Origin of the sequence: Methanosarcina acetivorans C2A, from assembly GCF_000007345.1 — an archaeon.
Classification (GTDB): Archaea; Halobacteriota; Methanosarcinia; order Methanosarcinales; family Methanosarcinaceae; genus Methanosarcina; species Methanosarcina acetivorans.
In genome coordinates this window covers 5,593,244-5,650,914 of sequence record NC_003552.1, presented here as the reverse complement: position 1 = coordinate 5,650,914, position 57,671 = coordinate 5,593,244, and the positions used below count along the sequence as shown (strand labels likewise).

Genomic DNA, 57,671 nt, shown 5'->3' with positions numbered 1-57,671 from the left:
AGGAGTTAAACGCCTGGAGGACGATTCCGGAGACTCTATCGAACCAGCTCTCCTGGCAGGGACAATTGAAGTGACACTTCTGTCTCCCCTTCCTGATCAGGAATATGCTCCTAAAGATCTCGATGGAGACGGACTCTATGAAGACCTTACCGGAAACGGGGAGTTCAGTTTCGTAGATATAGTGGCGTACTTCCACAACATGGACTGGATAGAGGAAAACATGCCGGTGGAGTATTTTGACTTCAACGGGAATGGGAGGATAGACTTTGATGATGTTGTGGATATGTTTGGAATGATCTGACGAGGAGAAAAAGATTTCAAATTGAAAAACAATGGAAATTCAATACTAAGGTTGTGGAGAATTTATTGTTCAAATCTGACGGAGCGGGCAAACTCATCCTGTTCTGTCAGATTTAAAAGCCAGTATTTGGTTTATGTTTTTTAGTAATTTCTCCACACTATCTCATTTTCACTTTTTTCGATCAAATTGCAAAATGTTGATATCCAAAAAAAATACGTGAAATGTGGGATCAGTATTAATTCGATAAGTAGATGCAGCGATAAATGAGTCCTCAAAACTGAGTTCTCAAGAAAAAGTTCTGAAAACGACAGAAAAGAGAACTCGGGGATTATTACATCCCCATTTTCTTCTTCATCATTTTCTGAATATTGAATTTTCCTCCTCTGAAGCCTTTTAAAGCCGTCTGCATGGTTTTGTGGTATTTCAGAAGCTCCCTTACGTCCTCTGAGCTGCAGCCCGAACCCTTCGAGATCCTCTTGATCCTTGATCCGCCTATGACCCTTGGGTCTGTCATTTCCTCTTCTGTCATCGAGTCCATGATGACCTTGTAGTTTTTCATTTTGTCACTGGTAGCCTGGAACATTTCGTCTGAGAACTTCATGCCTCCCATACCCATTGGGAGCATGGACATGATCTGTTTGAGAGGGCCCATCTTGTTCATCGCTTCGAGTTGCTTGTACATATCCTTAAGGGTGAAGCGTCCCTGCATCAGGGCTTCGACATTTACGTCTTCTTCGCTCAGGCTCTCTTCAGCTTTTTCCATCAGGCTCTTGAGGTCTCCCATTCCGAGCAGCCTTGAAATGAACCTGTCAGCTTCGAACTTTTCAAAGTCTTCCGGGGTTTCCCCAACTCCGATAAAAGCAATCGGAGCCTTTGTTTCGGAAACGGCTGAAAGGGCTCCGCCACCTTTTGCTGTCCCGTCCAGTTTTGTGATGATAACTCCTGTGATTCCCACAGAGTCGTTGAAAGCATGTGCCTGCTGGCTTGCCTGCTGCCCTATGCCTGCATCCAGAACCATGAACTTGTGGTCGGGTTTTGCAACAGCATGGATCCGTTCCATTTCTTCTATCAGGTCGGCTTCAAGGGCATGCCTGCCTGCAGTATCCACTATTCTTATATCGTATTTTTCAAGGGCTTTAAGCCCGTTTTTGGTAATCTCGACAGCATCGGGATTTCCTTCTTCTCCATAAAAACCCACATTGAGTTTTTCAGCGAGAGTCTTGAGCTGGTGGTAAGCTCCGGGCCTGAAAGTATCTGCGGCAACAACACCTGCTTTAAGTCCTTTTCTCTGGAAATAGCGGGCAAGTTTTGCAGCACTTGTGGTTTTTCCGCTCCCCTGCAGCCCCACCATCATGATGGTCTGGGGTTTGAGCTGGATCTCCGCCCCCTTCCCTATGATTTCCATCAGTTCCTGGTACACGATGCGGATTACGTGCTCCCTCGGATTCATACCCGCAGGCGGTTCTTCTTTCATTGCACGTTCTTTAATCCTCTGGGACATCCCCATGACAAGTTTTACGTTAACATCGGCCTGGAGCAAAGCCCTCTGAATGTCTTTTACTACTTCATTGACCGTGCGCTCATCAATTCTCCCCGCGCCGATCAGTTTCTTGAGTGCCCCCTGTAAGGAGTCTCCGAGTTTTTCCATTACCATATGAGAATCGTCCTGCTTGATTTTAAGAATGGATAGGAAATATTAAATTCCAAATGTATTGGGTTCCGTTTATTAGCAAGTTCCGTTTATTAGTAAGTTCCGTTTATTAGTCTGTGCAAGAGTTACTTTTTCTCGCTTTTATTTTTACCCTGTATGAAGTTGATCTTTTTTTGAATTTATTTTAACCCTGTATAAGAAAGCGATCCTTACTTAATAAGCCTTTGAGTTTCTGATTCTTGAAAAAGGTATGATCGAATGTATAAGATAGGATTGGATAGGATTGGGATTAGACAGGATTTAGGTAGAATTTGAGTTGTTCAGATAGGATTTGAGTTGTTTAGATAGGATTTGAGTTTTCTGGATATAATGAGGAGTTTTTTAGATAGGATTTGAGTTTTCTGGATATAATGAGGAGTTTTTTAGATAGGATTTGAATTTTCTGAATATAATGAGTGCCCGGATATAAAAAATAGAGGTATGGAAGAACAATAGGTACGGTAAAAAAACCCGCGATAATTCAAATGGTTGGTACAAAAAAGAAAATCAATTTCTAAATGTTTTTTATAGCGGGGGATGGATTCGAACCATCGGTCTACGGGTTATGAGCCCGTCGGGATCTCCTGGCTACCCCACCCCGCTACAATGTTATAGGATGAATAGGCTGGTAAAGGAAACTGATCTGAAAAAAATCTCTTTATAGCGGGGGATGGATTCGAACCATCGGTCTACGGGTTATGAGCCCGTCGGGATCTCCTGGCTACCCCACCCCGCTACAGTGTTCTATTGATCAGGTCACTTTGCCAGGGACAGCTATCAGAACATACTAACGATAGTTTATATACTTTTCGCTCTACTCTCTCTTCTTCAGCATTAAGAAAGTTAAACTCTTATCAGAAGAACTCCTCAACTTCATTGTAATTTTATTTAAGTTCTTCCCTATTTCTCCAAGTTTTCTGGTGATCCCTGATTAAAGGAAAATAGACTCGAAAATGAATTTTTTCAGGTATATTTAATTCTACTTTTATCGCATCCCCTCAGATTTATCCCATTTTTTACTTTCTGGCTTTCCTCTTCTTTTTTAATGGGAAAAGTCGCTCTCCTGCGTCCAGCGAGAAAAGAACGACATGATACAGCGAATGATGTTGTACGGATTTAAGATAATTGGAACTTAATCCTCTTACGCAGAGTTTACTGCTTTTACCCATCAAGTAATCCTCTTTGCGAGCGAAGCTCACGACTATAACTATAAATTGGTCCTTATAAATGGTCCTTCTGGGCGAAGTTCCCGATTTTTACCTATAATATTAGTCGCTTGAGCACAGCTCACTTCTTCCCATAAACAGTCTGCTTGAGCGAAGCTCCCGATTTTTATCTGCAAATTAGTCTGCTTGAGCGGAGCGAAACAGACCTCGTGCTCCCGAAGCGAAACTCGGGAAGCGAAACTCGGGAAACGAAACTCGGGCTGCAGAGCCGCAATTCTGCTGGCGCAATTCGAGCGAGGGAATATATTATATCTGAAGCCCTAAATAATACTATGACAAAATGTCTCTTCTGCGGAACTTACTGTGAAGTGAAATGTGGAATTTACTGCGAAAGCTATCCCGGAAGCCCGGAAGAAAAAGAACACAAGGAAGATGTAAATATACTCGGGTGTACCCAGATAGGTACATCTTATATTTGCGACAATTGTCTCAAAGACTTAAAACAGGCTCTTGGGATCCCGTGAACTCGCTCGAAAACAGGGCTGATGATGACAGAAAGTAAAATTTTCATGCCCCTTACCCTCTTACTCGAGAGAAGATAAAAAGGGAATTAGAAGAGAGAGTAGAGGCATAAAAAGCGGGACTGCAGTTCAGGCCACTTCAACATTAAGTATAAATTTGTCTTCCGTGCCAGTTTCATTTTCCCAGGATCTTTTATATATTGCCGTTGCCTGCTGTTTTCCCTCGGAGTCGGCTTTTATTTCCCAGAGGTGAACTCCTCCGGCACCAAGAAGGGGCTGTTCACTTTCTTCAGCCTCGGGGGGATAGTAATCGTCCGAAACCAGACTGAGCCCCTGGCTCAGGTTGAGCTCCCAGGAGTATCCCGTTGTTGGGTTTTCCTCAAGTCTCAGGTAAAAAGTCTCTCCTTTTTCGAGGCTTATAGTTGTTCCATTGCCAGCTTCGGTTATTACCTGCTGTTCCGGTGGCATAGCTTCGGGAGTTTCATCTAGAGTGTTATCAACTGCAAGTTCGAATGACCCGTTTACTCCGTTAACGTTTACAGTATAGTTTCCTGCACTGAGGCCCTGGACTTCAAGAGGGATCGTTTCCGTAAAACTCTCTATAGCCTGGGTACAGATTGCTTCTTTTGGGCGTTTCGTCGTAATATTGATATTGAAAGTATTTCCATCCGTTTCAGTCTTTATTTCATCAATCTCAGTGCATCCATCAGGCAGGTGGCCTTCTGCTATCACGTGTATCTGCACGGGGAAAGATTCCAGAGTCAGAATATCGATATTTTCAACATTTGCCACACCATATATGTATTCTTCATTGCCGGTATTCTGGCTCTCGTTTGCCGAACCTATTGTCTGGTTATCCGTATTATTCTGTCCATTGTCAACACAGCCGGAAAGAGCAACTGCAAAGATCATGAACAGGATTGCTACCAGTTTCACAGCTTTTAAAGAATTGCTATTTATTCTTCCTTTCATTTATCTTCCTCTTCGCTTTCAAATTTATATATGGAGGGATAAGCCTGTTCGAATTTATCTTTTGCTTAAACTTCAGTTCTGTCCGCAGTTTTAACAATGGATTATTTTTCTCGGTTTTTATTAAAAATGGATCTTTAATTCAAAAATTTTGATTAACTTTTGCTTTCAATTTTGTTTTAATAATATTAGGAATTTGGAACCCGATCTTATCGTTGTGTTTTCGATGTCTCACCTATTGAAGGAGAATGTCTTCAATGTTCCTTCATACGGTACTGTTAATATTCATTATTCGTACCTTCCGGAGTACGGGGGACCAAATCCGCTGTTCTGGCAGTATTATGATTATATACTTGATCCAGGGGTTACCCTGCACTACGTAGACAAAGGAGAAGATACAGGGAACGTCATCTATCAGAGAAGATACAGGGAACGTCATCTATCAGAGAAGATACAGGGAACGTCATCTATCAGGAACGTGTCTTTTTAAGTCCAGGGGAGAAATTTAAAGCAATCCGTCAAAAATTAGCCTCCGCCGGGATTAAACTGCTCAGAAAGACAATGGAAGCTCTTGAAAACGGAGGTGTTGAGACTAAAAAGCAGCCAGTTTCCAGTCCTACCTCAAGGGCCAGAAAAGTCAAACCCGAAGAATATAATAAGCTGATAAAGTGGGAGGACTGGAGTGTCGAGAGGGTCTTTCACTTTTTAAACGGTACTCCGAAGTATCATTCTACTCTGTTGAAGAAAAGCGGTCTATACAGGCTGGTGTTCAGTTTAAGGATTCTTGATTACAAAAAATGCAGTACTTCCGGATATAAAGTCGGAAACCTTTACAAAGAAAAATCGGGATATTTTTTAGCTTGTAGAGACGGAATAATTTATGTTGAGACCAAACCTTCTCTCGATGATTCTTTTGCCAGGATTTACCTCTTAATCTCCTGAGCCTGACCTTTATAATAGAGAATGAGGTCTTCAGCCCACTTTATAGGAGCAGGTTCAAAGCTTATGATACTCTCCCGGTCATAGGCTCCTTTCCATGTAAGGAAATCTGCCATCATGAAATGTTCGGTTTTTGTCATCATAGCTATTTTTACTTCGTTGTCGCAGACAAAAAGCCGCTTTTTCTCCTGTTTCAGGTAAAGTTCCAGTTTTTTTTCAAAGTCGGTTCTCAGCCTTTCATAAATTCTTTTTGTTACTATAAGGGTAATTTCGGAATCTTTGTCATCAGTTCTCAGAAATGTCTCCGAAAATACCGGGTGGAATATCGAAGCCAGAGAAAGGATGTCTTTTGATTTTTCCACGTTTTCCAGAAATACTGAATGAGTCTCAAAAAGTTTGTCGTTGTCGGGTTTTACAAGAGAATAAGGTTTTAATTCGTTAAGCCTTTCGAGAAATGCTGGAGGCAAACCACTCAGGTCTCGCTCCTGCCAGAAATCCTTATTTTCCTCGATAACCTCAAGAATATCAAGAAGAGGCTGCATTTTTTCAACCAGAATTTCTGCCAGAGGGGTAAGCCTGTATTCCTTTTCATCCTGCAAAACCAGTGAATCATCCTTTAATTTTTTTATTTGAGGGAGCATTCCCGTCGAGGTAACATTAAGAGTATCTATAATTTCCTCTATTGTTTTCCCTCCGTTTCTTAGAAGAAGCAAAAGGTCCTTTCTTTTCTGGGACATAAAGAGCAGGTCTGTCAGCATTTTATCCATTGTTCTCACTTTCAGGACTCACTTTTCTATGGAAAACCTATTTTAGATTTTTCTCACTTTCAGGAAGCTCTCTTGAGCCTGTACTTTCAGGAGCAGTAATCGAAGGGCTTTAATGTTAAAGGCTTTTTGAAATAATATTTTAACTTCATCTAATTATGTTCGTAAGGTTTTAAATTTGTTTTTGAAGCATCTCTTTTTTAGTCTTTTTCTGAATTATTTTTTTAACAAGATAAGAAAACTTAAAGTTATGGTCTATTATATATCCTCGAAAGTGGAATCCTGACCTGAAGGCTCCTGAAACAATAAATCTCCTGACCAATGCACCGGGCTTCGGATTCTGGAGGGTTTTACATAAAATCATTTAGATGTGTGCTTACGAACTGGGACTACATTTACAACCTGTGCCGAAACATTTCAAGAGATATCAAAAGCTCGGAGTATGAACCGGATGTTATTATCGCACTTGCCAGAGGAGGCTGGTTTGCGGGGCGTGTGCTGTGTGATTTCCTGGGACTTGATGACCTGTCAAGCCTTAAAATAGAGCATTACACAGGAACTGCAGCTATCGACACCGGTGAGCCTTATATTCGATACCCTCTTCCGGCCGATGTGATTAAGGGCAAAAAAGTGCTGATCGTAGATGATATTGTGGATACAGGGGAAAGTATGATCAGCGCTAAAGCTTACGTAGAAGCCAGGAATCCCAGAGAGGTCCGAACCGCTTCTTTACAATATCTGGGGAGCTCGAAAATTGACCCCGATTATGTGGGAGAGCGGCTTGAAGACTGGGCATGGATCGTCTATCCATGGAATTTTATGGAAGATATGATAAGTATTCTGGCAAAAAACATGAGAAAAGACCCAGAAAAACTCTGGAGCCTTGAAGATCTCAAACACAGTCTTTACATAAACCATGCCCTCGACCCGGTAGTTTTTGAAATTACCCAGCCCGGCAGGCTCCCGGAAGTTCTGGAAGAGATGGATCGAACCCATAGAACCAGTTCTCAGGTTATTGACGGGAAGAAGTACTGGAAACTTCTATAATCTATTGTATGTTTATGTCTCGATATGATTGTGTGCCATAGTCCGTATCAGCAGTTTGCACATCAATGGTTATATTGTAGAAACAAGAGAACCAAAAACAAACATGAAGTTCTTCAAATAGCAGGTACAAAATGACGAAAGTACTCTTCAAATTGAGTACTTCCATGCCAAAGAAGAACATGGAGTTTTCCTTCTCCCGAAGGCGGATGTTTAAACCGGTAGGGGCAAAAAACCTTGAGGTTGAAGGCAAATCTTTCGTCAAAGTTACTAAATAAAAAAACTGTAAATACAAATATACATATTTATTAAAGGTATTTATTTAAGATATCATTTAAGGTATACTAATATAAGTGTCAATTCCATAATGTGTCAATTCCATAATGTGTCAATTCCATAATGTGTCAATTCCATAATGTGTCAATTCCATAATGTGTCAATTCCATAATGTGTCAATTCCCATAATATGTCAATCCCTTAAGGTGCCAATCCTGTAAGAGAAAACCTCATCGTCTGTTAAAGTACCTTCTAAATTGGTCATTTAAAAATCAGTTTAATCCAACATATTAATTAAGCTATTACTGTACGATCAAAATTTACAGCGACTAAGTCTTATTATTGATTACCGGTGAACTCATGCCCCATAGATGTACCAGATGCGGAACTATTTTTGAAGACGGGGATTCTGTAATCCTCAGCGGCTGCCCTAACTGCGGCTGGAATAAGTTCCTTTATGTGAAAAAAGAGCCAGAAGGTCTGGAAAACCAGGGACGGCCCGCTCTGGAAGAACAAAAACTGGATCTAGAAGCCTCTCTGGATGAGGTTGTCAGGAATATTGACGAGGCCCTAGCATCAGGAGAAGAAGACAGGGAGCAGCAATCAGAAAATGAAAGCAAAACTGATGAAGAGAGAGTGGAATCTGTAAGGATTCTTGGTCCCGGCTCTTACGAACTTAATCTGGATTCCCTTTTAGAGCGAAAAGAACTTGTTATGGCAATCAGGGAGGAGGGTTCATATGCCCTTCATTTGCCATCTGTTTTTAACCAGCAGAAGGAAAGGCAAAAAGAAAAATCAAAGCCAAAAAAGCAGAAATAATTTATATTTTTTACTTTTAATTCATATTTTTTCTTTTTTTTGTAAGGTTTCATATTTTAAACCCGGCTTCAGGACTCTTTAATTTTACTTCATTATTTATTTTTTCAGTATAACTTTATATAATCATTCTTTTATTTTACAGTAGAGTCCTTATCTTTTTTATTGACTTAATAGTGTCAATGCACAAAACATTGAAATAAAAGAAAAAAGTTCTTCTAGGAAGAATGCAGATTTATATTTGGTTGGAGAGTTTGTTGTTTGTCTTCTCTGGGTTGGGGGATTCGAATGAAAGTAAATAGTACCATCGTAGTACTTGCCGCCTTTCTGGCTCTGGCTGCTTTTTCAGCATTTCTGGTTTTCGCTGAAGGCAATAGCATAGTTGAAACTTCTAAATATTCTGGAGCGCAGCTTGATGAAATTGCTTCTGATGATAGTTCCTTAAAGGCAGTTTCAGGAATCCCTGGGAATAATATCATTCAGAAGATCGAGGTTCAGGATAGTTCGCTTGAGTTCCAGGAGTACTGGGACGGGTTTGAAACTGTTACAATAGATGTTCAGGAATTCGAAAATGCCGCTGCAAATGGGAATGTACACCTCAGGTTACTGGAGAGAGATTTTGAAATAGAAATCGAGGATATTTCCAGACTTAACGGAGGGAAATCTTATCGTTATTCGGGGTATGTTAAAGGAATACCTGACAGTAGGGCAACTTTCTATGTATGCGGAGAACTATTTAGCGGCTCCGTAGAGTTTGAAGACCTGATGTATAATATTGCGGTGACTTCCGAGACATATAATGGAAAAACAGTCCATACGGTATTTGTAATGGACTGGAAAAAAGATCGAGAGAGATTGGTACGTTCATTGAATCCCCTGAGATTCATTTTTATCTCCGGTTCAGCAGGAAGTTTTTCAGGGATTGAGGAGATAACTATGGCTGAGAAGCGTGATGGAAAGGCCGTCCATCTTGTATGCAGATATTATAGCGAGGGTATTGAAGAAAAATTAGATCAGGAATTTTCTTCGGATCTTTTGCAGTTCTTCCTTATATATGATGATAAAGAAGTGCACGAGATCTGTATCGAAATTCTCGACTTTTATAATGAATCAATATTCCACGAGACTTACTCATTGAGTCCGGGCACGGAAATCTCTTCTCCTGAGCTTGGTGTGGATCTTGGAGTTTACAGATATGAGCTCACTCTGGACGGAAATTTTGCTTTTGAACAGAAAGTAAGAGCTGATCATGCTTCCGGGTCCGGCTCCTCTGAAAAACTGTGCATCTGCCTCATAGACCACCCGGGATATCCGCTGGCAGTCGGGATTGAATCTACCTGAGGGGGTTTTAACACATATGCAGGAAAAATCAAAAGGTGTAATTGGAATAATCCTTGCTCTGGTATTCTTATATTATGCTCTTCCTCTATTCTATGAGACTTTTAATTATTATCCTCCCATGGAAGAGGATATGCCTCACGGAAAAACTGTACAGATATGGAGCACTCTTACGAATCAAAGAGTAACCCTTGACGCTGATATTCCTTCGATACCCGTAAATCAGCTCCCGTTATATCAGGGAAAATCTTTCTCAAGCACTCTGAATGTCAGTTTTATTAATTCCGTCGAGTCTTACAATAATAGGTCTTATAATAATGAATATCCCGGGGAAATCTATTTTCTGGTCTCGGATCAAGAGATTGAGGATAGCAGGTTTGATTTAATCGATAATAAGATTTTAAAAAGCAGGTTTAACTTGGACTCTAATGCTTCAGATCCGGAATACCTGCAAATTGCAGGGTTTCAGACAGTGGATTTCAACGAATCGGACAAATACATAATTCAGCAGGTAAGATACAGGAACTTCGTCACTCAGAAAGGTAACCTGCCAATGTTTTCCCTGGGAAGGATCAGGATCACTGATGTCAAATTTGTTTATTTCAACGGTTTTGATACTTATCCCTACAGATATGACGGTCAGACCACATATTACCCTGCATGGGAAGTCACGGCTGAAACCTCAAATTACGGGAGTGAAGTTTTGATGATCAGAGCATTTTAATGACTTTATAGTAAACATTATCCGGTACTTTATACTCATTTACGGTACTTTTTATCCATTATATCTTGTTTTTCGGATCAGAGTATCTTATTCCTGTTTTCTTTTCACGATTATTGCTGCAATCCCAACAATGGCTGTTGTCATAAAGCAGCCGATGAATGGCACTCCTCTTAACCGCGTTCCCGGATCTTCTTCCATTTCCTGCGAACTGATTTCAGGTGTGCTGAGTTCGTTTGAGCCTATGAGAATCTCGTCGGAACTGACAAGAACGTCCCCCAGCAGATTTGAATCCATTCTATTGCCTTCAAGCTCATTATTGCGGCTGGCTTCCGCAAGAAAAATTCCATATTTTCCGTTTGAGCCCATCGAATTATTTTTCAGCTTATTGTTATCACCTGAAATGCCGATATAGATGCCGTAAGCCGTGTTATTTGAGGCAGTGTTGTTGCTCAGGATATTATCGCCTGATCCTCCCCATTCAAAAATAGCATCATCGTCGATTTCTGTTCCTCTGTTCCACAGCTGAATCCCGTTTGCATTATTCAGGTTCACAAGGTTGTTACGGAGAAGATTATAGTCACAGTCCATTAGACTGATCCCGTGGTTTGCGTTGTTCGAAGCATTATTGCCGTTTAATGTGTTATTGTTTGAGTAAAGTAAAAAGACTCCATCCATTCCATTAAAGTTTATAGTATTGTTTTTCAGGGTATTGTTCTTCGAAAATCCAATTTCGATTCCGTTTCTTTTATTCGAATTTACTATGTTACCGCTTATTGCATTGTCAGCAGAGGATTCAATATCTATTCCGCATTTGTCGTTATTCGATATGGTATTGTTCCTTATCGTATTGTTATTTCCCTGGACTTCAATGCCTATTGTGTTTTCGAAGACTGTGTTTCCATCTACCCTGTTATCGGAGGAAGAATAAATTATGACGATTCCTGCGATATTTCCTGATAAATTATTGCTCATTATAGTGTTGTGGTCCGAAGACCTGAGTATAATCCCGGCATCATTGTTTTTCGGAAGTTTGTTATTGATAAGGGTGTTATTGCTGGAATCAATTAGGAAAATACCTTCCCTGTTGTTTGAGATGTAGTTGTTATCAATTGTGCAGTTCTTTGTCTCCTCAAGATAAATCCCATATTTATAGTTCCCCGAAGTTCCGGAGGCATCTTTTATTTTAAATCCTTTAATTGTTACGTTATCCGAAGCAATTTTGAAAACATGCTCTTTTTGAGTGGCAGCCAGGACAATAGTATTTTCCGGATTTCCGGACTTTGATATGATTCTTAACTCCCTATCGACGACAAGATTCTCTTTATATGTGCCGGGATAAACGAGGATTGTGTCTCCGGGATTTGCATTATTTATTGCTTTCTGTATTGATTTGTAATCTCCTTCCTCGCCATTGTTCACTGTAATGGTATCTGCCGATGCTGGACCCGCAAGTGCCAGAAAAACGAATCCGATGAATAGATACATTTTGACTTTCATATACAGGTTTAGATCCAACTGAATCCTCCGTCCAGTATCCTTTACAGTTTAAATCAGTTTCTTACGTTATTTGCTTATTGTGGTCTTTTTGTCTTCGTCTTTTGTTGTCCTCTTTTTGCCCTCATCTTTTCCTTTTTCTTTTTCAGCATTTTTCACGCAAACTGATATCTTCAGCAAACTTTATATATTATCATTGCTAACTAATGGTTACTAACTATTACATACGCGCAATAGTTAGCATCTGGCCAGGGGATTTCGGGCAGGGACTTCCTGTAACTCCTGCTATACAGGTTCTTGAAATCTCTTACTTGGGATTCGAATCTCAGGAGAGAAACACTTCAACAAACCGCGGAAGGGACCTGAGCCACTATTAAATCCGCGTCAAATATAAATGATAATATAATGTACATATTATAATAACTCCTGCAAAAATATATAAAATACGAAATTCAAAACTTACCGTCAATATACATCATAAAATTTCAATAATTACCAGAGGGAAAAAACATGGACCCAGCGAAACTACTTGACATCCTGGGGAATGAAAACCGCAGGAAGATAATTCAGCTTCTTGCAAATCGCCCCTGCTATGTCAGTGAAATTTCAGGCAGGCTGGGGGTAGGACCAAAGGCAATTATCAGTCATCTGAGCCTGTTAGAACAGGCAGGACTGATCGAGTGCAGTGTAGATGAGCAGAGGCGCAAGTACTTCAATATTGCAAATAATATGAGGCTTGAGGTGTCAGTATCACCTTATTCCTATACGATGTCTCTTCAGGACATTAATTTTGACAGGGAGAAAAAAGGGGAAAAATCTGCTGTCGAAAAAAAAGAAACTGCTGCCAGAGACGAATCCTCCTGCTTCTTCCTGAAACTGAGCAACAGGCTCCAGGAACTTAAAGCGAGACAGGAAGAACTTGTGCAGATGCAGAAACAACTACAGGTTGAATATACGGAACTGATGGACAGATGCCTGGACTCGATCGAAGAGGTTGCCAGAAACCCTGTAGAATGCGAGCTCCTGTTCGAGCTTCTGAAAAACGAGGCTACAGCAGCTGTCCTCTGTTATAACCTGCGCCTTCACCCGAGCATTATAACCTCTAACCTTATGGACCTTGCAGAAAGGGGTTTTGTTGAATACACAATTAAAAATAACCAGCAGTACTGGAGAATATGTGAGACCGGGGTTGAAAATAAATGACTGAAGAAATGAATCTGAGAGTAGCTGAGGCTTATCATAAAGATGTGGGCAGAGGAATTGCAAGAATTGATACCCGTCTTATGCAGGAAATGGGTCTTGTGAGCGGAGATATTATTGAAATCTCAGGCAGATCAAAGACTTATGCAATAGTCTGGCCTAACGTCGAGCGCGGACAGGAGAACAGGATCAGAATAGACGGAAACCTGCGCAGCAATGCAAAAGTCGGAATTGATGACAGAGTTACTATCCAGAAGGTTCAGGCAAAACATGCTCAAAGGGTCACACTTGCTCCATCCCAGCCTGTCAGACTTGTGGGCGGAGCCCATTACATCCTGAGGATAATTGAGGGCAGACCTCTGAACAAAGGTCAGCAGATCAGAGTTGAAACCGTAAATAATCCCCTGACTTTCGTAGTGGCATCCACAAGGCCTGCAGGGCCGGTCGTTGTCACCAAAGACACTGAAATTGTTATCAAGGAAAAATCAATCGAAGAAATCAAGACCCCGGAAGGGATTTCGTATGAGGACATCGGGGGGCTTAGACGGGAAATCCAGCTCGTAAGGGAAATGATCGAGTTGCCAATGAGACATCCTGAACTCTTCCAGAAGCTGGGAATCGAGCCTCCCAAAGGGGTCCTGCTTCACGGGCCGCCGGGAACGGGCAAAACCATGATTGCAAAGGCAGTTGCAAGTGAAACCGACGCCAATTTCATCACAATCAGCGGCCCTGAAATCGTTTCCAAATATTACGGAGAAAGTGAACAGAAGCTCCGGGAGATCTTCGACGAAGCTGAGAAGGATGCACCTTCCATCATCTTCATAGACGAAATCGACTCCATTGCTCCCAAACGCGGTGAAGTTACCGGAGAAATGGAACGAAGGGTGGTAGCCCAGCTCCTCTCCCTGATGGACGGGCTTAAGTCCAGGGGTGAAGTCGTTGTCATAGCTGCCACAAACCGCCCGAACTCCATTGACGAAGCCCTCCGCCGCGGCGGAAGGTTTGACAGGGAAATTGAAATCGGAATTCCTGACCGGAACGGCAGGAGACAGATTCTCCTGATCCACACCAGAGGCATGCCTCTTGAAGATGAAGTAAGTCTTGGAGAAATTGCAGATGTAACCCACGGTTTTGTGGGAGCCGATCTCTCCTCTCTCTGTAAGGAAGCTGCAATGCATGCCCTCAGAAGGATCACCCCTGAAATCGATATCGAAGAAGAGATCCCACAGGAAATCATTGACAACCTGGTGGTTACGAAGGAAGACTTCAGAGAAGCCCTGAAGAATATCGAGCCTTCAGCCATGCGAGAAGTCTATGTTGAAGTTCCGCATGTGGGCTGGGACGATATCGGCGGACTTGACAAAGCAAAACAGGAACTTATCGAGTCTGTTGAATGGCCTCTCAAGTATCCCGAAATGTTCAAGGCCGTCAATATAAAGCCTCCTAGAGGTGTCCTGCTCTTCGGGCCTCCGGGTACGGGGAAGACTTTGCTTGCAAAAGCTGTTGCAAGCGAGAGTGAAGCCAACTTTATAAGTATAAAAGGCCCTGAACTTCTCAGTAAATATGTGGGTGAATCCGAACGTGCAATCAGGGAGACGTTCAGGAAAGCAAAGCAGGCTGCACCGACTGTAATTTTCTTTGATGAGATCGACTCCATTGCTCCTGAAAGGAGCTCTGTTTCCGACACTCACGTATCCGAAAGGGTGGTAAGCCAGATCCTGACAGAACTTGACGGTGTAGAGGAACTCAAGGACGTGATCATAGTTGCTGCTACAAACCGGCCGGATATGGTAGACCCTGCCCTCCTCAGACCCGGCCGTTTTGACAGGCTCATTTACATAAAGCCGCCCGGAAAAGAAGGCAGAGAGAAGATCTTTGAGATCCACACAAAAGGAAAACCCCTCGCAGAGGATGTAAAACTCTCCGAACTGGCTGAAATGACCGAAGGGTATGTGGGTGCGGATATCGAAGGCATCTGCAGGGAAGCGGCAATGCTTGCCCTCAGGGAAATAGTCACTCCAGGCACTGACCGGAAGAGCATTAAGGAAAAGGCCGGAGACGTTCGCCTTTCAAAAAGGCATTTTGAAAGGGCAATCCGCCGTGTAAGGCCTACAACGTCCAGAGAAACCCTTAGCGCCTACGAAAAGAGTGCAGAGCTCTTTGCCAGGTATGCAGCCGAGCTTGAGGAAGAATCTTCCGAAGCAAAAGAAGAAGAAAAGGAAATAGAGGGAAAAGAAGTCCCGAATTTTCCTAAGGTCTAATGAGGCTTTGCCTGAAATGCCGGTAAATTCCGGCCCTTTTAATTTTTGTGGGAAAAACCCCTGAATTAATATTACCTTACTGATTTGAACAACAATACTTACCTTAGTAGTACTCATTTAAGAAACTCAAGACGCATAACTTAATAATGATGTGATGAGATGGACAGAGACAGGAGAAAAAAAAGTTTTTTCGATGAAATATTCGGAATTGATCCACTGAAGGATATGGAAGAAATGTTCGAGCGCCTTAGCGGTGATATGGACATGAGCATGGATAACTTCGGGCAGCACCCGTTTGTGTACGGTTTTTCCGTAACACAGCGTCCAGGGGAAGAGCCTGAAATCCGGGAATTCGGGAATATCCCAATGTTCGAACAGGCGGAAACCGGAGAAAAACGTTACCTTGACATAAGAAAACCCCTTATTGATGTACTGGAAACCGAGGAAAAGGTCCATGTGATTGCCGAGATGCCTGGCATCGAGAAAGAAAATATTCAACTGAACGCAACTGATTTAATACTTGACATCGAAACATTAAATGGGAATCCAAAATATTCCGAACGTGTTGAACTGCCAGTAAAGGTAGATCCTCAGAGCGCGAAAGCCACATATAAAAACGGTGTTCTGGAAGTTACCTTTCAGAGGCTGGAGTCCAGTTCTCGAACTTCAATCGATATCGACTGATCTTCGGGAGCGTGAGGAAAATCAGAGGTAATAATGGTGGGCATAAGAAAAAGAAAGGATTTCTTTGAAGATTTCGGATCTGAACTTTTTGACAACCTGGAAGAAATGATCGAAGCCCTCCTGGAAGAGATGGGAGATTCCGTTCCCTTTGTTTACGGATTTTCTATCATTCACCGCCCGGGGGAGGATCCAGAACTCCGGGAATTCGGAAACGTTCCGGAATACCCTCAACAAGAAGAGAACTTCTTTCCCTCAGAAACAAAAGAACCTTTAATTGACATCTTTGAAAATGAGAATATGGTGCACGTACTTGCAGAGTTCCCGGAGATTGAAAAGGAAGATATCCTGCTGCACGCTACAGGTCAGCATCTTGAAATAAAAGTCCTCGGGCTTTCCGAATATACTGAAGACGTGGATCTCCCTGTCCGGGTGGACCCGAAAAGCGCAAAAGCAAGTTACAAAAATGGAGTGCTTGAGGTTACCTTCAGGCGCTGTTCTGAAGAGAGCCCTGTAGAAATAGAGATCAATTAACCGAACAGATAGAGGACCGTTTCAGGGGGAGGGACAGGAAGCAAAAGCCTGAACCCTGACAAATATGCTGGGTGCAGAACCAGCTATATGGAAGAATTATATTGTTTTTCTTCTCTATTACAGAAGAGAAAATAATTCCGAACTTTTTTATCAACAAACTTGTATTTACTGACATTTTTGCAGATTACTGACATTTTGCAGATTACTGACATTCAGGTTACTGACATTGCAGGTTACTGAGATATTTTACGGGTTTTTGTGTTCAACCCTGTCCTTTTTAACTCAACAAAAGCAATTTTGGATTAGTCTTCCTTTTACGGGGGTTCTGGAGTTTTAATGTGTTCCGATCGCTTTTCAATTTTCATTCTTTTATCGAGAACTCAATTCCTGAAAATATTTCTTGAATATTTTTCTCTCACAGTTTAAAAACGGAAGGTTTCGAAGAATTATGTTAAATATACTCTTTTCCTTTTTGTGAACTTTTTTTGTCCAGAATTTCTTTTTTTTGACGAAAAACTTTCTTTCGGGTTTATTTCTATTTTGATTTTTTTTACTTTCAAAGAGCATATTTCTCTTTTTTATCTATTTAATTCATTTTATACCAAAGTTTCAATTTTTTGATATGCAATAATATATATTTTAAAATAGAATTAATTCAAATAAACTCACTAATGAATCATTCTCTGTTGCTTTCCCAAACTAAACCTCTTGATCCACAGTTTTAATGGTACAAATAAATTGTACTGATAGGGGGGATAACTTCTTAATTAATTTAATCAATTATTCCGATTAAATTGCTACTCATTAAGGTAAAAAACTTTTCTCTGACCTTTATTTTCATATTTTTTTTCTCGAAATTGCTATTTTTCTTGATAGTGTTTTTTGGAAATCTTCAAATATTTGGGAATCCACATGGAAATTAGTGAACCTGATGCTATCGGTTTTTGATCTTTGTATTTAATTGTCTATGATTCAAAATACTACAATAAGTTCCATTAAACCCCTATAAGGACAAAATCGGTAGCATTAAGAACAGAGAAAAGCTAAAATCCTAATGAGAAAGGTTGGATGTGATTTAAATCAAGTAAAAATCTGCAGTTTTGAAAGGGAGGTATTTACTGTAATCAGAGACTAATCTGGGAAGATTTCGCATGCAATTTTAGACGCAAAAGGGTTTGCTTGATACTGAAGATGCGTCCAGTAAAAACCGAAACATTTTTACTATATGACAAAAGAGTATACGCGAGGAAATTATAAGATTACATTATATCTTTATTTCCCATGTGGATTGAATTCTGGATTGAAACTTTTGAACCTGACTATTATTCACTATTAATAACCAAAAAGAGGTTGGGTTGATGATTCATGGATCCATTTAATGCAATAGTAATAGCTGTCTTTTTACCATTTATACTCGCATGGACATTACCTGTATTATATAGTGTATTCAAACAGAGGATTGGCTGGATTTCGGCACTCATCGCATTTACGTGTTTTGTGTTGAATGCCCAGATAATCCCGTACACTATGGCAGGCACTCCTGTGACGGGTTCGTTTACATGGTTGCCGGCAGCTGGTCTATCCCTGGACTTTTACGGAGACGGTATGGCCGTTCTCCTTGCACTAATCGTTTCAGGCGTTGGTGTTATCATCATGTCCTATTCAAACGGTTACATGTCCACAAAGGAAGACCTGCCAAGGTACTACCAGTGGCTCCTGCTCTTCATGGGTGCAATGCTGGGCATTGCCTATACAGATAATACGATCCAGATGTTTATTTTCTGGGAACTGACCAGTATAACATCTTTTATGCTTATCGGATACTGGAGAGAAAGACCGGAATCCGTATACGGCGCAACCAAGGCTTTTTTGATAACTGCCGGTGGCGGACTTTTCATGTTCGCAGGCTTCCTGATGCTCAGGGTTGTTACAGGTACTTATGGAATCTCTGAAGTTGCTCAGAGTTCCGAACTTCTGTCAACACTCCACGGAAGCCCGCTTTATGTTGCAGTCCTTGTGTTGATCTTTATAGGAGCTGCTTCCAAATCTGCTCAGGGTCCGTTCTATATATGGCTGCCCAACGCAATGGAAGCTCCGACCCCTGTAAGCGCTTTCCTGCACTCGGCCACAATGGTCAAGGCCGGTGTCTACCTGGTTGCAAGGATGCACCCCATCCTTTCGGGAACTCCCGAATGGTTAATCCTTGTTTCAGGGACAGGAATGATCACCATGGTGATGGCAGGTTTCATGGCGTTCCGGCAGACAGACATCAAAGCTATCCTGGCTTACTCTACGATCAGCCAGCTGGCTTACCTGATGACCATGTACGGGTACAGTACGGCCGAACACCCGGGACTGGGCTTTGCTGCAGCAACCTTCCACCTGCTGAACCACTCCACCTTCAAGGCTACCCTCTTCCTTGTTGCAGGTATCGTGGCTCACGAGGCGACAACTCGAGATATAAGAAAACTGGGTGGTTTGCGTAAGGAGATGCCAAAGACTTTTATCGTTGCGGTAATCGCAGCAGCTTCGATGGCTGGGGTTCCTCCCCTCAACGGTTTCCTCAGCAAGGAAATGTTCTACGAGACATCTCTTGAAATCGGAGAACTGGTTTCAGAAACCTATGGAGGCCCCTGGGCTATTATCTTCCCCGCTGTTGCAGTGGCCGGTGGTGTATTCACCCTTATGTACTCTATCAAACTGATAGATGGGATCTTCCTAGGAGAGAGGACCCACGACCACGATGTTCCCCATCACGTTCATGAAGCTCCCTGGGTTATGCTTGCTCCGGCAGTTTTCCTTGTAGGTCTGATCATCTTCTTCGGGCTCTACCCCACGTTCCCGATAAGCGTCCTGATCCAGCCTGCCTACAGCGGCCTTGTTCCCCATGCGGATCACCTGCATGTAGCGCTCTGGCACGGAGTTACCACGCCGCTTCTGATGACGATAGCAACGTTTGCCATCGGTCTTGTGCTTTACAAGTTCTATGATGCAATTGCTGCCTGGCAGAACAGCTTCAACGACAAGCTTCCCTGGATCAGTGTGAACTACTGGTACGATGCAACAGTAAACAACGCAAAGGGGATCACCCACAAGTTTGCAGCTTTTGCCCAACCAGGACCCATTGGAGTATATGTCAAGATGACACTGCTCTTCATGATTTTCCTGATATTCTGGCCGGTTTATATGTTTGGTATAAACCTGGGTATAGGCGTTGGCGACCTCCTGCCTGCAGGGATAATCTACGATGCTCAACCTTATGAAATCGTACTTTACTCTCTGATGATTCTGGCAGCGCTTGGTGCTGCGCTTCTCCCAAGGTATCTGCCTGCGGTCATATCCCTCTCCGAGCTTGGTTTCCTGGTAGCTCTGCTTTACGTATACCTCAAAGCTCCTGACCTTGCAATGACCCAGGTCTGTGTAGAAACCCTGTCCACCATTATCTTCATCCTGGTACTCATAAAGATTCCACAGAAATTCAAGGAGCCTATGCCGGCAGGCAAGGTTCTGGTGAACTTGCTAATCTCAGGTGTTGTTTCATTTGGAGTCCTTGCCGTAATGTTAAATGCAAATCTGGGGGTACTGGCTCCCTTCGAGACCTTCAATTACTACTTCATAGAGAAGGCTCTGGCAATGACCGGCGGACTTAACGTAGTTAACGTGATAGTCGTGGACTTCAGAGGGTATGATACCATCGGAGAAATCTCAGTCCTTTCCCTGGCAGCCCTTGGCGTATACAGCCTTATCCTGAGCAGAGCAAAAAAGGTGAAGGGAGGTAAGGAATAATGGCCGATACCACGGTAATTACCAAAACAATCGCGAAGGTCTGTTTGATGATCGATATGCTGTATTCGATCGATCTTCTGCTTATAGGTGGTAACAGGCCAGGCGGAGGTTTCATTGGCGGTGTGCTGTGTGCAGCCGGAATTGGACTTATCTACGTCGCATACGGGTATGATGCAATCAAGAAAATTTGGAACCCGGACTGGCACATGTGGTTTGGATACGGGCTTCTGTTCGCAAGTATAACTGCTTGGTCCCCATTATTTGCAGGTCACAAATACTTCAGAAGCGCCTTTGATTTCGTTCCTGTAGAAGTAGGAGGTATGCACCTGTTTGAGCTTGAACTGGTCTCATCGATGTTCTTTGACCTTGGTGTGTACTTCGTAGTTGTCGGAGGTCTGCTGTTTATTGCAACTAAATTAGGAGCCGATAAAGGTCCGGAGGGAGAACATGAATAATTTTTTCCTTGAGCTTACAATCGCTCTGCTCTTCGGGATAGGAACTTTCCTGGTCCTCCGCAGGGACATGATGAAAGTTATCATCGGTTTCGGTATAATTTCCCATGCCATTAACCTGTATATCGTTGGAAGCGGAGTTTTCACCGAAGGTACCCTTGTACCGATTCTGGAGCATGAACAGGCTTTAGAAGGTCTTGGCCAGGGGCTTATCTATAACGATAACCTGACATCTGGAATTCTAGGGCCGATAACAACCAATCCGTATACAGAATTCGTGGATCCTCTTGTGCAGGCCCTCGTGCTCACGGCAATTGTGATCGGGCTTGCAACCACCGCATTCGTATTGACTCTTTGCTACCGCGTCAATGAAGAATATGGTACTGTTGATGTCCAGGAACTCAGGAGGCTTCGAGAATGAGCTTCTTAATGGATAATCTGCCGATGTTCCTGATTGCTATCCCTCTGTTAATGGCTCCGGTCACAATCCTGATCAAAGGTAATCCCGGGCTGCAAAAGGTGCTCGACATCGTAGTTGGCTTTGTCTTATTGTGCTTAAGCGTGCTCCTGATCATAACCGTCTGGAACAACGGAATTATTGCATATGATGTAGGAGAATTCGGAAAGTACGGGATTGTACTTGTAGCCGATCTGCTGGGTGCAGGGATGGTTCTTCTGAGCTGCTTTATTGGTTTTTTGAGCTTAATTTACTCCTATGATTACATAGAAGACCAATCCCTGAACCAGACCTACCACTCCCTTTACAATCTGATGATTGCAGGTATTAACGGGATCTTCCTGACGGGTGATATCTTCAATATGTTCGTCTTCTTCGAAGTAATGCTGCTTTCCTCGGCAGCTCTGATCGTTGCAAACGAAACCTCAAAGGTTACGAAGATTTCGGACAAGATGGAAGCCACAATGAAGTACCTGGTTCTGAACATTCTCGGGGGTAATGTGATGCTGATAGCAGTCGCGTCATTGTATGCATCCATCGGTTCCCTGAACATGGCAGACATTACCCTTAAGATCAGGATGCTAGCCGAGACAGGGGCTGTGCCATGGCACCTGTATGCGGTGGGTCTGCTCTTTATCATTGTATTCGGTGGTAAGGCAGCAATGTTCCCTCTGCACTACTGGCTTCCGGATGTACACCCCACAGCTCCGTCCCCGATCAGTGCAATGCTAAGTGGTGTGATCATAAAAATCGGAGCTTACGGTATACTCAGGGTTCTCTTTATGGTCTTTGCTCCTTTTCAGGCAGTGTACGGGCCAGTTATCCTTTTCACGGCTCTGGTCACCCTGGCCCTTGGAGCAACCTCGGCAGTAGGGCAGTCGGACGTAAAACGCATGCTGGCTTATTCCAGTGTATCCCAGATAGGATACATCTTCCTGGGCTTTGGGATGGCAGCAATGGCAAACGTAGCCGGGGAGACTGCGGCTGCAACTCTAATCCTTGGCGCATCCGTGGTCTACATGATAAACCATGCACTTGCCAAGAGCATGTTATTCCTTACCTCGGGTGGAATCATCCACACTGCCGATACAAGGGATATGCGCCAGATGGGAGGCATGATCAACACAGCTCCTATGATGGGTGTTGCTTTCCTTGTGGGAGCCATGTCCATTGGCGGAGTGCCCCCGATGGGAGGATTCATCGCCAAGTTCATGCTCTTTGATTCAGGTCTTAGGGCGCAGTTCTACCTGCCCATAGGGATAGCTCTGATCTTTGCAATCTTTACTCTCTTCTACATGTTCAGAGGCTGGATGCTTATATTCTGGGGAGAAAGGGATCCACAGCATGGCGAATATTCTCACCACAAACTGTCCCCCCTGATTGTAGCTCCAATCCTGATACTGGCAGCGATTGTGCTGATCGTCGGACTGTACCCCCAACCAGTTGTGGAGTTCTCACAGACCATTGCAAACCAGATAATTGATCCGCAGCCTTATATTGATGCGGTAATAGTGAGGGTGATCAGATGAAGCGTCGCACAATTACTTATATGGCACTTCCTGTAGTTTGGTGCCTTGTTAGTGGGCAAATAACCCTTGGAAGTGTGCTTCTCGGTCTCATCTTTGGAGTTGTAGTAGTAGCTCCCTTCAGCGAGCTTTACAGGCTGGATGAGGTGGTACACCCCACTGGAGACTGGATTTCAAAGATTCCGAAGAAACTCAAGTATTTTTACGTTTTAATCAAGGAGATCATAAAGGCCAACATAGTAGTCGCAAAGATCGTCATCAAACCCAAGATCGATATCAAGCCCGGAATCATTGCGGTTCCTATCCGGACCAAAACCAATATCGGAATTACGGGTATTGCCAACACAATTACCCTTACCCCCGGAACCCTGACCGTGGATATTTCGGATGACAAGTCGGTTCTCTATGTGCACTCTATCGATTCAACCGATCCACAGGGCGTTCGTGACTCCATAAGAGACGACCTTGAGTACTATGTACTGGAGGCATTCGAATGATTATTACACTGGAACAGGCAAATTTCCTGGCACTGGTTGTTATGGTAGTCGCCCTGGTGCCGAGCACGTACAGAGTTCTGTATGGTCCGACCCTCCCTGACAGGATTGCGGCATCAGATGCCGTGGGGAACGTCCTTGCGATGATATTTGCGCTCTATGCTTTCCAGGGGAGTTCGATCTACCTCATGGACGTAGCCATGCTGCTTTCAATTATCTCCTTCGTTGGAACGGTAATAGTAGCAAAGTATCTTGATACGGGAGAGGTGCTGTAATGGATATAATTTCCACTGTACTGGACATTCTCAGTATTATTTCCCTTGTGATAGGGCTCCTATTCCTCTGTCTGGGAATGCTCGGCCTGCTGCGTTTGCCTGATGTATACAACAGGTTGCACGCAACAACCAAGGTTGCAACTCTGGGTGCCCTCGGAGTCCTGCTGAGCATTATCATCCAGGAGGGTTATACACCTATGGGAGTAAAGGCATTTACTGTAGCCATGTTTATTCTGCTTACAGCTCCCATATCAGGGCATATGATCGGCAAGGCAGCCTACAGCCACGGTGTAAAACTCTGTGAAGGCACATGCATTGATGAATACGGGCCATCACGCGGACCACAGAGCGTATCAAAGAAGAAAAAATGAATCTGTAATGAATGTGTTTGGGAAACACATTCATCTTTTTGTTTTTTTATCGGGTTTTTTCTGATTGATAATTCTTCGATAAGGTTTTTGCTTCTTTTTCTCAAGTTCCAATTCGGTTTTTTGAGTTAATCGAAGTTTTATTTCTGCTTCTTTTTCGTTTTCTCAGATATTGTTTTTCCCGGATAATACGGTAAAAAAGTAGAGGGTTTCAAAATTTGAATGAGTGAGTTTATTTCAGCAGGATGAAAATCAGCCCGGACATAAAAAAAGGCTTATTTTGATATTGAAGGTTAATGTTTTTTCCAAACAATAAAATCTTTCTTGCCTTCTAAAAAGGGCGTCAGGTTATGCTATATATTTTTACTTTCCATCTATTTATGCCAGTAAATCCCGGAGAAATTAAGGTCTCCTTTGTCAGGTACGAAGAACCTGGGCTTTTTTTTGGGAACCAGCTTGGAAGCGAGTCAGAACAGGATCTGAAAACAGGTCTGAACAGGACTCTACAGGATAACAAGACCGAATTTAAAATAAGGAAAATTCTAAGTCAGAAAAAGTTCTGAAAAAGGAAAGAAATGGTCTTAAAAGGGTCAAATTGGACCGAAAAATGAATCAGAACCACCTTTAACAAATGATTCGCATTGAAGAAGATCTTTTGAATTAAAATCACGGATGGAATATTTTTCGGGATTCAAACTGGTTTTATATAGATTACTTATTTTGAAGGTATTTTTTATTATTCATATAGACTAAATCGAATAACTATATATTACCCTTTGCGAATTCTAATCCTGAAATACCAGAAATATGAAAGCAGGAAAGAGAGGTAATAGTTATTATAAGACTGGTACATCTTTCGGACATTCACTTCTCAGAAGCGTTTTATATGCCTGAGATTGCAGATACAATGCTTGAAAAAATCAATCAGAATAATCCGGATATTGTTGTCATTACAGGAGACCTTACAGAAAACGGGCTCGCAGCCGAGTATAACGGGGCAAAAAACTTCATTGACAGGATCGAGTGCAAAAACAAGGTAATAGTCCCCGGAAATCATGATTCCAGAAATGCAGGTTACCTCTTCTTCGAAGACATTTTCAAGGCCAGGTCTTCTTCCGGGAGTTTTGGGGAAGTCACAGTCGTAGGGCTTGATTCGTCCCAGCCGGAACTTGAAGAAGGGCACATCGGAAGGGAAAACTACGGCTGGATAGAGGAAGCTTTCTCAACAGCCGGTTTCAAGGTTTTTGCCCTTCACCACCACCTGATCCCAATCCCCAGGACAGGAAGGGGCAATAATGTGCTTGTGGACGCAGGGGACGTCCTTGAGCTTCTGGATCGTTCGGGGGTAAACCTTGTGCTCTGCGGGCACTGGCATATTCCCTGGGTTTGGAGATTAAATGATATGCTCGTTGTCAGTGCAGGAACAGTCTGTTCTTCCAAGGTTCGGGGAAAAGCCACACAGTGTTACAACTACATTGAGCTTGAAATGCCTGAATCCGACTGTACTCGGTGGCACCTGCAGGTTCACAGGTTTTTCTATGGGGGGAAAAAAGAGAGAGTTGTTGACAGTATAATTTAATGATATATGTTGTTGGCGATAATGTTGTTGGCGATAATATTGTTGACGACAATAACCGTACAGTTAATGTGAAATTTAGACCCGAAAAACCCTGAGAACTTCAGATTTCTTTTATTGTTTCCTCAACCTACATTTTTATTTCAGTCGAATACCCCGCTAGCTTGCTGCGGGGTGCGCCAGCGCAACTTTGATTTGTTACTTCAACATTACATTTTTTCGTAATCTCTTTCATCTTACGCTTTTTGTCTTTTCCTCCATTTCACGTTTCTTTTATCAGTTCCCCCTCTCTCCTCCTCTTTTTTATTGCTCTTTCCTCTATCGTCCGCATAATTCTTTTCTTTCAATATTTCATCCCTTCTATTATTTCAGCCCCCTCAATATTTCACCACCTGCAAAACCTGAGGCTCCTGCAAAATCCTTATCGGCTATGTTATATTTTTCTGAAAATAAAGTATAAATCATGAAACTGGGCCTAGGAATCGATACTGGTGGGACATACACCGACGCCGTCTTAATGAACCTGGCAGACGGCAGCATTCTTGATTTTAACAAGGCATTAACAACCCATTCCAATCTGGTTGAAGGAATTGAAAATGTAGTTGCAGGCTTAAGGCAGGAATACCTGAAAAATATAAAACTCGTTTCGGTATCCACAACCCTTTCTACAAACTCCACACTGGAAGGCAAGGGCCATCCTGCAGGACTGATCCTGGCAGGCTATACAGTCAACGGAGATATCCCGGCGCGTGAGATGATCTCCATAGTTGGCGGCCACGATTCAAAAGGAAACGAAGTCAGTTGCCTCGACCTTAAACCCGTGGAAGAATTCGTTAGCGGCACAAGAGGCAAGCTCTTTTCATATGCCGTGTCTTCTTATTTTTCCGCAAGGAACCCGGAACACGAGCTTTCGGTAAAAAAAACAATAGAACAGCTGACCGATAAACCCGTAGTCTGCGGGCACGAACTTTCCCTTAGCCTGGGAGCTTACGAAAGGGCGGTAACTGCAGTCCTGAACGCTCGCCTAATCCCTATAACTTCTCAGTTCATCCGGGCTGTTTTATCGGTAATGGAAGCACGAAATATCAAAGCCCCGATGATGGTGATGAAATGCGACGGCTCCCTTGCATGCATCGAAGAAGCTCTTGAAAAGCCTGTGGAGTCCATTTTTTCAGGCCCTGCCGCAAGCCTTGTAGGGGCTGCCCATATCAGCGGTTTGAAAACTTGCGTGGCTGTGGATGTGGGGGGCACTAGCACCGATATTGCCCTGATAGAGGACGGCGTTCCCGAGATCAGTGAAAACGGGGCTGTAGTGGGGAACTGGAAAACCATGGTCAGGGCTGTCAGGATAAGGACCTCAGCTATGGGAGGAGACAGCCATGTATGGGCACAGAAGAAACTCTATATCGGCCCTAACAGGGTAATTCCCCTATGCCTTGCAGCTTCAGAATATCCTTTCCTCGAAGACAGGTTGAGGAAAGCCGAAAGAATATCGGACAGGTTAATGGATGATATCTTCCAGCCAGCAAGTTTTTTTGTCAGGAGTGGGAGCCGCGAATCCGATGATGATCTACAGGACCTTAATTACTCTATAGAATTTGAACTGGAAAACCATGAGCGCCAGATCTTTGCTGCTATAGGATACGAACCGGTTTCAGTATACGATATTGCAGAAGTGGTTGGAAAACATCCTCTGCAGTTTGTAAAGGCTCTGCGTTCCCTGGTCCAGAAGCGCTGCATCTATCATATAGGTTTCACCCCTACGGACGCCCTCCATGTGCTCGGAGAGTATGAAATGTGGAACGGTAACGCTTCTTTCCTGGGTGCGGAACTTCTTGGAGGCTACCTCGGGCTGGATCCCGAAAGTTTTTCCAGGGAAATAAAAAGAAGTTTTGCAAAAAATATCGCTCTTGACCTGCTGACATTCTTTGCAAAAGATTTCAAGCGGGAAGACCTTGAAAAACTGCTGGCAAGCTCTCGTTTCACAAAGTTCAAAATCGATATTCCGGTCGTAATGATCGGGGCTCCGGTCAAAGCCTACGTGCCCGAACTCAGGGAGTTTATCGATGCGGATATCCGGGTTCCAGAATTCCATGAGGTGGGCAATGCAGCAGGAGCCCTGGCCGGCAATATCATAAAGAGAAGTGAAATTCTTATCAGGCCGGCAGGTTCCGGAACCGAGCAGTATTATGTATTCTCCGAAGTAGAACGGAAGGTCGCAGATAATTATCACGAGGCTGTGGACTATGGGCTGGAGCTTATGGGAAAACTGATTTTCGGCCATATGGACGGGTACGGGCTTCAGAAAGAGCAGGTCCGTTTTGACCTTGAAAGAAAGGACTTCACTCCGGGTTTCGGAGCCCAAAAAGAGACCCGCCTGATGGGACTTGGCATCGGAAACCCTCTGAAACTTAAATAAATCTCAACCGATAACTATGTTCTTAAATACCTTCTTCTTTTTTCCCTTCCCACTTTAATTTTTCCTGAACTTTCGGGCCTGATTTTGTCACGGGCTTTGATAATCTCAAACCCTTTAATTATTTCCTTCCATTTGATTATTCCGGGGATCCTGTCGAGGTGAAACCGGCTGATTCAATCTAAACCTGGAAAAAAACGCTATCGGCTATGTTATATATTCGGATTCCCGAAATATATTATGAGTAATATGAAACTTGGTTTAGGGATTGATACGGGTGGCACATACACTGATGCCGTTATAATGGACCTTTCGGACGGAAGAGTACTTGAAACGAATAAGACTTTGACAACTCATTCGGACCTCCTTTTGGGAATAGAAGGGGTAATCTCCGGCCTGAACCCCGGATATCTGAAAGATATCAGGCTTGTTTCCGTTTCCACAACCCTTGCAACGAACTCGACCCTGGAAGGGAAAGGGCATCCTGCAGGCCTGGTCCTTGCAGGGTATTCGATTAACAGGGAACTGCCTGTACAGCACACGGTTTCCGTTAGTGGCGGCCATGATGCTAACGGGAGTGAGGCAGACCTGCTGGACCTGGAAGCTGTCAGGAACTTTGTTAATTCTACAAAAGGCAGGGTTTTTTCATATGCGATCTCTTCATACTTTGCTGCCCGGAACCCCGAACATGAACTTGCCGTAAAAGAGTGCATCCGGGACCTTACGGAAAAGCCGGTCGTATGCGGGCACGAACTTTCCATGGACCTTGGGGCTTACGAAAGGGCGGTTACGGCTACTCTTAATGCTCGCCTGATTCCTATTAATTCCATGTTTATCCGATCCGTCCTGGCTGCAATGAGGGCGAAAAATATCAGTGCTCCTCTCATGGTTATGAAATGTGACGGTTCCCTTGCCAGGCTGGAAGAAGCAGAGGAAAAACCTGTAGAATCCATTTTTTCCGGTCCGGCAGCAAGTCTTGTCGGGGCTGCGCACATAAGCGGGCTAAAAAACTGCGTAGCTGTGGACATAGGGGGTACAAGTACCGATATCGCCTTTATCAAAGACGGAGTCCCGAAGATCAGTGATACCGGGGCGGTTGTCGGGGACTGGAGAACAATGGTCAGGGCGATCAGGATGAGGACCTCGGCAGTGGGCGGAGACAGCCATGTCTGGATTCGGAATAAGTTTTTCATAGGGCCTAACAGGGTTATCCCCCTCTGTCTGGCAGCAGAGAGTTTCCCGCACCTTATCGATAAGTTTTCCCGAACCGGCAAACTCCGGGAAAGGGTCATGGACGACATCCTGCAGCCCACAAGTTTTTTTGTCCAGAACCACCCGATCGAAACTTATGAAGATTATTCTTCCTTTAATTATACGGTTGAATTCGAACTGGACAGGTACGAAAGGAAAATCTTTGATGCTCTCGGCAATGAACCGGTTTCCGTAGCAGAGCTCTCCGAAAAAACCGGGGATCATCCTCTTCTCTTTACAAAAACCCTGCGTTCCCTTGTCCAGAAACGCTGCATAAACCAGATAGGGTTTACCCCTACAGACGCCCTGCATGTGCTTGGGGAGTACGAAGCCTGGGAGAAAAAGGCATCCTGTTTGGGTGCAAAGGTCCTCGGCAGCGCGCTCGGGCAGGGAGCAGAGGACTTTTGCAGGGCGGTTAAACAAAAGTTTGCAAAGAATATTGCGCTGGAGTTAATTGCTTTTTTTGTAAAGGATCTCAGGAAAAGTGACCTTGAAAAAGTAATGGACAGCTCGGCTTATACCAAATTTAAGATAACCGTCCCTGTGGTGTTAATAGGGGCTCCGGTCAGGGCGTATGTTGACGAATTGCTTGAGTTTGTAGATGCGGATATCCGGATTCCGGAACACCATGAGGTCGGAAATGCCGTCGGAGCCCTTGTAGGGAGCATAATTAAGCGAAGTGAGGTTCTGATCCGCCCTGCAGGAGCTGGAAATGAAAAATACCTGGTATTTTCGGAAAAAGAAAGGAAAATATCCGGAAATTACCAGGAAGCCCTGGATTACGGGCTTGAGCTGAGCGAGCGCCTGATCTCCGAGCACATGGAGGTTTACGGACTTGACATGGAACAGGTCTTTTTCAACCTGGAAAGAAAAGATACCCGAAAAGGAACGGGGTCTCCCCTTGAAACAAAGCTGCTGGGGATCGGAATCGGAAGCCCCTTGAAACTGAAATGAGGATAAATTCTTTTTTATTTTTTCAGCCCAGTTTTTCCTTATCAGGAAAAGCAAAACAGGAGTATATCCGGGGACAAAGAGAAAATGATAGGTGTTGACATGAAACTGGAAACTCTTGTCAATAATGGCCCTGCAGTTATTTTCCTCTGCAGGGCAGAAACCGGCTGGCCTGTAGAAACCGTTACGGCAAACATTGTACGGTTCGGGTATTCCCCGAAAGATTTTATTTCAGGAGGTCTCGGGTACGCTGATATTATATACCCTGCAGACCTGGAAATAGCCGTTTCTCAGTTTTTCTCTTATGTAGAAAAAGATTACATAGGAAAAGATCTGGACTACAAAGTGGAATACAGAGAATACAAAGGGGAAGCCGGAGAGCACAAAAGGAATGGAAAGGGAAATATCGGGAAAGATCGCGGAGGGTACGACTCCTTTACCCAGCAGTACAGGCTCCTGAATAAATCCGGGGACGTGCTGTGGGTCGAAGCCGAAATCAAGGTTTTGGAAGAAGAGGAAGGGAAAGCAGGTTTGTTTCAGGTTACTGTCTTTGACATCTCCCGGTGGAAACATACAGAAAAAGCGATGCCTGCCGCCCTGGATACGGAAAACGAACTTAAGAGAATAATTAACAGCGGGCATGTAATTGTCTTCCTCTGGAGAGCCGAACCTGGCTGGCCGGTAGATTTTGTCTCTGAAAACATATCCGAATTAGGGTATACGCCTGAAGATTTCACTTCCGGGCGCATTGTTTATACCGATATTATACACCCTGATGACCTGGACAATGTAAGGGCTGAGGTTTCAAAGAATACCGAAGAGGGACGGGATTATTTTAGCAAGGAATACCGGGTCCTGGCGAAATCCGGGGAAGTCCGCTATGTGGACGAAAGGACTCTGATCCGGAGAAATGAAAAAGGCGAAATTACCTGTTATCAGGGCATACTCCTGGATATCACCCAACGCAAAGAGGCCGAAGAGCTTATCCTGAGCCAGAATCGGGTACTTGAAAGGATAGCTTCCGGAGCTTCTCTGGATGAAGTGCTCCTGCTACTTGTCAACTACGCCGAAGAAATGAAGCCAGGGCTTTTATGTACGGTAATGCTTCTGGACAGGGAGCAAAAACGTCTTTTTTACGGGGCATGCCCAAGCCTTCCGAAACTTTATTCTAAAGCTATTAACGGCATCCAGGTACAGGTTAATAGCGAGACTGCCGGGACTGCTGCCGGGACGGGAAAACGCGTAATTGTGGGCAACATCATGAAAGACCCTTTCTGTGAGGAGTGCCGGGAAATTGCGCAAAAAGTAGGCTTGAAAGCCTGCTGGGCAGAACCCATATTTTCTTCGGGGGGTGAGGTGCTCGGGGTATTCACTATTTACCTGCGCGAAACAAGGAAGCCCCGCGAAGAGGAACTTGAGTTTATCAGGACAAATGCATACCTTGCAGGCATTGCAATCGAACATGTTCAGGCCGCAGACGCTCTAAAGGAATCGGAAAACAGGTTCAGGACAATCTTTGACAATATCAATGACCAGCTTTACATCCGGGAGCCGGACGGGATAAGCTATATGGATGTGAACCAGGTTGTTGTGGATAGGCTTGGTTACAGCAAGGAAGAAATTCTGAACATGAAAGCCGAAGAGATCATTCCTTCCGAGTACTGGGCTTCGGTCAGGGAAAACATGCAGAAGATAAAGGCTGAGGGTTCCAGGATTTTTGAAGCAGGGGCAGTTTGCAAAGGCGGGACTGTCATCCCCCTTGAGGTGAGTGCCAGGATTATCGACTACGGAGGTAAGAAGACCATCTTTTCCGTTTCCAGGGACATCACCGAACGTAAAAAAGCCGAAGTTGCACAGAGGCTCAACGGGTCTAGGCTTGAAGCCCTCGTAAAACTTGACCAGATGGCGGGTGCCTCCTTAAAAGAGATCACGGACTTTGCCAGGGAAGAAGCTGTCCGGTTGACCGGCAGTAAACTCGGGTACCTGGCTTTTATGGACGCATATGAAAGCACCCTTGTAATGCATTCCTGGTCTGACAGTGCGATGGAAGAGTGTTCGATTGAAGATAAGCAGTTTGTCTACCCGGTAAAGAGTATGGGACTCTGGGGAGAGGCTGTAAGGCAGCGAAAACCGATTATTACCAATGACTATCCTGCCCCGAACCCCTTGAAGAAAGGGTATCCGAAAAACCATGTGCACCTGATCAGGCATCTGAATATCCCGGTCTTTGACGGAAAGCGGATAGTTGCTGTTGCTGGGGTGGGAAACAAAGAGGAAAACTACGATGAATCAGATGTCCGGCAGCTAACTTTGCTAATGCAGGGTATGTGGCAGCTTATCCAGAGAAAACAGCTAGAAGAAGCCCTCAGGACCTATTCCGGGGAACTATCCAGGGCAAATGAGGAACTCCGTTCCGTGAATATGATGAAAACCGAATTCGTGGAAGAAATGATGTTTCCTGAAAAGGCGGAGTACGGGGAAATTATGGATTATGAGACGCTTTATGCTATTGACAGTCAGCAGCAAAAGGCGGTTAATACTTTTATCCATTATTCCGAAAAGTTGCGCCGCCTTGTCGATTCCCTTCTCTACCAGAGCCTGGAAAAAGCAGGGAAGATCGATTATTCCTTCGAAGAAACGCAGCTAAAAGATGTCCTTTCGGACGCCTTCTTAAACAACGTTTTTCTGATCGGTGAAAAAGCCCTGGAGGTTAAAAAAGAAGTTTCTGCCAGTTTGTCCGAAATCAAGGGTGATAGGGAAAAGCTGACAGCCCTTTTTACCGCCCTTATCGACCATGCCATAAAATTCACTCCGCAGGGGGGGAAGCTGGCACTGGAAGTAAAAGAAGAGGCAGGTAATGTCCACATCGTGATTGCAGACAGCGGAAAGGGAATAAGTAAAGAGCTTATACCCTATCTTTTTGACCGGCTTTACCAGGTCAACGACTCCATAACTCGAAGGTATCAGGGACTTGAATCGGGGCTCTATATCTGTAAAAATATTGTCGATGCCCACAAAGGGGAGATCTGGTTCGAAAGTGAAGAAGGTTTGGGTAACCTTATGCATGTGAAACTCCCAAAGTGATCAAAATGGCGCGTGAGCTGGAATGAAACTGGAATTGTTGGGAACCTTATTCCTATCCGATAAGAGAAAAGACCTTCTGCTGCTGTTGGTTGAAAGGCCCAGAGAAATCGAAGAGATCAAGAATATTCTTGGTGGAACTTCGAGTGCGATTATGGCCCAGATCAAGATCCTGATAGGGCAGGGACTAATTGTCCACGAGAGGGAAATGTATAAACTTTCGAGCTTGGGGGAAGTGATCGTAAATAAGATGGATCCCCTCCTGAAAACCCTGAACGTATACGAAGAAAATAGGGATTACTGGCAAAACCATAATGTCAACTCTGTCCCTTCTTACCTCCTTAACCAGATCGAAGATCTGGGGCACTGCGAACTCGTCGAGCCCGAACTGGATCGGATGTATGATCTCCCGAAGCGAATCGAAACCGAACTCTTTAAATCAACGTACCTGATGGAAGTCTCCTCCTATTTCAGCCCGGCTCTTCCTTCCCTGTATATCGAACTCATAAGAAAGGGAATCAATGTCTCCTTAATTATTACCGACCCCGTCTTTGAAAGGTTCAGGAATGAATATTTTGAACTTCTGGAAGAGTACCTCAATAAGGAAAATGCTAATTTGTTTGTCTGCACCTGCAATATCGGACTTGCCTCCAGCATCGTAACAGACCGCTTTCTTGCCCTCTCTTTTTTTTATAAGAACGGAATATACCACAACCATGCACTGATGAGCGTAGAAAAAGACTCGATAGGCTGGGGGGAGAGCCTTTTCTTTTACTACAGGAAAAATTCACGGCAGATTACCACGTCGGAACTCTAAAATCAAATTAGAAACATAAATTCAATTAAAAAAATAATCAAATTAATTAAATTATAAAGATCTTAAATTATAGGGACACATGAGTGACTACAACTTAAGAGACCGTTTCCTGAGTGTATTGAAAGGGAAAGCTGCGGATAGGGTACCGGTACTTTCCGTTACCCAGACAGGAACTGTTTCTCTCATGGAAAAGTGCGGGGTTTTCTGGCCTGAAGCCCACAGCAATCCTGAAAAAATGGCAGCTCTTTCCTTGGCTGCCCATGAAATTACTAAGCTGGAGGCTGTAAGGTACCCTTACTGCGTAACGGTACTTTCCGAAGCGATGGGATGCGAGGTCAGCAGGGGCACAAAGGAGATCCAGCCCTATGTAAAGGTTCCTCCTCTTGGAAAATCCGGGAACTTGCCGGAAATTCCGGATTCCTTGCTGGAAATGGGCAGGATCCCGACAGTCCTGAAAGCAACCTCTCTCCTGAAAGATAAAACCGAAGAGTCCCTCCCCCTGATCGTGGGGATAGAAAGCCCGGCTGCTCTTTGTTCCAGGCTCCTGGGGGCGAATAACTACCTGGGACAGCTTCTAAGATCCCCGGACTATATCAGGGAATGCCTTGAAATCAATACTGAAGCCTGCATTGAGTATGCAAATGCCCTTTTTGAGGAAGGTGCGGATGCGGTCTGTGTCCCGGACGGCATATCGGGCCCTGACCTTTTAAGTCTGGATATCTTTGACCGTTTAATAAAACCTGCTTACAGGCGTTTTTGTAAAAAGGCAAGAGGAATGAAAATACTGCATATGTGCGGGAATGCTTTCCCTTTTCTGGAAACTCTCTCAGAATGTGGTTTTGAAGGCATTAGTGTCGAAGAAAAAGTCTGGGATCTGAAAGGTGCAAAGAAAAGCCTCGGAAAAGGGATCTGCCTTATAGGAAACGTTGCCAGTTCCTCAACCCTCCTTTTCGGCAGCCCTGAAGATGTAAAGGCGGAAGCAAGAAAATCCCTGGAAGGTGGGGTTGATATCCTTGCTCCCAGCTGTGGAATTGCTCCTCTTACCCCTCTCGAAAATATGAAGGCGCTGGTCGAGGCCAGAGATGAGTATTACGTTTCCTCTTTTTCCAGTTTCGAAGGCTGCAGGTCCGAATGTTATGAATCTGGATGTTATGAGTCAAAATACTGGAAAACATACTCAAAATAAACTTTAAGCCCTTTTTTATAATCTGAATTTAATTGCTTAACCTGAATTGAATTTCTCATTTAATTTTCCATTTAATTTCCATTGAATTTCCCATTGAATTTTCTATTTAATTTTTCACTCAAATAATCTCATTGCCACAATATCCTCTTTGTCGGTTATTTTCCCTTTTTGAGAGAGCTGGATTTTTCCTGTAGTTTTTGAGGTTTTTGAGGTTTTTGAGAACATTATGCTCCTGAAATAGGGCATTGATATTATCAAAGCGTTTGATAATCTTCGGGTTTCTTCCTTTATTCATGGTCCTGTCGAGGTCAGGGGTCTGGAGCTATTCAGGGGTGCTTTCAATATCAAAACCTCCTTGAATCCTCGAAGTCCTGTTAACATCAAAAGCTTCGAAAATATTGGGAAATAAGTTCTTATCAAAAGGCCCGAGAAAATCAGATATATGAGGAAAAACGCTATCGGTTATGCTATATATTAGCCAGTGTATATTAAATATTGCAAGTGCGGTTTTACAGAATCTGTGTTACTGTTAACCGTAATGTCTGAAGGAATCTCAGACTTTTTTGACGGGCGCAAACAGGTGGCTTTGAAAGGCATTTTTGCCTGAAGACTTATGAGAAGCCCGTTTTTCCTGAATATAGGAGGTTTAATATGGCAATTGAAAATGAAAATCAAGGAGCGGACGCTATCTCCGAGGAAGAGCTATTCAGACAGATGGCCGAAGCGGTTGTTGATGGAGACGATGAGATCATAGAAGAACTTGCAAACAGGGTACTTGAGCTTAACATCGACCCCTATACCGCAATTGTTGAAGGGCTTACCAAAGGCATGTCCATTGTAAGTGACATGTATGAGAATGGGAAAGCCTTCGTCCCGAACCTGATGGTTTCCGCAGGTGCGATGTACGAAGGGCTGGATATCCTCTCCCCCTACCTGAAGAGCGATTCCACGAACAAGCCTTCCAAGATCATTATCGGGACCGTCGAAGGTGATGTGCACGACATCGGCAAGAATCTTGTTAAAACCATGATGACCGCAGCCGGTTTTGACATGATTGACCTGGGATCGGACGTGCCTCTCAGCAGTTTTGTAAGCAGCGCAAGGGACCAGAAAGCCGATGCTATTTCCATGAGCACCCTCATGACAACAACCATGCCGGGTATGGAAAAGGTCATTGAACAGCTCAAAGAAGAAGGGTTAAGAGATTCTCTTCTGGTCATGGTAGGCGGCGCCCCCATCAATGCGGACTATGCGGCAAAAATAGGGGCTGACGCAACCAGGGATGATGCAAGTGCAGCTACCGAGTGGTTAAAAGGAGCTATTGTCGAACTTCCGGATGCTGATCTCAGGTGGAGTGAGAAACAGATCAGCCTGAACAAAGTAAAATATAAGGAAGAGCTGGCTAAGAAGGGCACGGTTGAAGCCGTGGATATCGGGCTTGAGACTGCAAAGGCAATTATCGAAGAGTTTGAGAGCGTGGGCGTAAAGACAAAGGAAAGCATGACCCATGCGGACAGGACAGTTTCTGCCATGTCCGACAAGAAGGTCGACCGCCTGCCTGTCTATCCTCTGGCCTGCGGAGTCCTGAGGAAGTTTGCTCCTGTGACCTACAAAGAGTATGCCACAAACGAGGATGCTTTTGTCCAGAGCGCTTACCTGGGGTCGAAGTACCTTGACCTCGATATGTTCGTCGGGCTGATCGACCTTTCCATTACTTCGGCAGATCTGGGCTGCGGGGTTAAGTTCCCTGAAGAAGACACTCCTTCCTCCGAGGGTCACCTCGAAGACTATGAAAAGATCGAGGTTCCCGAAGTTAAGGAAGGGACCAGGGCTTATGAACTGATTAAAGCAACAAAACTTGCAAAAGCCAAACTGAACAGCGAACTGGCAACTCCGATGGTGGGTTTCCATGAAGGCCCCCTCCTTACCCTGACCCAGCTCATGGGCGCAAGCCGGGTGCTCGGGGATATGAACACCAACCCCGATGTCGTACTCAAAGCCGTGGACAAATGTGCAGACTACGTCGCCGAGGTTTCCAGGGCTTTCTTTGAGGAAGACGCCTGTGATGCCCTCTGTATCGACAACCTCTGGTCCAACAATGTCATCATGGGACAGGACGACTACTGGAAATTCGACGGACAGTTCGTGTACAACAAGCACGTCCCGGTCTTCAAGGAATACAACCAGCCTTATATCATCCACAACTGTGCCGACGCTGTCCACTATGATATCCAGATTTCGAAGTTCGGGACAGCCCTTTACAGCTATGCCTACTATCCCTCCGGGAAGGGCAAGGGTTCCTACAGTTACGACGAACTCATCCCGAAGTACGGGAAAACCTGCTGCATGATGGGTGAAGTGGACCCGATCCAGTTCTTGGACAACTCGCCGGAAGGCATCCAGAAAATCAGAAATGACACGGAAAGCAACCTGAGAGGCGCTATCCAGGCCCTTAAAGAGAACGGTTTCCAGTCTAAGTACGTAATGTCCACGGGCTGTGAAATCCCGCCAGGTGCACCTCTTGACACCTCAAAAGCAATGGTTGATGTGGTAAAGGAGCTCGGACCAGAACTCCAGAAGATGATAGGATAAACAAATTCTATCTTCTTTTTCCAATAAAAGCTTCCTAAAAAAATCCACACAAAACGGGATAGCCCACAGGGGCTGTCCCTACCTCCACAAAAGAATCTGCTACTTGCATAAAATCCGGTTTGTATTTCAGAAAAACCAATTTCAGAATAATCCGGCCTCTTCACTGAACTGTAAGGAAACTCCCTTTCAGGAAAATCTTCCTGAAAGTGCTAGCGGACCCTTCAAAACGACCTACAAAACGAATGTGCAAAACGACCCTTCAAAACGACCTACAAAACGAATGTGCAAAACGACCCTGCAAAACGACCCTACAAAACGCTCCTGCAAAACGACCCTGTGATACGAATGTGCAAAGCGAACCTGCAAAACGGCCCTACAAAAAGATCACTGGAACGCCATTACCCTATACATCAGTGGAGAGTCCTATATCATAATATATTGATGTTGAGAGGTGGAAATGAATGAAAACTTCGGGAAAGTCCCGAACAGGAAAAAATAAGATCTCAACAACTGTTTCGAGGAACATTTTCGGGGCATATGACCGTGGTTTCAACTGCTCTTCAGAATGTTTTTCTTTCAGATACTCGGTTCTTGAGCTTTACCTGCCGGGGTATGAAATCTGCGGAAGCCCTCTGAAAACGGCATGTTCCTCAAGCATGGGAAAGCTAGGATCCCTGCAAACGGATATTTCGTCGAAAGTCGGGAAGCCGTCTTTCCAGGCGGGAATGACTTATTCCGCTCTCGCAGAAATATATGAAAACGATAAGGAAAAGAAAATTTCCTTGAAAAGGCTGGCTTCCGGATTTTCGTACCTGCAGATGCTGCTCAGGAAAATTATCAGTGAATTTTGATTCGGTTCTCTGAGACTTCCCTGAGTCACCTGCCTGCGTAAACCGGAAACCTCTGTCGCTAAAACTTCAACAGCGATTTGCGGATAGGGGCCATACTAATAGTTAAACAGACCGATAAATTTCCAATAAACTAAATCAAATTGATACAGTACTTTTTCCCTTTCTCAGGGTACTGTTATCATATGTATCCCTCGAAAAATCTTCAGCGTCCAATCCCCTCTCTATGCACTAATATTTCTTTTCCAGTGCATAGGGAAACATGGAGTCTGTATTTCAGAAAGAAAATTCCCGGTAGGATACCTGCGAAAAGTTCGCATTTGCCATTTTAACGGGCTTTTAAAGCAGTCCGAAAAACCGGGACCAATAGCCAAAAACGAAAGATAGGACTCGATGCCCGGGCCCCAGTAACCTCCAGGCTAAGAGGGCGTCACCTTCTGAACCAGGGAGTGGTACCCTTCAAACCCGTATTTGCCATTTTTACGGGTTTGGAGGCTTTACCTTCTCCTCATCTGAATCTCCTCATCTGAATTTTTTCAGAGGTTTGAATTTTCCACTCTATTATATGTTGCTAGATATGTTGCTATAATTACTGTACGTGAAGTCCTGATCGTCAATTTCAATTGATTTTTTATCAATACTTATTATGCGTAAAAGAGGAAACGAGGAAAAGGGTTGTGCGAACATGAGATGTATAATACTGGGAGGCTTCCTTGGAAGCGGAAAAACCACAACTATCAGGAAACTCGTGGAGACTCCTGGAATAAAGGGTGAAAAAACGGCGGTAATTGTGAATGAAATCGGAGAAATCGGGATTGATGGGGATACGGTTTCGGCCGGAGGGGTAGAAACCCGGGAGATCACCAGTGGCTGCATCTGCTGTACTCTTCGGATCAGCCTGGAACAAACCCTGAGATCCCTGATGCAAGACTACCGTCCGGAAACGGTGATTATCGAGCCCACGGGAATTGCTTTCCCGAAACAGATAAAAGATAATATTTTAGCTATGAATATTCCGGGGATTTCCATGGCACCCATAGTGAACATCCTTGATGCGAGCCGGTTTAAGCCTGAAGAAAGCCTCCAGAATTTCATAAAATACCAGATTGAGGATGCGGAAGTGCTCTGTATCAACAAGGTCGACCTCATAGACCGGGTGAGCCTTCTGGAAATCTGTGTTTTCCTGCGCAAAATGAACCCAAAAGCCCGGATAATTCATTTTTCTGCCAGGGAAGATGGAGAGATAGAAGAGCTCGTAGAAATACTGTTTGGGGGGAATACCGGAAACATCAAAAAATCTACGATCTCCAAAAGTAGTAAAAGAGGTCAAATGGAAAGTTCTGCATCGGAAAGAACTCCTCCGTACGACAGGATTCCAGTAGCCTGCAGGGTACAGGTAGGCGAAAAAATACCCCTGGAAGGGAGAAACTCGGTTGCAATGTCCGGAGTTTCGGCATATTCCTCGGAATTTGAAGTTTTTTCCGATAGCATGACCCTCGATGATGCGATATTTGTCTCCACGGAGCTTCTTGAAAGTATAAAAAGCAGAACCCGGAGCCTGAACCCTGACTTCACGGGCCACATAAAGCTTTCCTTCAGCCACCTGGACACCCTTATCCGGGGCAGTGTGACTTCTGCTTCCTCAAGTCCTGAAATTGAGATCTTCAAAAGGGGAAGTGATACAGGTTCGAAAATGAAGGTTTTTTCCGCTATTACGGATGTATCCCAGAAAGCGCTGAGTGAAGCCATCAATGAAGCTGTAGCCGAGCAGTTTGAAAAGGGGCAGACGGAAATCAAAAAAGTCTGGCATGCAGCTGCCAGTTCTCACGAACATTGAGTGTTGTAACTTTTCGTGGTTGGATAACATTTTTTTCCCTTCTCTCCTTCTATCTTTTTCTCTCTTCTTCATTCTTTTTCCTGTTCTTCTTCTTTCTCTCTCTTTTTCTTCTCTTTCCTGTTCTTCTCCTTTTTCTCTCCTTCTCTTCTCTTTCCTGTTCTTCTCCTTCTTCTTGCACTTCTACCCTGCTTCCAAAGCTTTCAAATGAACAAATTTTTATTTATGTTCAGGTACTTCCTTCAACCAGAACTTCATTTTTATCATATAGGAGAAAAGTTTACTCTATACAAACAAAGAGAAGGAAAAGAATTTACTCTATACAAACAAGGAGATTAAAGATGCGCAGGGACTACGTAGACCCGGGCTACAGCCCGAAAGACACGGACCTGATCTGTGAATTCCATATTGAACCGGCAGCAGGAATCAGTTTTGAGGAAGCTTCCACCCATATGGCAGGGGAAAGCTCCATCGATTCCTGGACTGAAATTTCCACTCTTAGCCCCGAGCTTGCAGCCAGGTTGAAACCTCACGTCTTTTACCTGGATGCGGATACCCAAACTGTTCGGGTGGCTTATTCCGAGGATCTCTTCGAACTCGGATCCGTCCCCCAGGTTCTGAGCGCGGTGGCAGGCAACATTTTCAGCATGAAGATTGTGGACAACCTGCGTCTTCAGGATATCACCTTCCCTAAATCCATGCTCCGGGAGTTTGAGGGCCCAAACTTCGGGCTTCCCGGAGTTCGGGATATCGTGGGGGTTAAAGACAGGCCCCTTGTCGGGACAATCGTCAAGCCTAAGGTCGGTCTGACCTCGGAAATGCATGCTGAAGTTGCATACAATGCTTTTGCCGGGGGCTGCGACCTTGTAAAGGACGACGAGAACCTGACTGACCAGAAGTTCAACGGGTTTGAAAAGAGGGCGGAACTCACCCTGAAAATTGCGGAAAAAGCGGAAGCTGAAACAGGGGAGCGGAAAATGTACCTGTGCAATATCACGGCTCCTACCTGCGAGGAAATGATCCGGCGTCTGCACGTGCTAAAGGACCTCGGGGCAAGTTACGCCATGATCGACATCGTGCCTACGGGTTGGACAGCCCTCCAGACCCTCCGGGAAGCAGCCGCAGATGAAGGCCTGGCGCTCCACGCCCACCGTTGCATGCATTCGGCATTCACAAGGAACCCAAGGCATGGGGTCAGTATGCTGCTCGTAGCCAAACTCTGCCGGCTGATCGGGCTTGACCAGCTCCATATCGGTACCGTGGTCGGGAAGATGCACGGGGATAAGGACGAAGTCCTTTCGATCAGGGACGAATGCGTGCTCGATACCGTACCCGCAGATCCAGAACAGCATGTCCTTGCCCAGGACTGGGGAGGGCTAAAACCGATGTTTCCGGTAGCATCCGGAGGGCTTGCCCCTACAATGATCCCTGACCTTTACTCTATTTTCGGAAAAGAAGTCATTATGCAGTTCGGCGGAGGAATCCATGCTCACCCGATGGGCACGGCAGCCGGAGCCGCTGCCTGCAGGCAGGCCCTTGAAGCAAGCCTTGAAGGCATCAGCCTGCAGGACTATGCAAAGGACCACAAAGAACTTGAAGCTGCTCTCGGGAAGTGGCTGGAGAAATAAAGCTGCATAATGAGCGGCTGCACAATAAGTCCAGGTTATTCAGAAAAAGGTTGCTAAGATACAAACTTCTAAATACCGGTTACAGGCTGTGAAAGAAACAATAGCAGAATTATAAGCAGTAAGGAGTTCACCTCTGGTGCAGGCAGAAAACGGAAATAAAAGAGAGACCCGGCTTTTCAGGGTCTCCGAAGAGAACTTTGACGCCGTCCTTGATGAGGCAGCAGAAATTATCCGGAGAGGGGGGACAGTCGCCTTCCCTACGGAAACCGTTTACGGGCTTGGAGCTAATGGGCTGGACCCTGAGGCTGTCCGGAAAATCTTCGAAGCAAAGGAACGGCCGCCCGGCAATCCTCTCAGCCTGCTTGTCCACTCCGGGGAAGACGTCGGAAAGGTCGCAAAAAATATCCCTGAAAAAGCGTTCAGGCTTATGGACTCTTTCTGGCCCGGTCCCCTTACGATCGTGCTTGAGAAAAAAGACATTGTCCCGGAAATTACCTCGGGAAACTTGCCTTCGATAGGCCTTCGCATGCCTGACCACAGGATTCCTCTGGAGCTTGTAAAAAGGGCGGGCACTCCTCTTGCTGCTCCGAGTGCGAACCTTTCAGGGAAACCCAGCCCCAGCCTGGCAGCCCATGTCCTGGCCGACCTCACAGGCAGAATTGATGCGGTCATCGACGGAGGGGGGACAGCCATAGGGCTTGAGTCAACTGTTGTCGATATGACGGTAGAACCTCCGGTAGTGCTGCGGCCCGGAGCCGTGGGTATTGCCGAGCTTGAAAAGGTTATAGGTAAAGTCAGGCCCACATATGGAGAACCTGATTCCAGGGCTGTGCCTGAAAAGCAGGCAGGACAGAAATATAACCATTATACCCCTGATACACAGGTCGTGCTTGTGGAAGGGGACAGAAAAAAGGTTTCTGAAAAGATTGGTTCCCTGCTCGAAAATTCCCTGAGAGAAGGGAAGAAAGTAGGGTTTCTGCTCAGCAATGAGACCGCAGGTTTTTTTGCTTCTGAAGGATTGAGTGCACAGGAATGCTTTTTACTCGGGTCCCGAGATGAGCCGGAAGAAGCTGCCAGAAGGCTTTTTGAGGGGCTCCGGGTTCTGGATGCGAAGAGTCTGGACGTGATTCTGGTTGACGGTTCCTTTTCCCCTTCAGGTCTTGGAGCTGCCCTCCTTAACCGGTTAAGAGAAGCTGCCTCCCTAAGGTATGCTGTTTGAATAGGATTTTCCGGTTAAATTGCAATAGTATAAGTGAGAGTTTGACAGTCAGCTTTAATATTATTGATCTTTCAGATACCTGGAGCGATCCTCTTGAACGCAGAAAAAAAAGAAAGAATGGAAAAAGCGCGGGCTTATAAAAAAGTCCGGAACCAGAACAAAAAAGTGACGGCTATAAGCCTCTCAATTCTGGCTGTTGGTCTGCTCTTGATGACTCTCAATATTACTATACTCGGTGTTGATATAGGGTACTATCTTGTCGTGGCAGGGGTTACTATCTTCTTTGTGACTTCGATGTCAGGGCTCTTTGCTGCGGGATCTCTGCGCAAGCAGAGATAATTTTTCCTTCTTTTCCAAAAGGGGCTTTTCATTATGGGTGAAACGATTGCAAGTGAAGAAATGCATGAATACTTCGATGGGCTTGAGGCAAGATTAAAAGAGGCAATTGAGATTGCAAACAGGGCCCGGGCTCAGGGCGGAGACCCAAAGCCCACTGTGGAAATTCCCCTTGCCAAAGACCTTGCAGATAGAGTCGAAAACCTTATCGGTGTCCAGGGGGTTGCTGCAAAGATCCGGGAACTTGAGACCCGGATGTCCAGGGAAGAAGCTGCCCTTGAAATCGGGAAACAGGTCGCTGAAGGAGTGGTGGGAAGTTTTCCGACAAAAAAAGACGCCGTGGAAGCTGCTATCCGTGTTTCTATGGCAACCCTGACCGAAGGGGTGGTGGCAGCCCCTATCGAAGGAATTGATAAGGTAGAACTCGGGAAAAATGACGACGGCTCTCAGTATATCCGGATCTTTTATTCCGGGCCCATAAGGAGCGCAGGAGGGACTGCGCAGGCCCTTTCCGTGCTTGTCGGGGACTATGTGCGGCGTGGGATCGGGATTGACCGCTACAAGCCAAGGGAAGAGGAAGTAGAGCGTTATGTGGAAGAAATCCTGCTTTACAAGAGGGTTGCAAGCCTGCAGTATACGCCTTCCGAAGATGAAATCCGGCTTATAGTCCGGAACTGCCCTGTCTGTATTGACGGAGACCCGACCGAAGAAGCCGAGGTCGAAGGGCATAGGGACCTCGAGAGGATAGGGACGAACCGTGTACGGGGGGGGATGTGCCTCGTGCTTGCCGAAGGGCTTGCTCTCAAAGCCCCCAAGGTCAAAAAACACGTCAATAAGTTGAAGATGGACGGCTGGGACTGGCTGGAAACCCTCATCGGAGGGGCTAAAAGCGGGGGAAGTGCTGAAGATGAGCAGAAAAGCAAGATCAAGCCAAAGGACAAATATATCCGGGACCTGATCGCCGGAAGGCCTGTGTTCTCTCACCCTTCAAGGCCGGGAGGTTTCAGGCTGCGGTACGGGCGGTCAAGAAATACTTCCTTTGCTTCGGCAGGGATCAATCCTGCCAGCATGGTCTTGCTTGACGATTTTATAACTAACGGGACCCAGCTTAAAGTCGAAAGGCCGGGAAAAGCCGCAGCCATGTCTGCCGTGGACTCCATAGAGGGCCCGACTGTAAGGCTTTTTTCGGGAGATCTTGTCCGTATAGATAATATAAAGGAGGCATATGAACTCCGCCCGCAGGTTGAATCAATTGTCGATATCGGGGAAATCCTGATCAATTACGGGGACTTTCTGGAAAATAACCACCCTCTCATGCCTTCCCCCTATGTTTTTGAGTGGTGGCAGTACGACTACGAGGCAGCCTGTCCCGAAAAAACTCCGGAGGAAGAGTTGAAAAATCCCTCTTCTGCCCTTGCCCTCAGGCTTGCGGAAGAGTATAATGTGCCACTGCACCCGACGTTTACCTATCTCTGGCATGACATAAACCGGAATGAGTTTGAAGCTCTTCGAAAGTTCGTGGTTGAAAAAGGGACCTTTGACGGGGAAGGAACCCTTAAACTGCCTCTGACAGCTTCCTTTGAAGAGGGAATAAAGCCTTTGCTTGAAAAGCTCCTCGTACTGCACAGGGTAAAAGAAGATAAAATCCTCGTCGAAGAAGCGCTTCCGTTTGTTTTGTGTCTCGGGCTTGATAGTTCCCTTAAAGAAAAAGCCGGCATGCCGGACACAGATGATATGGTGGAAGCCGCAGGTGTTTTGAGCGGGTTTAAGGTTTACCCGCGGGCTCCTTCGAGGATAGGGGCACGCATGGGGAGGCCGGAAAAGTCCGACCTGCGCAAGATGTCTCCTGCAGCCCAGGTTCTCTTCCCTATAAACAATTGCGGGGGAATTACGCGAAACCTTGTTTCCGCTTCTGACTACACTTCCTGTATGAACGGGAAGATAGGGGAAATCGAAGTGGAATTGGGGCTGAGAGAGTGCCCTGCCTGCGGGAAAGAGACTTATTTCTGGCGCTGCGAATGTGGAGAATTTACTAATCCCAAACTTTCCTGCCCCCGCTGCAAGATAGATGTGAGGGGAGCTGAGACCTGCCCCAAATGCGGGAGAAAACCGACTTCCGTTGCAAACGTAAAACTGGATTTCCGTTCCGTTTATAAGCAGGCTTTTGAGAACGTAGGCGAAAGGGAAAAAATGGATTTAATCAAGGGAGTAAAGCGGCTAATGAACGGGCAGATGACTCCCGAGCCTCTGGAAAAAGGAATCCTGCGCGCAAAACATGATGTCTACATTTTTAAGGACGGGACTGTACGCTACGACATGTCCGATATTCCTCTTACCCATATCCGGGCTGATGAACTCGGGATTACGGCAACCAAACTCCTGGAACTCGGCTACAGGGAGGATATTTATGGAAACCCCCTTGAGAGGGACGACCAGGTTGTCTGCCTGAAGGTGCAGGACCTCGTGATTTCCTATGACGGAGGCGAGTATATGCTGCGTACCGCAAAATATGTGGACGACCTCCTTGTGAAGTATTATAAGGTAGGGCCCTATTACAATGCCGAAACTATCCAGGACCTGGTGGGGGTACTGCTTATAGGGCTTGCTCCGCATACTTCCGCAGGAGTCCTCGGGCGCCTAATAGGGTTTACCAAAGCTTCCGTAGGGTATGCTCATCCTTTTTTCCATGCTTCAAAACGCAGGAATTGTGATGGGGACGAAGACTGCATAATGCTCCTTATGGACGGGATTCTCAATTTTTCGAGGTCGTATCTGCCCGACAAAAGAGGAGGAAAGATGGATGCTCCTCTGGTATTGACTACCAGGATCGACCCCAAGGAAGTGGATAAGGAAGCCCATAACATCGACGTTCCTGCGCGTTATCCTCTTGAGTTTTACAGGGCTACGCAGGAAATCAAAAACCCCACCGAACTTGAAAGTATTATGGACCTTATCAGTGGTCGGCTTGGGACCCCTGAGCAGTACGAACATTTCATGTTTACCCACGATACCTCGGACATTGCTGCAGGTCCTTTGAATTCCTCATATAAGACACTTGGAAGCATGATTGAAAAGATGGAGGCTCAACTCTCCCTTGCTAACAGGATAAGGGCAGTAGATGCACCTGATGTGGCAGAAAGGGTTCTAAAATCCCATTTCCTTCCTGACCTGATCGGGAATCTCCGTTCTTTTTCCAGGCAGCGGATGCGCTGCATCAAGTGCGGGGAGAAGTTCAGGCGTCCTCCTCTTACCGGAGCCTGCCCTAAATGCGGAGGTAATGTGGTACTGACCGTGCACGAGGGAGCTGTCCGCAAATATCTTGAGATTTCAAAAGAGATCGGGGAAAGGTATGGGGTCTCCAGCTACACGAGGCAGAGGATCGAGCTGCTAGATTATGATATCTGTTCTCTGTTTGAAAACCACAAGGTTAAGCAGCTGGGACTTTCAGATTTTATGTCCGGGTCTGCGCGCTGAAGCAGAGACTGAGAGCGTTAACGAATATAAAAAAAATTCTAATGATCTCCAGAGAGGGGATAGGGCAGTCTAAAAACCGAAGCAAATCGGAATGTTTATTAATAATGCCTTCAAAGATCCATGCAGAATTTTTTTTCTTCTGGAAAAGCAGTCTTTTCATTTTCTGGTCATTTTTTAGGGACAAAAGCTCTACTATTGAATTGAATAGTCTTCTATCGATTTTTTCTCCAATTATATAATTGATCCTCGATTTATATAGTATCTGTTTTAATATCTATATCTTTATCGGTATCTTTTTTTTACTACTGTTTGGCTCTTTTCCAGATTTCGACTTAAAGTCTTTCCGGTAGATTTGGGGGTTTACTCTAGAGGCAATCCCAGAGAGTTAATTTGACCGATAAGCTCCGTGAAGTTTTCTACTTCCAGTTCCAGAACTTCTTCCCTTGTCATGCCTATGGACATTTCCCCGTCCACGGAAAGCCGCTCAGGCCCTCTGCGTACGATCCTGTCTACCCCGTCTCTTCTAAGGGCTTCTTTGATTTCCATATCATGGACAAAAGCCCTTCCCGGAATAAAGACCGTTTCCGTCACCTCAGAAAGATCCAGAGCTTTGAAATCATCAATTGTAATAAGGCAGCCGATATCCTTTTTCACTGGAATCACGTTTACAGTTCCTCCAAGGGCTTCAAATATTTCCGTAAGCCTGGAGGCTGCTACCTGCCCGGTAATGATGGTTGCTTTTTTGCTTACTCTGGGAAGTTTTAAAAGGGCTTCAGGCACGTTACGGATTGCAAAAGGTGAGCCGATTAACGGGTCTTCCAGTGGCGTTCCTGTGATTCTGATCGAAGGGTGCTTCTCTGCGGAACTGCGTACAATTTCAGTAAATTCGGATACCGTGTGTGGAGTTATTCCCGGAATGATGGGGGAATTATTGAGAATCAAGCCATTTTCCTGGAAGTTTGCAAATCTCATCAGTATAGCTCCCTTTGCACCCATATTTTCCAGGTCACAGAGGGTCTTTTCGAGGACTTCTCCATCATTTATTCCCGGAAGGAGCACTATTGCTCCGTAGACTTCACAGTGGGTACAGAAGTCCCTGAGAACCTGAATGGAAGCTTCTGGTTCGGGATCTTTCATATATTCGGCTCTCAAAGCCGGGTCTGTCGCAAAGACCGTGAAACTGACTTCCGTAACCCCGTTGTCTATGTAGAAAAGAGCATCATCAGGCTTACTGAAGCCTTTTCCGCTGGTATATCCCAGATGTATCGGGGTGTTGAATTGAGATAGAAAAGTAATGAGACTCTTCAGTTCGGGATAACAGCTTAAGTCTCCTCCCCCGCTGACAGTGAATTTTTTTACCTCTCCGCTTGTGAAGTAAAGCTTGTTTGCAGTTTCTTCGAGTACCATCTGAAGGGACTTGAAGCCTGAATACGATTCTTTTACACTGCGAGTACAGTAATCGCACCCTTTTTTAAAAGGGAGGCAATACTTGCAGCCGAGGGGCTGAATGTCTTTGACCTTCTTAAAGTAACAATATTTGCAAAAACCTTTGCAGTCTACCCCGGGATTTCCGCCTACGTCGACAACTACTTCCATATTAAACTTTCGTATTAAGAGGATATTACTAAATCTTTTTGGTATTATTCTCCTGATATAATCCTTACATTTTAAAGAAAATTAAATTATATTGCTTTTTTCTCAGAAAAATACTTAAATAAGTGTTAGGGGAAAATTTTGGTAGATTTGAGTAACCCTGAAATTTATTTTTTCCATTGCTACCGTTTTTTTATATAAAACAAGAAAAATAGATTTTATCTTAATAAAATGATTTTTAAAAAAATCCATGAATTCCTCTAGCGGGGAACACAAAAGATTTAAGTACCTTCTAAACGAATGAGATTTCATTGGGAAAGTGGACACTTAAAAACGACGCGGTACTTGATTTGTGAGTGCTTTTGCACTCGAGTAGGTGACCAGTCCCAAAATGATTTTAATAAATTAAGGAGGAAATTAAAGTGTCTGACACAGTAGACATCTACGACGACAGAGGAAAACTGCTCGAGAGCAATGTCGACATTATGTCCCTTGCTCCAACAAGAAACGCAGCAATTAAAAAGATTATCTTGGACACCAAGAGGTCAGTTGCAGTCTCCCTCGCAGGTATTCAGGGCGCACTTGCCAGCGGCAAGATGGGCGGAAAGGGCCGTCAGATCTTAGGCCGCGGACTCAACTACGATCTTGTAGGCAACGCTGATGCTATTGCAGAAAATGTTAAGAATCTCGTCCAGGTCGATGAAGGCGACGACACCAGTGTTAAGGTCATTAAGGGCGGAAAGAGCCTGCTTATTCAGGCCCCATCTTCCAGAATTGCCGCCGGCGCTGACTACATGTCCGCAACCACAGTTGGTGCAGCAGCAGTCACCCAGACCATTATTGACATGTTCGGAACCGACATGTACGATGCACCCATTGCAAAGTCAGCTGTCTGGGGTAGCTACCCGCAGACAATGGACCTCATGGGCGGAAACGTTCAGGGTGTTCTGAGCATCCCCCAGAACAACGAAGGTCTTGGCTTCTCCCTCAGGAACATCATGGCCAACCACATTGCAGCAATCACCAGCCGCGGTGCAATGAACGCAGCAGCTCTCTCCTCAATCTATGAGCAGTCCGGTATCTTTGAGATGGGCGGCGCAGTCGGTATGTTCGAGAGGCACCAGCTCCTCGGTCTTGCCTGCCAGGGTCTCAACGCCAACAATGTCGTTTATGATATCGTAAAGGAAAATGGAAAGGACGGCACCATCGGAACCGTTATCGAGTCTATTGTCGGCAGGGCAGTTGAAGACGGTGTAATCTCCGTTGACAAGACCGCACCTTCCGGATACAAATTCTACAAGGCAAACGACGTCCCAATGTGGAACGCTTATGCCGCAGCCGGTACCCTTGCAGCTACTTTTGTAAACTGTGGTGCAGGCCGTGCAGCCCAGAACGTCTCCTCAACACTTCTGTACTTCAACGACATCCTTGAGAAGGAAACCGGTCTCCCAGGATGCGACTACGGTAAAGTACAGGGTGTCGCAGTAGGATTCTCATTCTTCAGCCACTCAATCTATGGTGGCGGTGGACCTGGTGTCTTCAACGGTAACCACGTCGTTACCAGGCACTCCAGAGGATTCGCAATTCCCTGCGTATGCGCAGCAGTAGCTCTGGATGCAGGTACTCAGATGTTCACAATCGAATCAACATCTGGCCTCATCGGTGACGTTTTCGGATCGATCGAGGAATTCCGCCAGCCGATTAAGGCAGTTGCAGGAGCGCTCTAAACAAATTAAGTGAAAGGTCTAAAGATGTCAGACTCTGCTTCAAACACGGAAGATTCCATACAAATCGAAATCTTTCCCAGTAGAATCCTGTCTCCTGAAACAGCTCAGAAACTTATCTCTGAGCTCTATCAGGTTGACGGGATAATCCGCGTTATGGTTCAGGGCCCAAGACTCCCGGAAAGGGTTTCTGCGGGTCCTGGTACCGGGGAAAAGGTCGAACACCCCCTAAGGAAGCCTATTCAGATCGGAGATCAGGTTATTGAGCTTAAGATCAGTGTAGGCAGGATCAGGCTTGAAATCGAAAACGCCGAAACTAAAGAAAAAGTCAGGTCAGTATGCGACAAGATGCTCCCGTTCTCTTTTGAATTCAGGGAAGGGCATTTCCTCAGAAGAAAGCCGACCGTTACTGACTATGCAAAACTTGGTCCTGAAACCGACCCTCGCTTGCTTGGTATGGTAGATCCCAAAGCCAAGGTAAACCAGCTCGTCTTCATCGAGAAACGAGAGAAAGAAGATGACACTGATAAAGATGAGTGAATAAGTATGATGATCGACCGGGAAACACAGGTAGTTGACTGCCGATGCGGCGCAGGACTTGGTAAGGGAGGAGGGCTTGCTCAAAGAGGCACTCTTTCGGAAGCCGGGCGTGCCGACGTGGTTGCTATTGCCATGAGTCCCGGACAGAGGCATATCACGAAGCCGGTATGTGAGATTACATACGGAATGAGGAGAGAAAACATTCAGGTGAGTGTGCTTGTACTCTACTCAGGTTCAGGAATACCCGAATCTGGCATGAGGACTGGATCATTTGTTCTGAGTCCGGTAGAAGTCGCACAGATTGAAATGCACAAGCTGGCTGTTATTCACCTCGGAAATATCAAGGACCACGTAATCAGAAAAACCAGGGAGATCCTGAGCCAGGCTGACATACCGGCAATTGTTGTCAGCCAGATCCCGGTGGATTTTGAGGATTTTGCAGAAGCAGGGATAAAGACGAGATTAGTGATGCCAAGGGATGAAAATATTCGTACCAAAGGAATTGTAATGGATATGGTAAGTGGAGTTACACGTGGTGACTTCTGTCCCAGGGATAAACTAAATTCAATCGTTAAATACGTCAAGACGACACTAGACCAATTAGAAGATCATAAAGGAGTTGCATGAGATGGCATACGAAGCACAGTATTATCCAGGCGCTACATCCGTCGGCGCTAACAGAAGAAAGCACATGTCCGGAAAACTTGAGAAACTCAGGGAAATTTCCGACGAAGACTTAACTGCAGTCCTCGGACACCGTGCCCCAGGGAGCGACTACCCAAGCACCCACCCACCACTTGCAGAGATGGGCGAGCCTGCATGTTCTATCCGCGAGGCTGTAGCAGCAACACCCGGTGCAGCAGCAGGAGACAGGGTCAGGTACGTTCAGTTCGCTGACTCAATGTACAACGCTCCGGCTACCCCGTACTTCAGATCATACTTCGCAGCAATCAACTTCAGAGGTGTAGACCCAGGTACCCTTTCCGGCCGTCAGATTGTTGAAGCCCGTGAAAGAGACATGGAACAGTGCGCCAAGGTCCAGATGGAAACCGAAATGACTGACCCCGCACTCGCAGGTATGCGTGGTGCAACAGTCCACGGTCACTCTGTCCGTCTCCAGGAAGACGGTGTAATGTTCGACATGCTTGACAGGAGAAGACTCGAAGGTGGCGTCATTATTATGGATAAGGACCAGGTTGCAATCCCACTCGACAGGAAAGTAAACCTCGGCAAGCCAATGTCCAGCGAAGAAGCCGCAAAGAGGACCACCATCTACCGTGTGGACAATGTAGCCTTCAGGGACGACGCAGAAGTCATTGAATGGGTACACAGAGTATTCGACCAGAGAACAAGCTACGGATTCCAGCCGAAATGAGGTGATCATAATGGCAGCAGACATTTTCGCTAAATTCAAGAAGTCAATGGAAGTCAAGTTCACACAGGAATACGGTTCAAACAAGCAGGCTGGCGGCGACATCACCGGCAAGACCGAAAAATTCCTGAGACTCGGCCCTGAACAGGATGCAAGAAAGCAGGAAATGATTAAGGCCGGGAAAGAAATCGCAGAGAAGAGAGGCATTGCATTCTACAACCCGATGATGCACATGGGTGCCCCTCTCGGTCAGCGTGCAATCACTCCTTACACCATTTCCGGAACTGACATTGTTGCAGAACCTGACGACCTCCACTACGTCAACAACGCTGCAATGCAGCAGATGTGGGATGACATCAGGAGAACCTGTATCGTCGGTCTTGACATGGCTCACGAGACCCTTGAGAAGAGGCTTGGTAAGGAAGTTACCCCTGAAACCATCAACCATTATTTAGAGACCCTCAACCACGCCATGCCCGGTGCAGCAGTGGTTCAGGAAATGATGGTCGAAACCCACCCCGCTCTTGTGGACGACTGTTATGTAAAGATCTTCACCGGTGACGACGAACTTGCAGACGAAATCGACAAGCAGTACGTCATCAACGTCAACAAGATGTTCTCTGAAGAACAGGCAGCCCAGATTAAGGCCTCCATCGGCAAGACAACCTGGCAGGCAATCCACATTCCAACAATTGTCTCCAGAACAACTGACGGTGCTCAGACCTCCAGGTGGGCAGCCATGCAGATCGGTATGTCCTTCATCTCCGCATACGCAATGTGCGCCGGTGAAGCAGCCGTCGCTGACCTGTCCTTCGCTGCAAAGCACGCAGCCCTTGTCTCCATGGGTGAAATGCTCCCCGCAAGGCGTGCCCGCGGACCAAACGAGCCCGGTGGACTTTCCTTCGGTCACCTCTCAGACATCGTCCAGACAAGCCGTGTATCCAAAGACCCCGCAAAGATTGCCCTTGAAGTAGTCGGCGCAGGCTGTATGCTCTACGACCAGATCTGGCTCGGATCCTACATGTCCGGTGGTGTCGGGTTCACCCAGTATGCAACTGCTGCATACACCGATGACATCCTCGACAACAACACCTACTATGACGTTGACTACATCAACGACAAGTACAACGGTGCTGCAAATCTGGGCACTGACAACAAGGTTAAGGCAACCCTCGACGTCGTAAAGGACATCGCAACCGAGTCCACACTCTACGGTATCGAGACCTACGAGAAATTCCCGACTGCCCTTGAAGACCACTTCGGTGGATCCCAGAGAGCAACCGTGCTCGCAGCTGCATCCGGTGTTGCATGTGCCCTTGCAACCGGAAACGCCAACGCTGGTCTCTCCGGCTGGTACCTCTCCATGTATGTCCACAAGGAAGCATGGGGCCGCCTCGGCTTCTTCGGTTTCGACCTGCAGGACCAGTGTGGTGCCACAAACGTTCTGTCCTACCAGGGCGACGAAGGTCTCCCAGACGAACTCCGTGGTCCAAACTACCCGAACTACGCAATGAACGTCGGTCACCAGGGCGGATACGCAGGTATCGCTCAGGCAGCCCACTCAGGCCGCGGCGACGCATTCACCGTCAACCCGCTCCTCAAGGTCTGCTTCGCTGACGAACTCATGCCCTTCAACTTCGCAGAGCCAAGGAGAGAGTTCGGCCGCGGTGCCATCAGAGAGTTCATGCCTGCTGGTGAGAGATCCCTCGTCATCCCGGCAAAATAAACTCAATAAATCAAACACTTTAAAACAGAGTAGGCCTTCGGGCCTGCTTTTTTCCCTCTTTTTTCCATACTGGCTTTTCTTTACTGTTTTTCCGGAAATCTCTATTTATTTAAGAGCTACCTCTAAACAATATTCTGTACAAATTCTAAATTTGGGCTTATTTGTTTTTAAAAATATAACAGAAAAAGGGAATAAAGACGGCAGTAAACGTTAGAAATAGGAAGAATAAGAAAGGGAGGAGGTTAATTTCCTTCAAATCACAACAACTTTTCTGCCTAATTTGCCTGCGGCTTCCACAAATTCTGCTGTATCCACACCGGGAAACGTATCTATAATACAAATATCGAATTTTTCATCCAAACAATTCGCTAATTCTCTTACATCCATACTATAAATTTCAAATTTCTCTCCGGATGCTATTAATTCTTCCCCGCTGCCTGAAAGTTTGACCGGAAATCCATTTGTTTCCAGATTAATCAAAGTGGTTTCTATTGCAGGCTTCCATATATCATTAAAAACAACTTTTTGCGCACCGGCTTTAAGGCACGCTATTCCCAGTGTTCCGGGGCCACAAGTGCAATCAAGAACAGCAGGCCTATCGTAATCTTTCAAAGCTTCTTTAAGTCTCTCTATTTTGGGGGATTCTACTGTTGGAAACTCTATATGAATTTCATGCTGATATTTGTATATCCCCAAAGCCCCGTAAGGAGTTTGTATTATGTCACATCTCAAGTCGCATCCGGCGAGAAGTTCATATACATGAGAATTGGAGTCGGAATCTTTTATACCCACAGTTTTTCTTGCATCTCCTTTTAAGACCCCTTTAACTTCTCCAACTTCCTTTACAATTCTTTCAGCACATTTTTTATCTACTCTGTCGGATAATATTACTATAGAATTCTCAGGCAAATAGGGAACAGAATCGGTCGGATAGCCAGGGGTCACAAGAGGAACACAGGCATTTCTCAAATTGGCTTTTTTATTTTTTATTCCTTCATCGATCATTACTTTTAGCACGTGAGCCATTACAATATCAAGTTGCCTCTTCCCGCATTTACAACTTCCAAAATGGTTATCTATTTCATCCAGGTTAATCTGTTCTGCCAGAGGAGAGAATTTCCTTATTTTTTCTGTTTTGCAATCGTTGCATGGTTTATAGAATAATTCAAGGTCTTTCAGTACTTCCGAAACAGGGATTATGCATGTATCTCCACACCTACATCTTATTTCCATATGCTTAAATATGGATATTTTCTATAAGTACTATGCCATTTCTTATTATTCCCAAATTCTGGTCCGGATTCGTTTAGAAGGTAAATGATTTCTTTGACTGATTGGAAGTTAATTCAAAAAAGAAAACGCTGAAAGGATGAGGATTTCTTTCATAATCAGTTCTCAAAGTTAAATAAAATCTGAATTAGTCCGGATTTAATCTGCATTTGTGAATATAGATTTTTAATCTGCAGGTCGTCCACCTTTACATGATTGATATTTTTGAAAAACAAGTCTGCCTCAATTTTCTGAATTCTTCCCCATACAACCTTATTTACTGTACTTTATCGTTCCTGTCCCGCCCGAGTTTTGCTTCCCGAGTTTCGCTTCGGGAGCACGAAGTCCTTTTCGCTCGCTTTGCTCGCTCAAGAGGACTAATTGCTATATCTCTCACCTGTACAACCTTATTTGCTATACATAGTCATTCTTGTCCCGTTAGACGCAGGAGAGCGGTCTTTCCTTAAAAGACAAAAAAGAGAACGTAAATAAAAATACAGCATGCCAGAAAGTAAAAGCTTCTGAGACGCTTGTGAGTGTAAAAGATAACAGCATCAAAAGGTAGAAATTTTGATCTTATTTCTCTTTAATTTCTGCTTTTTCTGCTTTTTCTGCTTTTTCTGCTTTTTGTGAAAGGCCGCCAGACAAGCCGGCGGAGGCGCTTATATTTATCTATGAATTTTAATGAGATGCCCCAGGTCAAGATCTAAATTCACCTGTTCCTTTTTTGCGTTGCAGAAGAGAAAAGTTCAGCCCTGCAAGGAGTAGAATCAAAAAACAAAAGATCCCGGTTTTCAGATATCTGAATAATATCAACTGATTAATACGGGACCACCAATCTGCACCTAATCAGCAATTGGGAATCTGGATTCTATTTTCAACTCATTCTTCCGAAATCTGTTTAATCTTTACTCCAAGATTGGACATATCTTCAAAGAAGTCCGGATAAGAGATCGCTACGGACTCGGTTGTGTCAATTGTCGTATTACCTGCTACCATCCCTGCAAGGGCAAGGGACATAACAATCCTGTGGTCATCCCAGCCGTGAACTTCTGCTCCTTTCAGTTCTCCTCCGGTGATGGTCAGGCTATCCTTCTCTTCTTTAAGCTTGACTCCAAGTTTCGGGAGTTCGGTTGCAAGGGCGCTAAGACGGTCTGTTTCCTTATATCGGACATGTTCGGCATTTTCTATCCTGCTTGTCCCTTCGGCAACTGCTGCCAGGACGGCGACAGTCGGGACAAGGTCAGGGGTTGCTCCGGCATCAAAGGTAACAGCTTTTAATTTTCTTCCTCCTCTGACGGTCACAATACCGGCTTCCCTGTCCCAGGTGATATCTGCTCCCATCTGCTTCAGGGTTTCAATAATTAATTTGTCTCCCTGTTTTGAGGGGAAGAGGTTTTTAACGGTAATTTCGGACCCCTCGGTCATGGCTGCGGCTGCAAGCAGGTAAGACGCCGAAGAAAAGTCGCCTGGAATGGTATATTCTTTGAGGTCGTATTTCTGCTTTCCAGGGATGATGAACTTCGTGCCGTTATTCTCATCGGTGTGGATTTTGACTCCTGCCAGTTCAAGCATCTCAATGGTTACGTCTACGTAGGGTCTTGACTTCAGTTTCCCTATAATGGAAAGTGTGGTACTGTTTTCTGCAAGAGGGCAGGCTATAAGAAGGGCAGAGATAAATTGCGAACTGATAGAGCCTTCAATGCTCACTTTTTTTCCCTCAAGCCCGCCTTTGACTACAAGCGGGGCCTTTTCGTTTCCCCGGGTAGAACAGGCACTGGCTCCCAGCTGGTTAAGGGTTTTGAGAAGGGGCCCGTTTGGCCGAGTGCGGAGAGAAGAGTCTCCGGTAAGTACCGTGATCCCATCCGTGAGCCCTGCTATTGCGGTCATGAGTCGAAGGGTTGTCCCTGAGTTTGCAGCATCAATCACATCATCGGGAACATTGGGTTTTCCATTAAATCCGTGAATTATGAGATTTTCTTCCTCGCGTTTAACCGAGGCTCCGAACATCTCGGAAGCTCTGATTGTGGCAAGGGTATCGGCTGAGAGCAGGGGGCGGCGAACGATTGATTCGTTTGAAAGGGCTGCCAGGGTTATAGCCCTGTGGGTATAACTCTTTGAAGAAGGGGCAAAAACTTCCCCTTTGACCGAGGATTTGCTGA

The 57,671-nt window shown here is 45.2% G+C and carries 49 protein-coding genes and 2 tRNA genes (2 of these 51 running past the window's edge); 40 read left to right on the top strand and 11 right to left on the bottom strand.

The genetic code is table 11. The features are described from left to right. Positions 1–301, top strand: partial view of a DUF2341 domain-containing protein gene (locus MA_RS29135; protein ID WP_011024461.1) — the 3' end only. Its footprint begins 8,555 nt before the window's first position; the window shows 301 of its 8,856 coding nt (coding positions 8,556–8,856); the start codon falls outside the window, past its left edge; it ends in the stop codon at positions 299–301. Positions 302–632: 331 nt separating this feature from the next. Here the strand turns inward: MA_RS29135 and MA_RS23935 are convergent, their stop codons facing one another. The 3 genes from MA_RS23935 to MA_RS23925 form a co-directional block, all read right to left on the bottom strand. After that, entirely contained in the window at positions 633–1,955 is a 1,323-nt protein-coding gene (locus MA_RS23935; protein WP_011024460.1) for a signal recognition particle protein Srp54, read from the bottom strand. A 564-nt stretch (positions 1,956–2,519) separates the two neighbouring features. Beyond that, positions 2,520–2,594: transfer RNA gene (locus MA_RS23930), tRNA-Met, on the bottom strand. Positions 2,595–2,652: 58 nt separating this feature from the next. Beyond that, positions 2,653–2,727: transfer RNA gene (locus tag MA_RS23925), tRNA-Met, on the bottom strand. Between the two features lie 576 nt (positions 2,728–3,303). Between MA_RS23925 and MA_RS29130 the strand changes: the two genes are divergently transcribed. Next, positions 3,304–3,681 carry a hypothetical protein gene (locus MA_RS29130; protein ID WP_011024459.1) on the top strand — a complete coding sequence of 126 codons (378 nt, stop codon included), beginning with the start codon at positions 3,304–3,306 and terminating at the stop codon, positions 3,679–3,681. A gap of 126 nt (positions 3,682–3,807) precedes the next feature. Here the strand turns inward: MA_RS29130 and MA_RS23915 are convergent, their stop codons facing one another. Then, entirely contained in the window at positions 3,808–4,650 is an 843-nt protein-coding gene (locus MA_RS23915) for a protease inhibitor I42 family protein (protein WP_011024458.1), read from the bottom strand. 148 nt (positions 4,651–4,798) lie between these two features. Here MA_RS23915 and MA_RS23910 point away from each other — a divergent pair, with 148 nt between their 5' ends. Both MA_RS23910 and MA_RS23905 read left to right on the top strand, forming a co-directional pair. Next, positions 4,799–5,137, top strand: coding sequence for a formyltransferase family protein (locus MA_RS23910; protein WP_011024457.1), 339 nt, complete (start codon positions 4,799–4,801; stop codon positions 5,135–5,137). Positions 5,138–5,208: 71 nt separating this feature from the next. Further along, complete coding sequence (locus MA_RS23905) at positions 5,209–5,589, top strand: hypothetical protein (RefSeq protein ID WP_011024456.1); 381 nt, start codon at positions 5,209–5,211, stop codon at positions 5,587–5,589. On the opposite strand, the gene MA_RS23900 is transcribed toward MA_RS23905, so the two are convergent. Then, the gene (locus MA_RS23900) at positions 5,571–6,353 is read right to left on the bottom strand and encodes a helix-turn-helix transcriptional regulator (RefSeq protein WP_011024455.1); all 783 of its coding nucleotides are present in this window, start codon (positions 6,351–6,353) and stop codon (positions 5,571–5,573) included. The genes MA_RS23905 and MA_RS23900 overlap by 19 nt on opposite strands. 369 nt (positions 6,354–6,722) lie before the next feature. On the opposite strand from MA_RS23900, the gene MA_RS23895 reads away from it, so the two are divergent. From MA_RS23895 to MA_RS23870, 5 genes are all read left to right on the top strand, one after another. Continuing rightward, positions 6,723–7,397: a phosphoribosyltransferase gene (locus tag MA_RS23895; RefSeq protein WP_157860411.1), complete on the top strand. Its 675-nt coding sequence runs from the start codon at positions 6,723–6,725 to the stop codon at positions 7,395–7,397. 131 nt (positions 7,398–7,528) lie between these two features. After that, positions 7,529–7,672: a hypothetical protein gene (locus MA_RS27805; RefSeq protein ID WP_157860410.1), complete on the top strand. Its 144-nt coding sequence runs from the start codon at positions 7,529–7,531 to the stop codon at positions 7,670–7,672. Positions 7,673–8,030: 358 nt separating this feature from the next. Continuing rightward, complete coding sequence (locus tag MA_RS23885) at positions 8,031–8,489, top strand: Zn-ribbon domain-containing protein (RefSeq protein WP_048066022.1); 459 nt, start codon at positions 8,031–8,033, stop codon at positions 8,487–8,489. 285 nt (positions 8,490–8,774) lie between these two features. Next, the gene (locus tag MA_RS24880; RefSeq protein WP_052279226.1) at positions 8,775–9,827 is read left to right on the top strand and encodes a hypothetical protein; all 1,053 of its coding nucleotides are present in this window, start codon (positions 8,775–8,777) and stop codon (positions 9,825–9,827) included. Between the two features lie 16 nt (positions 9,828–9,843). Continuing rightward, positions 9,844–10,548 carry a hypothetical protein gene (locus tag MA_RS23870; RefSeq protein WP_048066021.1) on the top strand — a complete coding sequence of 235 codons (705 nt, stop codon included), beginning with the start codon at positions 9,844–9,846 and terminating at the stop codon, positions 10,546–10,548. An 87-nt stretch (positions 10,549–10,635) separates the two neighbouring features. On the opposite strand, the gene MA_RS23865 is transcribed toward MA_RS23870, so the two are convergent. After that, positions 10,636–12,063 (bottom strand): right-handed parallel beta-helix repeat-containing protein, encoded by a 1,428-nt coding sequence (locus MA_RS23865; RefSeq protein WP_011024450.1) that lies wholly within the window; start codon positions 12,061–12,063, stop codon positions 10,636–10,638. Positions 12,064–12,248: 185 nt separating this feature from the next. Between MA_RS23865 and MA_RS27800 the strand changes: the two genes are divergently transcribed. The 19 genes from MA_RS27800 (at position 12,249) to mtaA (ending at position 35,354) form a co-directional block, all read left to right on the top strand. Next, positions 12,249–12,419 carry a hypothetical protein gene (locus tag MA_RS27800; RefSeq protein WP_157860409.1) on the top strand — a complete coding sequence of 57 codons (171 nt, stop codon included), beginning with the start codon at positions 12,249–12,251 and terminating at the stop codon, positions 12,417–12,419. Between the two features lie 133 nt (positions 12,420–12,552). Next, positions 12,553–13,245 carry an ArsR/SmtB family transcription factor gene (locus MA_RS23860; protein WP_011024449.1) on the top strand — a complete coding sequence of 231 codons (693 nt, stop codon included), beginning with the start codon at positions 12,553–12,555 and terminating at the stop codon, positions 13,243–13,245. Continuing rightward, a complete protein-coding gene (locus MA_RS23855) occupies positions 13,242–15,503 on the top strand; it encodes a CDC48 family AAA ATPase (protein ID WP_011024448.1) in 2,262 nt (753 codons plus the stop codon). Before MA_RS23860 ends, MA_RS23855 begins: the two co-directional genes overlap by 4 nt. 159 nt (positions 15,504–15,662) lie before the next feature. Then, positions 15,663–16,187 carry an archaeal heat shock protein Hsp20 gene (gene hsp20 / locus MA_RS23850; RefSeq protein ID WP_011024447.1) on the top strand — a complete coding sequence of 175 codons (525 nt, stop codon included), beginning with the start codon at positions 15,663–15,665 and terminating at the stop codon, positions 16,185–16,187. A 33-nt stretch (positions 16,188–16,220) separates the two neighbouring features. Next, complete coding sequence (hsp20, locus tag MA_RS23845; RefSeq protein ID WP_011024446.1) at positions 16,221–16,718, top strand: archaeal heat shock protein Hsp20; 498 nt, start codon at positions 16,221–16,223, stop codon at positions 16,716–16,718. Positions 16,719–18,083: 1,365 nt separating this feature from the next. Then, positions 18,084–20,504 carry a hydrogen gas-evolving membrane-bound hydrogenase subunit E gene (gene mbhE, locus MA_RS23835; protein ID WP_011024445.1) on the top strand — a complete coding sequence of 807 codons (2,421 nt, stop codon included), beginning with the start codon at positions 18,084–18,086 and terminating at the stop codon, positions 20,502–20,504. Beyond that, the gene (locus MA_RS23830) at positions 20,504–20,959 is read left to right on the top strand and encodes a monovalent cation/H+ antiporter subunit B (RefSeq protein WP_011024444.1); all 456 of its coding nucleotides are present in this window, start codon (positions 20,504–20,506) and stop codon (positions 20,957–20,959) included. Before mbhE ends, MA_RS23830 begins: the two co-directional genes overlap by 1 nt. Beyond that, on the top strand, positions 20,952–21,377 hold the full coding sequence (locus MA_RS23825; RefSeq protein WP_011024443.1) for an NADH-quinone oxidoreductase subunit K: 426 nt from the start codon (positions 20,952–20,954) through the stop codon (positions 21,375–21,377). Before MA_RS23830 ends, MA_RS23825 begins: the two co-directional genes overlap by 8 nt. Continuing rightward, the gene (locus MA_RS23820; protein WP_048066018.1) at positions 21,374–22,942 is read left to right on the top strand and encodes a proton-conducting transporter membrane subunit; all 1,569 of its coding nucleotides are present in this window, start codon (positions 21,374–21,376) and stop codon (positions 22,940–22,942) included. The genes MA_RS23825 and MA_RS23820 overlap by 4 nt, the downstream gene beginning before the upstream one ends. Then, a complete protein-coding gene (locus tag MA_RS23815; RefSeq protein ID WP_011024441.1) occupies positions 22,939–23,436 on the top strand; it encodes a Na+/H+ antiporter subunit E in 498 nt (165 codons plus the stop codon). The genes MA_RS23820 and MA_RS23815 overlap by 4 nt, the downstream gene beginning before the upstream one ends. Before the next feature lie 56 nt (positions 23,437–23,492). Next, positions 23,493–23,708: a monovalent cation/H+ antiporter complex subunit F gene (locus tag MA_RS23810; RefSeq protein WP_248698068.1), complete on the top strand. Its 216-nt coding sequence runs from the start codon at positions 23,493–23,495 to the stop codon at positions 23,706–23,708. Next, positions 23,708–24,079: a monovalent cation/H(+) antiporter subunit G gene (gene mnhG / locus MA_RS23805; RefSeq protein ID WP_011024439.1), complete on the top strand. Its 372-nt coding sequence runs from the start codon at positions 23,708–23,710 to the stop codon at positions 24,077–24,079. The genes MA_RS23810 and mnhG overlap by 1 nt, the downstream gene beginning before the upstream one ends. A 377-nt stretch (positions 24,080–24,456) precedes the next feature. Continuing rightward, positions 24,457–24,639: a hypothetical protein gene (locus MA_RS23800; RefSeq protein WP_048066017.1), complete on the top strand. Its 183-nt coding sequence runs from the start codon at positions 24,457–24,459 to the stop codon at positions 24,637–24,639. A 323-nt stretch (positions 24,640–24,962) separates the two neighbouring features. Beyond that, positions 24,963–25,655: a metallophosphoesterase family protein gene (locus MA_RS23795; RefSeq protein WP_248698067.1), complete on the top strand. Its 693-nt coding sequence runs from the start codon at positions 24,963–24,965 to the stop codon at positions 25,653–25,655. A gap of 460 nt (positions 25,656–26,115) precedes the next feature. Continuing rightward, positions 26,116–28,071 (top strand): hydantoinase/oxoprolinase family protein, encoded by a 1,956-nt coding sequence (locus tag MA_RS23790; protein ID WP_011024436.1) that lies wholly within the window; start codon positions 26,116–26,118, stop codon positions 28,069–28,071. A gap of 237 nt (positions 28,072–28,308) precedes the next feature. After that, on the top strand, positions 28,309–30,273 hold the full coding sequence (locus MA_RS23785; RefSeq protein ID WP_011024435.1) for a hydantoinase/oxoprolinase family protein: 1,965 nt from the start codon (positions 28,309–28,311) through the stop codon (positions 30,271–30,273). A gap of 84 nt (positions 30,274–30,357) precedes the next feature. Continuing rightward, positions 30,358–33,354, top strand: coding sequence for a methyl sulfide methyltransferase-associated sensor MsmS (msmS, locus tag MA_RS23780; protein WP_011024434.1), 2,997 nt, complete (start codon positions 30,358–30,360; stop codon positions 33,352–33,354). A gap of 22 nt (positions 33,355–33,376) precedes the next feature. Next, positions 33,377–34,168 (top strand): helix-turn-helix transcriptional regulator, encoded by a 792-nt coding sequence (locus MA_RS23775; RefSeq protein WP_011024433.1) that lies wholly within the window; start codon positions 33,377–33,379, stop codon positions 34,166–34,168. Between the two features lie 79 nt (positions 34,169–34,247). Continuing rightward, complete coding sequence (mtaA, locus tag MA_RS23770) at positions 34,248–35,354, top strand: methylcobamide:CoM methyltransferase MtaA (RefSeq protein ID WP_011024432.1); 1,107 nt, start codon at positions 34,248–34,250, stop codon at positions 35,352–35,354. Positions 35,355–35,472: 118 nt separating this feature from the next. Here the strand turns inward: mtaA and MA_RS27795 are convergent, their stop codons facing one another. Continuing rightward, positions 35,473–35,649 (bottom strand): hypothetical protein, encoded by a 177-nt coding sequence (locus tag MA_RS27795; RefSeq protein ID WP_157860408.1) that lies wholly within the window; start codon positions 35,647–35,649, stop codon positions 35,473–35,475. A gap of 356 nt (positions 35,650–36,005) precedes the next feature. On the opposite strand from MA_RS27795, the gene MA_RS23765 reads away from it, so the two are divergent. The 3 genes from MA_RS23765 (at position 36,006) to MA_RS23750 (ending at position 40,631) form a co-directional block, all read left to right on the top strand. Continuing rightward, a complete protein-coding gene (locus MA_RS23765; protein ID WP_011024431.1) occupies positions 36,006–37,946 on the top strand; it encodes a uroporphyrinogen decarboxylase family protein in 1,941 nt (646 codons plus the stop codon). 461 nt (positions 37,947–38,407) lie between these two features. After that, positions 38,408–38,797 carry a hypothetical protein gene (locus MA_RS23755; protein WP_048066016.1) on the top strand — a complete coding sequence of 130 codons (390 nt, stop codon included), beginning with the start codon at positions 38,408–38,410 and terminating at the stop codon, positions 38,795–38,797. 682 nt (positions 38,798–39,479) lie between these two features. Further along, positions 39,480–40,631: a CobW family GTP-binding protein gene (locus MA_RS23750; RefSeq protein WP_048066015.1), complete on the top strand. Its 1,152-nt coding sequence runs from the start codon at positions 39,480–39,482 to the stop codon at positions 40,629–40,631. 49 nt (positions 40,632–40,680) lie between these two features. Here MA_RS23750 and MA_RS29600 read toward each other — a convergent pair whose 3' ends face one another. After that, positions 40,681–40,809: a hypothetical protein gene (locus MA_RS29600; protein WP_281085256.1), complete on the bottom strand. Its 129-nt coding sequence runs from the start codon at positions 40,807–40,809 to the stop codon at positions 40,681–40,683. Between the two features lie 160 nt (positions 40,810–40,969). Between MA_RS29600 and rbcL the strand changes: the two genes are divergently transcribed. The 4 genes from rbcL (at position 40,970) to MA_RS23730 (ending at position 47,285) form a co-directional block, all read left to right on the top strand. Continuing rightward, positions 40,970–42,256, top strand: a complete 1,287-nt coding sequence (rbcL, locus tag MA_RS23745) for a type III ribulose-bisphosphate carboxylase (RefSeq protein WP_011024428.1) — start codon at positions 40,970–40,972, stop codon at positions 42,254–42,256. Positions 42,257–42,392: 136 nt separating this feature from the next. Further along, entirely contained in the window at positions 42,393–43,475 is a 1,083-nt protein-coding gene (locus tag MA_RS23740; protein ID WP_011024427.1) for an L-threonylcarbamoyladenylate synthase, read from the top strand. Between the two features lie 93 nt (positions 43,476–43,568). Then, positions 43,569–43,814, top strand: a complete 246-nt coding sequence (locus MA_RS23735) for a hypothetical protein (protein ID WP_048066014.1) — start codon at positions 43,569–43,571, stop codon at positions 43,812–43,814. A gap of 33 nt (positions 43,815–43,847) precedes the next feature. Further along, a complete protein-coding gene (locus MA_RS23730) occupies positions 43,848–47,285 on the top strand; it encodes a DNA polymerase II large subunit (RefSeq protein ID WP_011024425.1) in 3,438 nt (1,145 codons plus the stop codon). A gap of 360 nt (positions 47,286–47,645) precedes the next feature. Here MA_RS23730 and mmp10 read toward each other — a convergent pair whose 3' ends face one another. Next, positions 47,646–48,881, bottom strand: a complete 1,236-nt coding sequence (gene mmp10, locus MA_RS23725) for a methyl coenzyme M reductase-arginine methyltransferase Mmp10 (RefSeq protein ID WP_011024424.1) — start codon at positions 48,879–48,881, stop codon at positions 47,646–47,648. Positions 48,882–49,300: 419 nt separating this feature from the next. Between mmp10 and mcrB the strand changes: the two genes are divergently transcribed. The 5 genes from mcrB to mcrA are packed head-to-tail and all read left to right on the top strand — an operon-like array spanning position 49,301 to position 54,240. Then, positions 49,301–50,605 (top strand): coenzyme-B sulfoethylthiotransferase subunit beta, encoded by a 1,305-nt coding sequence (gene mcrB / locus MA_RS23720; protein WP_011024423.1) that lies wholly within the window; start codon positions 49,301–49,303, stop codon positions 50,603–50,605. Between the two features lie 24 nt (positions 50,606–50,629). Then, positions 50,630–51,142, top strand: coding sequence for a methyl-coenzyme M reductase operon protein D (gene mcrD, locus MA_RS23715; RefSeq protein WP_011024422.1), 513 nt, complete (start codon positions 50,630–50,632; stop codon positions 51,140–51,142). Positions 51,143–51,148: 6 nt separating this feature from the next. Then, a complete protein-coding gene (gene mcrC / locus MA_RS23710; protein WP_011024421.1) occupies positions 51,149–51,769 on the top strand; it encodes a methyl-coenzyme M reductase I operon protein C in 621 nt (206 codons plus the stop codon). Between the two features lies 1 nt (position 51,770). Next, complete coding sequence (mcrG, locus tag MA_RS23705) at positions 51,771–52,517, top strand: coenzyme-B sulfoethylthiotransferase subunit gamma (RefSeq protein WP_011024420.1); 747 nt, start codon at positions 51,771–51,773, stop codon at positions 52,515–52,517. Between the two features lie 10 nt (positions 52,518–52,527). Next, positions 52,528–54,240, top strand: coding sequence for a coenzyme-B sulfoethylthiotransferase subunit alpha (gene mcrA, locus MA_RS23700; RefSeq protein ID WP_011024419.1), 1,713 nt, complete (start codon positions 52,528–52,530; stop codon positions 54,238–54,240). 252 nt (positions 54,241–54,492) lie between these two features. Here the strand turns inward: mcrA and MA_RS23695 are convergent, their stop codons facing one another. Then, the gene (locus MA_RS23695) at positions 54,493–55,473 is read right to left on the bottom strand and encodes a 50S ribosomal protein L11 methyltransferase (RefSeq protein ID WP_011024418.1); all 981 of its coding nucleotides are present in this window, start codon (positions 55,471–55,473) and stop codon (positions 54,493–54,495) included. Between the two features lie 918 nt (positions 55,474–56,391). Then, positions 56,392–57,671, bottom strand: the 3' portion of a protein-coding gene (aroA, locus tag MA_RS23690) for a 3-phosphoshikimate 1-carboxyvinyltransferase (protein ID WP_011024417.1). The gene runs 13 nt beyond the window's last position; the window shows 1,280 of its 1,293 coding nt (coding positions 14–1,293); the start codon falls outside the window, past its right edge; the stop codon is at positions 56,392–56,394.

What these genes read in the sequence shown, in the direction of transcription:
- MA_RS23795 (WP_248698067.1), top strand. Translation starts at nt 24,963, where the DNA reads ATGCCTGAGATTGCAGATACAATGCTTGAAAAAATCAATCAGAATAAT.
- MA_RS23775 (WP_011024433.1), top strand. Translation starts at nt 33,377, where the DNA reads ATGAAACTGGAATTGTTGGGAACCTTATTCCTATCCGATAAGAGAAAA.
- MA_RS23860 (WP_011024449.1), top strand. Translation starts at nt 12,553, where the DNA reads ATGGACCCAGCGAAACTACTTGACATCCTGGGGAATGAAAACCGCAGG.
- mcrC (WP_011024421.1), top strand. Translation starts at nt 51,149, where the DNA reads ATGATGATCGACCGGGAAACACAGGTAGTTGACTGCCGATGCGGCGCA.
- mmp10 (WP_011024424.1), bottom strand. Translation starts at nt 48,881, where the DNA reads ATGGAAGTAGTTGTCGACGTAGGCGGAAATCCCGGGGTAGACTGCAAA.
- mcrA (WP_011024419.1), top strand. Translation starts at nt 52,528, where the DNA reads ATGGCAGCAGACATTTTCGCTAAATTCAAGAAGTCAATGGAAGTCAAG.
- mbhE (WP_011024445.1), top strand. Translation starts at nt 18,084, where the DNA reads ATGGATCCATTTAATGCAATAGTAATAGCTGTCTTTTTACCATTTATA.
- MA_RS27800 (WP_157860409.1), top strand. Translation starts at nt 12,249, where the DNA reads ATGGTTACTAACTATTACATACGCGCAATAGTTAGCATCTGGCCAGGG.
- MA_RS27805 (WP_157860410.1), top strand. Translation starts at nt 7,529, where the DNA reads ATGACGAAAGTACTCTTCAAATTGAGTACTTCCATGCCAAAGAAGAAC.
- mtaA (WP_011024432.1), top strand. Translation starts at nt 34,248, where the DNA reads ATGAGTGACTACAACTTAAGAGACCGTTTCCTGAGTGTATTGAAAGGG.
- mcrG (WP_011024420.1), top strand. Translation starts at nt 51,771, where the DNA reads ATGGCATACGAAGCACAGTATTATCCAGGCGCTACATCCGTCGGCGCT.
- MA_RS23870 (WP_048066021.1), top strand. Translation starts at nt 9,844, where the DNA reads ATGCAGGAAAAATCAAAAGGTGTAATTGGAATAATCCTTGCTCTGGTA.
- MA_RS24880 (WP_052279226.1), top strand. Translation starts at nt 8,775, where the DNA reads ATGAAAGTAAATAGTACCATCGTAGTACTTGCCGCCTTTCTGGCTCTG.
- MA_RS23790 (WP_011024436.1), top strand. Translation starts at nt 26,116, where the DNA reads ATGAAACTGGGCCTAGGAATCGATACTGGTGGGACATACACCGACGCC.
- MA_RS23815 (WP_011024441.1), top strand. Translation starts at nt 22,939, where the DNA reads ATGAAGCGTCGCACAATTACTTATATGGCACTTCCTGTAGTTTGGTGC.
- MA_RS23855 (WP_011024448.1), top strand. Translation starts at nt 13,242, where the DNA reads ATGACTGAAGAAATGAATCTGAGAGTAGCTGAGGCTTATCATAAAGAT.
- mcrD (WP_011024422.1), top strand. Translation starts at nt 50,630, where the DNA reads ATGTCAGACTCTGCTTCAAACACGGAAGATTCCATACAAATCGAAATC.
- MA_RS23825 (WP_011024443.1), top strand. Translation starts at nt 20,952, where the DNA reads ATGAATAATTTTTTCCTTGAGCTTACAATCGCTCTGCTCTTCGGGATA.
- MA_RS23915 (WP_011024458.1), bottom strand. Translation starts at nt 4,650, where the DNA reads ATGAAAGGAAGAATAAATAGCAATTCTTTAAAAGCTGTGAAACTGGTA.
- MA_RS23935 (WP_011024460.1), bottom strand. Translation starts at nt 1,955, where the DNA reads ATGGTAATGGAAAAACTCGGAGACTCCTTACAGGGGGCACTCAAGAAA.
- hsp20 (WP_011024446.1), top strand. Translation starts at nt 16,221, where the DNA reads ATGGTGGGCATAAGAAAAAGAAAGGATTTCTTTGAAGATTTCGGATCT.
- hsp20 (WP_011024447.1), top strand. Translation starts at nt 15,663, where the DNA reads ATGGACAGAGACAGGAGAAAAAAAAGTTTTTTCGATGAAATATTCGGA.
- MA_RS23750 (WP_048066015.1), top strand. Translation starts at nt 39,480, where the DNA reads ATGAGATGTATAATACTGGGAGGCTTCCTTGGAAGCGGAAAAACCACA.
- MA_RS23765 (WP_011024431.1), top strand. Translation starts at nt 36,006, where the DNA reads ATGGCAATTGAAAATGAAAATCAAGGAGCGGACGCTATCTCCGAGGAA.
- rbcL (WP_011024428.1), top strand. Translation starts at nt 40,970, where the DNA reads ATGCGCAGGGACTACGTAGACCCGGGCTACAGCCCGAAAGACACGGAC.
- MA_RS23900 (WP_011024455.1), bottom strand. Translation starts at nt 6,353, where the DNA reads ATGGATAAAATGCTGACAGACCTGCTCTTTATGTCCCAGAAAAGAAAG.
- MA_RS23885 (WP_048066022.1), top strand. Translation starts at nt 8,031, where the DNA reads ATGCCCCATAGATGTACCAGATGCGGAACTATTTTTGAAGACGGGGAT.
- MA_RS23905 (WP_011024456.1), top strand. Translation starts at nt 5,209, where the DNA reads ATGGAAGCTCTTGAAAACGGAGGTGTTGAGACTAAAAAGCAGCCAGTT.
- MA_RS23830 (WP_011024444.1), top strand. Translation starts at nt 20,504, where the DNA reads ATGGCCGATACCACGGTAATTACCAAAACAATCGCGAAGGTCTGTTTG.
- MA_RS23820 (WP_048066018.1), top strand. Translation starts at nt 21,374, where the DNA reads ATGAGCTTCTTAATGGATAATCTGCCGATGTTCCTGATTGCTATCCCT.
- mnhG (WP_011024439.1), top strand. Translation starts at nt 23,708, where the DNA reads ATGGATATAATTTCCACTGTACTGGACATTCTCAGTATTATTTCCCTT.
- MA_RS23800 (WP_048066017.1), top strand. Translation starts at nt 24,457, where the DNA reads ATGCCAGTAAATCCCGGAGAAATTAAGGTCTCCTTTGTCAGGTACGAA.
- msmS (WP_011024434.1), top strand. Translation starts at nt 30,358, where the DNA reads ATGATAGGTGTTGACATGAAACTGGAAACTCTTGTCAATAATGGCCCT.
- MA_RS23695 (WP_011024418.1), bottom strand. Translation starts at nt 55,473, where the DNA reads ATGGAAATAAGATGTAGGTGTGGAGATACATGCATAATCCCTGTTTCG.
- MA_RS23730 (WP_011024425.1), top strand. Translation starts at nt 43,848, where the DNA reads ATGGGTGAAACGATTGCAAGTGAAGAAATGCATGAATACTTCGATGGG.
- MA_RS27795 (WP_157860408.1), bottom strand. Translation starts at nt 35,649, where the DNA reads ATGAATAAAGGAAGAAACCCGAAGATTATCAAACGCTTTGATAATATC.
- MA_RS23785 (WP_011024435.1), top strand. Translation starts at nt 28,309, where the DNA reads ATGAGTAATATGAAACTTGGTTTAGGGATTGATACGGGTGGCACATAC.
- MA_RS23755 (WP_048066016.1), top strand. Translation starts at nt 38,408, where the DNA reads ATGAAAACTTCGGGAAAGTCCCGAACAGGAAAAAATAAGATCTCAACA.